Below are 57,671 nucleotides of genomic sequence, written 5' to 3'. Positions count from 1 at the left end.
GCAGCAGGCAAGAGCAAGGAAGTGGCTATCTTCGAAACATTGAAGGCTTATATCAAAGAATCCAAACCCATCCGTTTCGACGGCAACGGTTACTGCGACGAATGGAAGGCGGAAGCTGCCCGCCGCGGCCTGGATTGCGAAAACAGCGTTCCATTGCAATACGACGCTTACCTGAAGCCGGAAGTAATCCGCATGTTCAGGGAAACAGGCGTACTGAGCGAAAAGGAGCTGGAAGCCCGCAACGAAGTGAAATGGGAAATCTATATCAAGAAAGTACAAATCGAAGCCCGCGTCCTGGGAGATTTGTCCATGAACCATATCATCCCGGTCGTATTGCATTACCAGTCTTTGCTGTTGAGCAATATCACCAAGCTGAAAGAGACGTTCAGTCCGGAAGAATATGAGGAACTGTCTGCCGAACCGCGCCGCCTGGTACGCAAAATATCCAAGCACGTAAATGCCGTAACACGCATGACGGACGAGATGATCGAGGCCCGCAAGAAGGCAAACGTCATCACCGACTACCGCAGCAAGGCGATCGCTTATCATGACACGGTCGTTCCGTTCCTGGATGATATACGCGAACATATCGACGAACTGGAATTGATGGTGGACAACCAGATGTGGCCGTTGCCGAAATACCGCGAACTACTGTTCATCCGGTAAAAGTAACAGAATCCAAAATAACAGGAGGTGCATCAAAAGTTTATTTTGATACACCTCCCCTTTTTTACATTGACCTGTTAAAATCAGTAAGTGCTTGATAAAATGCCTCGATATTCTCAGCCGGAATATGGGGCGGGACATCACAACCTGTCGACAAAACGAAATTCTTCCATGCTTTGGTCTGCTGTAACAGATTCATAGTCGCGGTATATACTTCTTCTGACGAGGACTGTTTAAAAAGACCGACCGGGTCCAGATTCCCCATCACCAGACGGTCTTCCGGACAGTTGGCAAGGGCATCCTGCATATCGATCTTATTACCGAAATGAAGTGCAGCCGCTCCCGACTGAACCATAGCCTCCGTACAATGGCCTGCATTTCCGCAGTTATGCAGGATTACGATAAAATGTTCGTCCTGCACGGCCTCCACCACCTGGCGGACATAGGTCGTCGAATAAAGCAGCGAATCCTCATTTGAAATCAGCCCGGCAGCCGGTTCCGCCATTATCACGCCATGAACGCCTGTCTCCTTAATCGCACGGCAGTAATCGATCAGGAAACGGGTACATTTCTCCAACAGGACAGTGATGTTCTCCGGCTCCACATAAAGGGCAATCATCAGTTCGGACAAACCGAACAAACGTCCTGCCAGTGAAAACGGACCGATACAGCCGGCAAAGACAGGCTTGTCTTTCACACGTTCCGCTGTCAGACGGTTCGCTTTCAGATACTCAGGGACACGTGCTGTATCCAGAGACGGTATCTGTAAATTATCAATCGACTCCTTATCGGATACCAGCGGTTCCGTTACGCTGGGCACTTCGTCTTCGGGGAAGACCACCTTTGCTCCGAAAGCCTCCGCCTCTACCGTCAGGTCCATAATCACGGTCGGGGCGGCCGAAGGATACTGCTCGTTCAACCGGCAGATAGCGTCTGCATGCACCATACCACTGGTGACTGCGTCTCTCACTGTTTTTCCACAGAGTTCAATGCCCGGATGGGTCATGATAGGGATAGCCCTACGTTCTTTTTGCCTGATTGTCTCTTGCAACCATTCTTGTATTTCCATTATTTCTTCTTTCTTTTTCGTTTATAACAGGTTTCCAGTTCACAATACTGGCAACCGTATTTTTTCTCATCTACCTCCGGACCGATACCGATTATTCCGCTGATCGACTTGATGGGGGTCATCAGGCAGACATCAGACAGGCTGATGCCGCAGGGGGCTCCTCCCATGAGCCGGAACAACGTTTTCTGTCCGGTGAGGTGCCAACCGCAATAGCCGGGGCTCAGGCGGTTCGTATGCCGTTCGCCTCCCAATTCTTTTTCAAGCAGGCGTTCCATCTGGTCGCCGGCTTTCTCGGCAATGCAGGTCCCGATAATATCGGCAATGAAGCATTTCAGGATATCTCCCTCCGCTTTCAGGCTGTCCTGGTATTCCTGAAAAGCCATCCCGGCCGTAGCGGCAAACAGGGCGAATCGTTCGGAGCCTTTCAGCAGGGAAGCGATAGTTCCCCCTACGGGAAAGGGTTCTCCGCCATCCAGAGTAACATATCCGTCATCCACCGTACCGTCGAACAGGCCGAAAGTACAACGGGGAACAGTCCGGGAAGAAACCTCTTTCAGCATGGAAAGGGCCAGTGCCTCCACAGGTTCTTCCGGGGCCGTGTTGCCGTATCCCATCTCGGCAAACAGGTCGTTTGCCGTCAGGGATAACGTGCTAAAATCCAAATTACAATCAAACATACAATCAAGCGGATAACAATGATTTTGCCAGCGTCACGGCGGCATTCGCATTATCGCTGTAGCCGTCGGCTCCAATCTGACGGGCAAACGATTCGGATACAGGGGCACCGCCAATCATGACCTTCACCTCCTGGCGGATACCGCTCTTTTCCAGAGCGTCGATCACTTCCTGCATATAATTCATCGTAGTGGTCAGCAAGGCGGAAAGACAAAGAATCTGCGCCTGGTTTTCCTTGATCGCCGTGATAAATTTCTCTGAAGAGATATCCGTTCCCAGATTTATCACTTCAAAGCCGCAACCTTCCAGCATGGAAGCGACCAGGTTCTTTCCGATGTCGTGCAAATCGCCTTTCACCGTACCAATTACCACCTTGCCCAACCGATGCGAAGCAGCTCCTTTCATCAGCGGCTTCAACAGGTCGAGCGCCCCTTTCATGGCACGGGCCGCCATCAACAGTTCAGGGACAAAGGCTTTTCCTTCCTCAAAACGTTTTCCGATATCCTCCATGGCCCGCGACATATACTCATTGATAATCAGTTGCGGGTCTACATTCTCTGCTATCGCCTCGGTTGTCACTGCCTTGGCGACATCGAGTTTTCCTTTTAAAATAGCTTCATACAAACTCTCTAAATCTGCCATAACTTTATTTCTTTTAAATTATTGATTCCGTAATTCACGCAGGGTTTCAATCATTGCCACCACATTCCCGACGGGCGCATTGGCCTGGATATTATGAACGGCATTGAAAATGAATCCTCCGTCTTTTCCCAGTATCTCGCATTCCTGCAAAACATGGCTGCGCACTTCTTCGGGTGTTGCATTCGGCAGGATACGCTGGGTATCGATACCGCCACCCCAGAAAGTGACCTGGCTGCCGTATTCCTTTTTCAGGACCACAGGGTCCATATCCTTCGCATTAATCTGCACCGGGTTGATGATATCGAAACCCGCCTCCACCAGACCGGGAAGAATCGGCAGGATAGCCCCGCAGGTATGTTTGAACACTTTCCAGGTGGTATGCTGGTGAATCCAGTCGTTCATCCGTTTGTAATGGGGAAGCCACAGTTCCCTGAAAGTATCCAATGAACAGAACTGGGAATCCTGGGTACCGAAATCGGTCCCGCAGGTGAAGACCACGTCTACCTTCTCGCCGACGGTATCCCACAACCGTTGGTAGTTTGCGATAGCTATATCGGTCTGTTTCTCAAAGACCGTCTGCACATAGTCGCGGCGCATGGCGGTCGACATATACCACTCGGCCACGTTGCGGATACCTTTCGGGTTCTTCAATCCCATGCCGGGCACGAAAGCGATATCGCCCAAAGCCGTCCCGCCGAAGCTCGCAACAACGGCCTTTCCGGTTGCTGCGGCCTGCTCCACAGTCTTTTTATAGTATTGCAAATCTTCGTCGGAAACAGGGCCGAACTCTTCCAGGTTATCCTCCGGAGTAATGGCCTCGTCGTCCACATATTCCTGCCTTTCCGTCGCGTTGATGAAATAACAGCCCGAAGGCATGATGGCACTGGGCGGATAGGAACGGTCACCACCGGCATAAATGTACACGTCGCCTTCCTTATCCGTCGTCAGGTCGATTCCGGAGGCAATCATTACTTTTTGCCCCCAGGGAGTAACCTGCTCGTGTAATTGGGTTTCGTCGATATCGAACATATCCTTGCGTCCGAAGACGGGGACACAGTCAATACCCATTATTTCCTGCAAATCCTCCTCTATCTCACCCAGCATCTGAAAGGGTTCGATGACACGGACGGGGTGAGGGTCCAGTCCGTAATGTTGTCTCAGCGCCTCCACGACCTTGCAATGGATACCGGTAACGGAAGTGGCTCCGAAGTCCACCGGTATCCGGTCGGGGGTGCTATGGTTCAATGCGTTTTGAACACGTTGTTTTGATGTCATATTCATGTGTATTTAAGATTACCATACTTTGATTCTGATCGCTCCGTCCTTGATAGATTCAAGAGGGCCCGGCTTGGGTTGATTACCACGGGCATTACCCAGATAGTCGGTGGCAATATCGATCGGGCTGCCGTCCGGTTGTTCGTAAGCCTGCCGGGGTAGTTTCGATTTCCCGAGTCTTCCGGTCGTTACGCGGGAAGTCTGCAAGTCGTCCAGGCCTTGTACAGAAAGAGAAAGGTAGACGCCATCGGCGGTTTCTTCAACTTTCACATCCGGTTTAAAGTCAGGGAGAACGACTTTATTCTTTTCTCCTTCGAAAGGCAAAGCACCATTGTAGTAGACATTTCCATCCACCATCATCGGATAGACGGTCTTATTATAATCTGCCAGGCCGTATTTCCGTTTGCTGTCTTTCTCGTTTGCGGGAAGGACCGTGGCAAAGAGGTTATTGATATAACGGTCGTCCCCTCCCGGGATGATGGATAAGCCGGCAACCTCTGTCGAATGAGGAAGGAAATAAGGGGTATACCGTCCGTGTTCCACATAGCGGTAAATGTCTCCGGCGATCAGGTTATGCACATAGGCGCCTCCCTGGGATTGTTCCAGGATGCTCCGGCGGGATGCAAAGATATTATTGTCTACCAGGAACGGGCCGTGGTTTACCTCCAGGAACAGGTCCTCCATGTCATTATCATAGAACAAGTTGCCCGATACGCGGGTTCCCTGCGTCATCCAGTCCAGCCAAAGGGCACGGCCGGCGTTATGGATACGGTTATGGATAATCCGTGTATCCACAGCGGCATGGAATTTGATACCTCCGATCTCCGCGCCGGTAAACTGGCGTTTCACCCAGATATCGTGGATATGGTTGTTTTCGATCAGGCTGAAAGCGGCTCCCATACTTCCGCAGATACCGGTCTGCTCGCAATGGGATATTTCATTATTGCGAACGATATGCGAACCGATATTCTCCTTGTTCCATCCGTTCCGGATTGTATTGAAAGTGACTTCGATATAATGCAGGGAACCGTCGAGGCTTGTATCGTTCAGCCAGACGTTATGTCCGGTCTTACGTTCTTTTCCCAGAGTGATACCCGAACATTTGGAGTTGCTGATGATATTGTTTTCGATAATCCATCCTTTATTCCAATGGGTCGCTATCATACCGATCTGTTCGGCTGTCGGCGCTCCCCACTGGGTTGCAGCCTGGCTGATATGAAAGCCTTGGATAGTCAAGTAGTCGACCCCTTGTTTCTCCGGATAAAAGCAGGTGGGGCGGGTACTTATTTCTACCAGTTCTTTATTCGGGTCGTATGTATGGAAATTGGCCCAGATGGTGGTATTGACACCATCGTTTTCACAATACCAGGTGTAGGTGGAACCTTCCTTGTCCTTACTTTTTTCATTAGGAACAGGGGTCAGTACCTTATCCAGTGTTTCCTTTTCATACAGGGATTTGTTATTCAGGAATACCTCTCCGGTATGATGTTCACGCCCCATACCTTCAAACCAGTCACCGTAGATCAGGTCGATATAAGGATTATAATCCCCGAAGAAAGTATTCGGTATCGTTACCTTCCAGACGCCGTTTTTCTCCTTTGTCCAGTTAGTGATCCTTTCCGAGCCTTTTATCTCGACCTTTTCACCGGGGGCCGCCCGGTAGACAATTCGTTTATCATCGCTCTCACCTCCGCGGGGTGGATTTACCCATTCCCGGTACGTTCCCGCATGTACGGTAATTATATCACCCGGAAAAGCATATTCCGCAGCCTTCCCGATAGTCCGGAAAGGGGCTTTTTCGGTTCCTTCGTTTGCATCGTTCCCCTTGATAGAAACATGGTATTCTTTTGCCTGCATCGCCACACAACAGGCTAGGAATAAAGTAATAAACAACTGTTTTCTCTTCATGATATTTTGATTGTTATTGTAGCTTCCTTGTTAGAACGATGCAAATATAGAAACCCCTTACCCGACATAAAATAGCAAAAAAATGCCTATTTTGTGGATTATTATTGTCTATGCCTGTAAAAAAGAAGCCTATCCAAAATAACAGGCTCCTTTTCTTTGATTTCTATCTTTGTGTATGACCAAGCTCTTATTCTCCGATAAGAGAAACTTGTCCTGATGTAGTTTCTGATCCGGTATTTTTTATCTGTAGCTGTAACTCTACTCCATTGTTACCTCGAATATCATCCGGTAAGGTTACCGTATAAACAATTCCCAATTTATCGCCATACAGGATTTTTTCTGAAGCATCGTCAACCAAGACCTTTCCGTCAGCAACCAGTTTCAAACGGGAACAAACGACCGAACTTTTCCCAGCTTTCTTTTCTATCCGAACAGCCGATAGTTTATCCAGCCTGTCTGCCGGAATCTGAAATGATATGATTTCTGCTTTTTCAGAACCGATCGTCCATGACCCCAACTGACCTTTTTTACCATCGGGGATTAAAACCGGAGTTATAAATGCTGCATAATCTACCAGCGAACGGGCAGTATTTACGATATCAGCAGGAGGTGTTTGCGGAGAACACCCTTCCGACTCTACCCAATTCTTCTCCCATTCGGCAAAGTTAAAACGAATACCCGTTTTTCTACTTGCAAAATAATGTTTCCAACGCGGCAAATAATAGTCTCGGATCAAACCGGACCAAACACGGGCAGAATAATCATCCACCGGAGGTCCCCAAATCGTGACTATACGTTTCGCATTCCTTTCATATTGCTTATATTGTTCAGAAGTCGTCGCCTGTTTATGGGCAAAATCAATCCAACGCTCCAAACGTAAGGTTGGATGAGCGGATAGCAATGCATCCATCCCCAACATGATATGTTCAAAGTCTTTTTCAAACTTAGCTGCCCGTACCGTATCTCCAATTTCATATTGCCAATCGATCGCCTTGATTAAAAGTTCAGCCTTCCCCCCTAAATAAAGGGCAGTCAGTTCTGCCAAGTCTGCCAAATAAAGAGAGTTACCTTTCTGCTGGCCACTTACTTCCATAAACGATTCTATTGCTTTGAAAAAAGAAGGGGTTATATTGATAGACCCACTGCGTACTGTCCCCGGACGGAATTGCCAATTGTAACGCGGATGGTCGGTAAATGTTCCATAAACAGACTCTAACAACAAATCCCAACATTCACGAACAGCAGCCGGATAACCTCCATAACGATTGTAAGAATACTCTTTCAACCACTCATGGATATTAATCTCATTATCCGACCAACCGGCATCAGACAATAATTCATAAATAACTTCATTGTTTTCTATCCCTTCCGGAGCCATCCCGTGCGCAACCAAACGCCCCTTGTTAGGCGAAGCCAATGCCTCCAGATGGCCGTTGGCGTAAAAATCAAGAATACCTGTCATACCGGTTTTTCCGCCCATATTCGGAATGACACTGTACACCCACGATTTATTATAATAGCCTTTATAAAACTCCCAATTGACTTCCGATTTCCAAAAATGCTTGTTATAATCTACCGCCAAATCCAATAAAAGCATTTTATCGTCTGGCACTTTAGATACCAATGCACCCAGCGTTTCATAATCCCAAATATGCCGCTGGTAACCAAACATCCAACCTTGCATCACCCAAGTCGCTTTCGGATTTCCCTTCCGGATCGACTGGTACACCTTATCGCCATACGAAGCCAACAGTTCATAACGTTCTTTTGAACCTTTGGCAGGAAAAGGGATATCCATTTCGTTGAAACTGTCAACCAAGTAATACTCACTCTTTCCAAACTCTTTCTCCCACTCCCGGATGAAAGCCGTCCCAATCTTCGTGAAGAGTTCTTCCTGCGGAGAAATCATCCAATTACAGAACGCGCCGCCCCAATGGGTCTGGATAATATGCAAATTAGGATAAATACGTTTGAACGCCTCCGGGATAAATCCGGGGAATCCCGGACAGATGGGCTTCATGCCCAAATTCTTCATCCGCTTCAATATTTTATGTTGCAGTTCAACCTGTTGCTTGTGCCAATCCTGATTCAACGGTCCATCTATCCCACTCACATTCCCCATACGCATCCAAGGCAAATGAGCCGGCCCTACAAAATAGTTGTTAATCTCTTCATCGGTCAGCCCCATCTTTTTCCATACACGGGCCATGATTGCCTCATACCCCACCAGTGCCAACGGCATGTCAATACCATGCAATGCCATCCAATCTATTTCTTTTTCCCAACGTTCCCAGTCCCAGTAAGGCATGGAATAGCCATAGGTGCAGACATTGAACAGATAATGGTGTTCAAACGGAGAAACCACCCGTTTCTCCCCCCCGTCTGCCAGTTGTTCAGGGAAACGGATATTGCTTCCCGACCAACTGTAAAGTCCCGCGCGGTTACTCTTCACAAAATCATAGAAGCCACGACATAAAGCCACAGGATTGCTACCTTCAATCTTCAATACACCGTTATCCACCCGGTACTGGAAATAGTTTGCCCCTTTATCCAGCTTCAACACAAAAGACACGGGCAAATCCGATTGCCCCGTCACACGCTCCACCACTTGGCGAACCTCCGCCAATGCCCCCTTTTGTCCCCAAACAGTTTGCAAGAAAAAGGATAGCAAACAAAAACTGAATAATAAGATTCGTTTCATTGTATTATATTTTATCACTAATAATCGATTGCACTAAGATTTAATTTGTTTAAATCTAAACTGATTTTTTCCCTTAAATAGTTTTATTTTATTTCCTGATTGATTACTATCAACAGAAAAAACAAAATATTTATCTGGCAATATAAATTCAACATCCTTATCTGTATCAGAATACAAAACTAAGAAAATTTCTCCTTTATCTAAATCCCAGCTAAACTTATCTACTTTGACAGCACCTCTCAACAATATATTACTCAAAGAACCTCTTCTCCATGTTTTTGGCAAAGCTGGCAATATATCAATCTTATCATTCCAAGAAAAAATCAACGAATTATTTATAACATCAGGTATTGTTCCTACAGGATCAAAACCAAAGCCCCTTAATCCAGGCCAATATGAAATCATAAAATTGGGATATATATAATTACCTGATACAAGAAGATCAAATACATATTGAATAATATCTCCTCTTCCCAGTCTGGCAGCACACTGGAGCTGATTCATGAGACCATGGGTAATATGATTACTGTTTGGATTATCATTATTATTCAACCAATGCAATACTTTTTCTTCAAAAGCTTTACATGAAGCATTCCACATAATAGTATCACTACGGTCAAATTCACAAAACTGATAAAGTGGAAGGAGATGAGAATGATGCCTATGATTAGGGTTTTCTCTTACCCCTTCAACAGTCCACTCACTGAGCACCCCGGAAGTATTGATTTTATACTCAGGCATTTTTTTTAGCATCATTTCCCATTTGGGGATATTATCAGACTCAATACCCAATATTCGAGATGATTTTATAAGGTTAGTTAAAACATTTTTTGCAACAGCCACGTCAAATGTTGAATTCATATACAATAAATCATCCTGTTCTGGAGAATAGGATATAAAAAAACAATATTTACCATTTTCATCTTCAGTTCCAGCCAACAGATCTTCATAAAACAAAGCACTTTCTTTCAACAAAGGAACAACTCTATCTCTCAAAAAAGACTTATCGCCTGTAAATAAATAATAATCATAGAAAAAATGCAACATCCATCCCATGGTTCCAATTGCCAGTTCACCCGGCCAATTTCCCCAATGTAAATACAAAGGAGTATTAGAAGCACGAGGATTAGATACAATTCCTCTACAATTATACATTTTAAGTGCATTTGTTCTACAATCCTCAACCCACGATTCTATTAGTTTAAAATATCCCTCCATAAGTTCAGGCATATTACAACTCATCAACGATTGAATTTCAAGTTGAATATTAGAATCCAATGTATAATCACCACTCCATTCAGGATTCCATGTTCCAGTCCATAAACCTTGAAGATTCGCTGGTTTATTATTCGTACTACAAACAATAAGATAACGACATGCGTCATAAAGATAAGAAATAAATTCGGGAGAAGCTTGTCTATCATTACGACACATTTGCAATAATTTCAATGTATTTATTTCAGATCGTCCTTTATCGTCATTTCCCAATGATAGTTCAACTCGTCCAAACAATTCAGAATGCAACAAAGAATGGGCTTTAAGTAATTCTTTATAATCCGTTTGAAACCTATCCATACAATTATGTATATCTGTCAACTTATCAGAATTTGTATTGGATGAAAAATCAGGATTTGATGGATTATAAGCCCATGCTTCGCTCAACTCCTTTGAAAGAGGAGACTTCCATGGTCTGATCTGTATAAAAAGAAGAATCTTATCCGAATTGTGAACTTCAATATCATTTCCTTTGACTTCCAATCTTCCACCCAACGGAATAATACGTACTACATTTTCATATCCTCCCTTACCTTTATCATAAACCACATGCGCCCTCAGTTCATTATTAAAGGCACTTTTCTTAACGGATACCAGGTCGTGTCCCAATGACAAAGAGAAAGTCCCCCCAACTTTACCTTTAGGACCATTTATTTCCATAACACCGACACTATCTTTTCTCGAAATAAACAGTCTGCGATTCCATTTTTCCCCATACTTATCAGTCCAAGAAACAGCAAGTTCTCCCGTACTAAAATTTTCTGACATTTCATAGTCTGTATATTCCCTACCCCTCAGAGAATCTTTTATCTGAAGTGAAAAACCGGGATGAAACGGGTCTGTCCATGATATTGTCTTACCTGTTTTCTTCAATATTTCTGCATGAAATACCGATGGAGCCATATTCCCTGAATCCAAAGCTTTCTTTTTTAATTCATCAAAACAAGTTCTAAGATCAGGTACTATCTCTTTTGTACCCAATGGTAGATAAAGTTCATTATGGGTAAATACAATTTCCTCACAAATAGGATTACCAAACATAATCGCTCCCATAATACCATTTCCGGTCAACATGCCTTCTTGCCATATAGATGCAGGTTTATCCGTCTTAGACCCTATAAATAAATCATCATTTCCATAGGCTGAAACAGCCAAGGACAAAGAGATTATTAAAGAAAAAAATCTAACTAAACACATAACACATCATTTATTATACCTTAAAAAATAATTTATGCTTATAGCAATAATACAAAATTAGAAAAACTATCAATACATGACCAAACTCATACAAAACACTATAATATTCCCCTAAATAACTATTGAATCCATGCAACCAATAGTTTCTTAATGAGGATGTGTCTAATGTATTATAAAGCATATATGCCAAGATAGAATTCATGCCATAAATCTTTAGCCATTTCAAATATTTGCCATTTTTACATACATCTACCCAATAATAAAAAACAAACATCAACAAAATAGAAATACCAGATGACAAAAACATCATCGAACTAGTCCACAACCTTTTTATTACAGGTTCTATAAAAGATAATCCCATAGCAACAAGTAGACTAACCATTCCGGCAATTCCCATAATTCTCAATTTCCGTTTGTCGGACAATTCTGATTTCAACAAACATCCTATCAATGTGCCACTCAACACCGTAGCCGTAAAGTTCAGCGTACTATATATCCAACTAATATGATACCAATCAGCAAAGACAATCTGTCCTGTTTCAGACACCGATGCTCCATATAAAAAACGTCCTAAAATAGTTCTATCAATCTGCTCCGCTATATTTTCTCCGGGGAGGTAACCACCCGTTAATAACATACCCATGGTATAAATAATCGGCAATAATAAAAAGACGACAAACAAGGTACGCATTGAGAATAAAAGATATAATATGGCAGAAAAAAGATATCCCATCGCAATCGCCTGTAAAGTATCCGTATACAGATATAAAGTATTCACATTCAAATCGAGCAAATTACCTTGCACAATTACACCAAAAATCCAAAGCAGAATGACTCGTTTTGATACCCTTCTAACCACTTGCCCTATTTCACCTTCGCCACTTTTATACTTCGCCAAAGCATAAGGAATGGAAGTTCCCGCCATAAATAGGAATAAAGGCATAATCTGATCCCATAAATGAAAGCCCTCCCATTCAACATGGGTAAAAAGAGACTGGTAAATTGTACCAACCCAGCTATCTTTTCCCATGACTTGTGCCCAACGCATAAATACCGGCTGAAAACAGACCAATATGAAAAGATCCATTCCTCTTAAAATATCCAACGACTCTAACCGCTTTTGCTTAATTCCCATTATTCACCTTAATTATTATGACAATTCAAATTTAAAAAGAAGAAATGATAAACACATACAAAACCATATTATAGCACTATTTTGAAACATATTTCATTTTGATGTCATAGTTAGTTGTAAAAACAAAAAAGGTAGCCAAGCACCATTAAGGGAACTGACTACCTTTCCTTTTATCTCAGTCAATCACTATTTCAAATTTACAACCGTCAGTATGGCCTTCTACATACTTTCCGACAAAACAATCAACCAGCCTCGTTTCGGATCGACCGGAATCAGGCCACTTGGATTAAACTCACACGCTTCCTGGAAATCGGTGACTGCCGGTGCTTGCATACGGACAGATGATGGATTCAAACCTAACTGTTTCCAGTCGATATTCAGTTTTACCAGCTTCTTAGCTTTGGAATAATTACCGATTGACAAAAGCGTCTTTCCGTCTTTCACATAAGCCGTCACCTTCACCTCCTTATCCGAAGTGGTCACAGCCGGATTCTTTTCCCAAAAACCAACTATCTTCGAATCCATAATTCCAAATTCGTCCCATAATTTCCAAATATATTGTGGATCACAAACAACCCCATCCGTCATCCAAGGCTGGCGGACCGTCATGCCATATTGCATACCCAACCATTTATTGCCACCGCCATGCAACATATCTCCCATCAACCCGAACGGAATACCGGACACTTCCACCAGCCAATTCACCGGAGACATCTCGCTATACATGAAACTTTCGCCAAACCAAAGCTTATCCACGTAAGGAAAATATTCGGCATACTGGATGGCTGGGCCACGCGAGAAACCGGTATTTGAATGCAAGTCAATGAGACACCCCGGCTTTACCTCTTCCATCACACGGCGCATACGTTTCAACATATCACGCCCGAAAGCCACATCATCCAAATACAACCCGTCTATACCGGTATGTTGTACCATCCAAGCCAATCCTTCTACGTAATAATTATACCAACGTGAGTCGCCTGTGGCTGTCAAAACGGAAGCGTCAGCTGCCACACCTAAATGCAGGTCGTCCAAATGTTGATACCATTGGGGCGTATAATCGGTCACATAATGTTCCCTACACCAAGGGGCCCCTCCCCCCTTGCCTCCTTGCAAAATCTCGTCTCCCAAACTGCGCAATGCCCATATCTCAGGAACAACATTCGTCAACTCACGGATTGTATAATAAATTTTCACCTTACATCCCTTGCCATGCCACTCATCTGCAAAGTCTTTTATTTTGTCTGCTGTAATGAACGGATAATTGATAAATGGATTCAAATAGTTGGCATGATGCACATTGATGATTTTAACGCCAGATTTCAGGTTCTCTTCACCCGGAATCGGATACTCGACACTATGGTAGTACCGATCTGTAAACTGGCTGTGACTATTCGCTTTCTTTACAGGAGTGATCAGCAAGGCTAAATCAAACACCAGTTCTTCACCCGCTTTAAGAAAACGCTCACCGCTGTATACCGTAGCCGTTGTCTGGTTTCCACTACGATTGATACGGAAACCACCTTTGCCCTCGTTATACCAACTTACAGGATAAGCCGGGCGGTACAAGTTCAGCAAAGGGCCGGTATAACTTGCCCCACGCAGTTCGCAATGAATGCCGGCCTTTTCAGACCCACACCAGAAACTGTCGAAAGGCCACAACCAAGAAGCACTTTTGGAGGTAGGAATGGATACGGCATAATCATGCTCCGTCTTTCCCGGTGTCTCCCAACCTCCGGAATAATTGGTCGGTGTTTCCTGCCCAGGCAAACCCAATCCCATAAAATAGGGGGCTGCTTCACTTTTCATCGGTATTTCCAGCCTGACGTCTTCAATCAACAAATCTTTTTTAGGAGTAACGGTATATACGTAGTTGATCCAGCCATCAAACTCCATCGTGCCGTTGCAAACCAACGCTATCTCTTCATCTTCCGCTTTCCAGGTCGCCGACATTTTCCCTTCGGATTCTCCAGACAGTTCGAGTGTCCCATCCAAATTCTTTTCTCCTGAAGAAGTACGAATGACAAAACGTATGGGAGAAGCCAGCAATTCGTGCCCCCACGAATTAATCGATGATGGCAAAGCAGTCTGCATATCAAGCGAAACCGTACGTCCCAGACAAGAGACCCGATTATCAGATAAAGACATCGCAGAATACCCTTCGGTCGGTTTGTCACTAATTCCACGGGTCGAATTGAGCCAACGCAAGCGGCTGTGACGCCATGGCTCACCATCGCCACGGTCAGCCAACATTTTACCAGACACTTCCAATTCTATTTCCACAGGGACGGCATATCCGGTTTCATCCTTCAATGTAACCACGCCTTTATAAGTTCCGCTGGGTTGGTTTGTTTTCAAATCCACTCCGAACCACAATGGCTGGACGGCATCCGGAGCTACGCTTACCTGTTTGGTGAACGGTTTGCCCTTCGGATTCACTCCGTTTATATTGAAACAAGTGATCGCTTCTGCCGGAATCACATTGTTACCACTTTTCAAACAAGTTGTCTCATAAGTAACACTTTTCAGCGTTTGGTCTCCAGCCCATACCCCCAGTTGGAAAGCATAATATTCATTAGGCTGAGCAACTCCTTTGAAAGAAAAACGTTCCTGCCCTTGTAACCATTTGTAAGGGACATTCGTTTTCATCCGCACAGGATTGGAACGATCTTCAGGGAAGACCAAGAAACGACCGAGATTGGCTTGCCGGTAATTGGCTTTTTCTTCAGCCGAAGCGGCAATCTCCATAGGGTAGAAACTGTCAAACTGCGTACGCGATTCCACACGGACAACTGTGACTTCCGGAAGCTGCCCACCTGAAACCTCTGACGATGTTACAGCCAGCCATTGCTTGTCCGGATCCTCTTCTTTAGGCTCATATCCTAGAGAATAATAGCCACGCTCTCTCTGTACTTGGTAAGGCAGGTAATAGAAGAAATAAGTTCCCTTCTTCTTGACGGGACCAAACAAAATTTCACATCGTTCATTATTGACCTCAAGTCGTTGGATGTTACGAATCGTATCACCTGTTTCTGCTTCGACAATCAGAAAACGGCGTTTCTCTACCTCCTTATCTGGGCGCCGCCAGTCAAAGGATAGCTTGACAACTTCAGCTGGAGCGTTAACTGCCAGTACAGCACGATGGTTTCCCAAAGATTCGTTCCACGGAGTCTCAGCCACTGCATACGTATAAGGAGCCTGTGGCATATTCCGGCTGCACCCAATTCCTATACAAGCAACGAATGCATACAGTAATAAATGTTTCATGACATACAAAAAATAATTAATGCGAATCTGAAGTTGAAAATCACTTCTGATTCTCGATTTAAATGTTTGTAATTCTGTTAATTATCTCATTGCTTTATTTCACAATCTCCTTAAAAACCAGTATATTAGAAGAATAAAATTACTCATTTTTCTAAATTATGATTCCCTAGGAGAAAAAGTTAAAACTAATAGGTTTGTATATGTATATCTGTGATGTCTATAAGTCCTCTCTGCGTTTCTACTGCCAGAGATACTTCGGCATCAAGGAAATACATACTTTCGCCAAGGAGTATCTGTTATCATGGTTCCCAAAACATCCGTCTTATCAAACGTTCTGTATACGCCTAAATATGCTTTCAGAAGCATTTAAAGAACTGGTGGAAATCATGATACAATCATTCAAGCCCAAGGATTACGACTCTCTCATATCCATTGTAGATTCCATGCCGATTTTGACCTGTAAAGGAAAAAAACATACCTTTCCCGGAGATGATAACTCTGACATCGGCTTCAGACAACGACCTAACCGTATTCAAAAACGAATGCGTGCCATACCTGTCCGGAAAGACCGTACTTGCAGACAAGATTTACAGCGACTTCTCTTTCTTTAATGAAAGCAATCCGGTTAAAGTGCTTACTCCACATAAGGAGATTAAGGGAGAACCGGAAGTACTCAAACAGAGGGAGAAAGCCGCCAGAGACCTTTTCTCACAAGCCGTTTCAAAAGTCAGGACAACCTATCGAATCCTTTTTCAACTGATTGAATGAAAAAACAGAAATTCAAAGAGCGTCTAAAGTAAGAGCTACCAAGGGACTGTTTGTACACACCTTTGGAAAGTTGGCCATTGCTCTACTTACTTATGTTAATTTTTGAATCAGGTCGCCAACTCCTGATTCGCATGAATAATTAGCCAAGCCCAAGCGGCTTCAACAGTAAATAAATACACTCAGTATCCGTTTAAAGAAATCGTAATTATCCCGTATCAAGATATAATCCCGATCTTCAAACAAAACTTCAAAAGGTAAAGCATCAGGTTGCACAAATGGTGTTTGAATGATAGCTTCGGCATCTGTATAACGATTGTTCCAAATGGCTTCACACCAACGATTCGGCAACAGGCCAGAACAGAATGATTGCAATTGTTTCCACATCTCTGTTGCTTCAGTAGATTTCCCCAAGTTTCTCAATGCTATCAATGTATAGACATTCATCACCGAATTGGCTTCCCTAAACACATTATCAAAGGCTATTTTCTCCAACACCTCTTGATCCGGTCTCTTCTGCAGATAAGAAATATACCAAACAAGCAAATCTTCCATCCGTTCATCCACCATTGCCTGATAAGGCTTTCCCACGCCCAAGTTTTCCGGCCATAAACGCGCCATTCTGATTTGCTTCAACGCAGCACGATACTGACCTGATTTTATCATTTGGATTGCACAGTTCAAATTAGCTTCACGCCAGATATTTCTACCGGCCAAAGAACCTTCATTGGGAAGGATAACAATACCTTCAAGTAAACGGACTGCATCTTGCGGATGCCGAGCTATGGAATAGGCATTGGCCAAAAGCAGATTAATATACGAATTACCCTGATCTTTTTTCCGGTATCCTTCCAATAACGCAACGGTTTTATCCGGCCGTTTTTGTTGCAAATAATGTTTTCCCAGCTCCAAATAGCAAACATACTGTTCGGGAGCCAACTGAAGAGCCCGCAAATAATCACTTTCTTCGTGACTTACTTGCAAGGCGCGAGTCAGATAAAAAGCGTAGAAATCCGGTTTCCCAGCCAAAGCTTGCATATAAGAGGTTGCTTCTTTATTCCGATTCATAGACAGATATAGTAATGCTAAATAATAATCCGCTTTCCAAGCAGAAAGATGGGTCGAACAAACCCAACGCAAACAGCATTCTTCTTGCGCTCCATGCGGATAGACCAAGGATGCCGGCAAATCTTCTGACTTTTTAATATAATCCAAAGCTTTATCTTCTTCACCTTCCATATGATATAACCAAGCCAAACGATACAATAAAAGCGGATGAGTATGTGCCACAGATTCTAATATAAATGTGGTCTCATTATTCATTCCCAACTCCTGATAGAAATCAGCTATGCGCAACACCGTATCATAACTGTATTCATTACGTATCTGCTGCAAATTATGCCGGGCTACTTCCCGGTTCATGCGGACACGCTCATAGTTTGCTATATAATTCAAAGGATCCTTGTCCAAAACATAATCCAACAATGCCAGCCTCTTTTTTGCATCCTCTTGCTTGACCACGGCCAATTGCATACAAGCTTTCAAATCCAGAGAGGAACTCTGTATACATTTTTCCAATAAACGGGTTGCCGAAGCCTTATCTCCTTTCTTATAATACAACAAAGCCAAATGCCTCGCAGCCAAACCTTGATAAGTGCCCGACTGCATAGCAACGGAATAGGCATCTATCGCATCGGCCAAACGCATTTCTATTTCGGCTATCCGTGCAAAATTAAAATTGGCTTGTGCATTATATGTATCAACAGACAACGCTTTTCTTAACAAACTATCGGCTTCTTGAAGTCGGTTGCTTTCGATGTATATTTCAGCCAGTTCATTGAGGGATGGTACAAAATAGGGTTCTAAAGCGAGTGATTGTTGATACAACAAGACAGCTCTCTCTCCAAAGTTCTGGCGTCCAAACTCGCGAGCCTGCAAATATAGCCCGTATGCCGACTGATGATTAAATGCCGCAGATAATTCCATTGGACGATTGGTTGGCGTTTCCTGAAGCGAAGTGTCATAAAGCAGGCCACCATTCCAATAAACCCGGTAGTCGGATTCGTTCCATTTTTCAGGCAATTTACATTCTTTGATTTCAGTAGGATTCAAATGTACGGCATAATCTACAGACACTCCTTCACCTGTCCGAATTTCCAATTTGCCGTCAAGTGGACTTACTGCATATACCTTTATGGTTCGTTGTTCCGGCTGGATATGATAAGCCAACTGTGGATTGGCAAACGACAAACCTCCTATTTGCTGGTACGGGAACCAATATTCACTCCATTCGTAAACAGTTCCGGGCTTCATTGACATGTGCTTAAACGGAGTTTTATAAGATGTCCCAATGCTTTGATTGAACAATTTGCCAGATTGAACTTCAGAATATTGACCATCTTTATCAGTCAGCAAATCTTCCCATACCATACCATAACGAGACAACCCCCAAATCCATATTTTCTTACCAAGCTTATCTTCTTTTGGAGAATAATGAGCCAAGCCAAAATCATCTCTATGCCAATAGGTTCCCCAGAAGTCAGCATTATTACCCAAAACATGATATGATTTATAATGTCCGAAATTATTTTCTTCATAACAATCAATCCGGTGGCCCTGTTCCATTGGCCACGGCTTCGCTTTTCCATCATGGGTCAGATAGGTATTCCCTGGAAAGTAATATTGCAAATCTCCCTCAGTCTTAATACCCGCATTCATCCATTGATAAAACGGCTTTTCCGATGATGTACCGTTATACCAAAGAACGCGAGTTTCCACATAAGCTGATTCTGCCGGAAGTATAATCTGCACGCGCCAATCAGTACCCAATGAAACATCAGTTCCACCTATGATACACAACGCATTACCAGAATCATCTTGTTTAATCTTATAATCAACAGCTGACGAACACCAAGGCGCATGTCCGATAATCCCGAAATTCATTTCCAATCCTCCTGATGTCCACGGTCCTCGTGAAGATACATCACGAAACTTGACAACATGATTATAATACAAAAACTCCTTTCCTGTCTTTTTATCAACAGCGCCCCAAATTTTTCCTCCAATATCTGGAGCTACCCAAAGTTTGATATAATCATTTTCCAACTCTATCATCTTCCAAGCTTTCATCTCCCCTTTTGATGAATAACCGTCAAAACGATGATAAGGATATAAACGGCCAAAATCAGCATATTCACGCGGCGAAGAATACGAATAAGTTAACAACATTTTCTCTACTTCACGCACAGTTGCTTTTTTATTCTGCGCCTCTATCGTCTCTACCCCGGAAAGTGCCAACACAGAAATCAAGGCATAATATTTCAAAATTAATTTCATTACTTCATATCTCTTAGATTTAATATTCCAAATAAAAGCATCATCAATCATTATTCGATTTCAACAATTCTTTCCCATTTATGAGTTCAAATAAATATCATAACAATTATGAATAATTTCCATTCAATGTATATTGGTATTGTTTTAACGAACTATTGATACATAAATAACAAGTCAAACAGGATTACTCTACAAATAAACGTTTTAAAGCATTGCCATATAAACTTTTTTTGAAGAATCAATCCTGTTTGACCGAATAATAATTGAAATTACCTTTTATTTTTTCAAACTCACAATTTCTATTGTCCAGTTCTTCTTTGTTCCATTTGCAGCCTCTACCACATAATTGTTAGGTTTGCTCCAATCACCAGGTACACCTAGTTCAACAGATCCGTCTTTTGGAAACAAGCGTGCCGCCGTAGAAAGGCTCACCGCTACCACCAAATTGGACTTGGTAGACAAATTTGCCAATTCATCTTCTGGGAAATTAGCAGGAGTAGTTACTGATATTTTCACAGTCGCTGCTACCGGATCTATCTCAGACGTATAGGTCATATTGACATTCTTAACAATATTCTGGCCGGATGCCGGAGATACCTCATCACTGATATAGCGATAAGTAACAGCACTTACAGATGTGATATCCGCCTCTTCATATTCAGGCAAATCTTCCAAGCCTCCTGTCAGGCAAGACGAAAATGATACCATCATAAACGTCAAAAACAAACTATAAATAATCTTTTTCATACTTCTAAACGATTAATAATTACCAACCTTCATTTTGTTTATCAACAATGCCATCAGCAGCACGCTTATCAATTGCACCCTGTGGTATCGGGAACAGATAACGACGGGTCGTAAAATTACGGTTCCAGCTGTTCAGCAAAGTAAGCTGCCCTACACAAAATGATTTTCTGTCACTTGAAATACCGATTTTATATACCGGCGCATTCAAATCTTTTATTACATCACCCGAAGCACGACCATAGTTACAAGCTCCACCATATTTACCCCATCGTAAATAGCTGAAATAAATGTCTCCATTTTCATACGCCATTTCCACACGACGTTCACGCATGTAATCCGTCCAAGCCTCATCCAGCGTAGAAGCCTTGGAGGCAGGCAGACCACCATGTTGCATACGAGTGACATTCAACATTTCCACCGCTTTCGCCACATCGCCTTTCAACAAATAGGCCTCAGCCAAATTCATATACATTTCACCTAAACGAGCTATTACGTAATGGAAATTGATCTTCGTATCCACAAAAACGTTAGGTTCTCCCTTAACCATATTTTTACGCCAATAATAACCCGTTGTCGTCGTATACCATCCACCATCTTCTTTTGTACGAACGCCTTGTGAAGCATTTCCTCCCAAATTCAACCCCATGGTTATACCCCAAAAATCAGACATATCACGAATAATCGTAGCATCCATACGTTTGTCACGATTGTTATAGATAACATCCGTAATTGTCCGGTTGGAATTGTTTTTCAACTTACCGACCTGTTTGAAAAGCGGATAATCCGTACGTCCGGTTATCAAATCATTGGCTGTCGGCAAATTACGTATTTCTCCGTCAAAACGTTTAAATTTCTCAATTGAACCGACCTCCAAGTTTTCAGAAGGAAGAGCCTCTACATTTTCCTTATATTGGGATGTTTCAAACCAAGTCTTTGCCTCTCCCGTTTTTTCGTCAACAACCAAATATTGATCGACTAAATCTTGAGTAGGCCAATACTCAGCCCAACCTCCCAGTATTTTAATTGCCGGAGTCGAAGTTCCATCAGCACTCCCCAAAGCCACATCGTCTCCTGCCAAATTTGGCAAAGCCAAAATCATCTCCTCAAAAGAACCGACCGATGCATCTTTATCCAAATAAAAACGAGCCAAAATAATCTCTTTATCAGAAGGAGCTTGGTCGCTGCTGAACATTCCGCCATAATTATCCGTAAGCGTATATACTCCGGAATTAACGACTTCATTGGCCGAATTGATTACCACATCCAGATACTTTCCATCTTTAGTATAAGCATAAGCTTGAAGTGCCGCACGACTTCGCAAGGCCAAAGCTGCATATTTATTCGCCCGTCCTTCATCGGATGTTTCAGGAAGCCCTTCTACTGCCTTATCCAAATCACTCATAACCAATTGATAGCTTTCTTCTATACTACTAGTCAATGGCGTTTTGAAAGCCTCCTTGTCATCCGGAGACAATACACGATCTATCGGAACAAAACGCCCCATCTTCCGTGTCATGTCAAAATACAAAGCACCACGTAAAAAGTAACCTTCAGCCATTAACTCTTTTTTTTGCAACTCGGTTAACACTGTCGATTCTGCCACTTTTTCAAGAATCATGTTACAACGGCGTTGCTCTCCAAACCGTCCAAAACCATAATCGGTATAAGCGTCAAGCCCTGTTTCTGTAGCTGTTGAATTAATACTATTCTGTACTTGGTCACACCGTGAACCATTAGGAGTCAAAGATTCCCAAGAAGCCGATCCTCCGGAAAAATATCCAATGGTACTTGGATAAGTTTGTATCACAAACGCATCAACCATTTCCTTCGAACTCCAAACCAACTCTTCACTATAGGTTTCAAAAGGTTTTGTGTCCATGACATCGCACGAAACCATCAATCCTAATCCTAACAGGCTGGAAAAACCTATTTTTCTATATCTATTCATATTCTGCTACTAATTAAAATCCAACACTTAGACTAACTGCATATATTCTCTCATTCGGATAACCATACCGTTCCGTAGAAGACTCTTCCGGGTCAAGTCCATACTTGATCGCCTCCGATATAGTAAACAAGTTCTGTCCTGAAATCGCCAAAGATGCTTTGGAGATCCAATTCACATTCTTCAATAAACGCTTGAAATCATAACCGAAAGAGAAGTCTTTCATACGCAAAAATGCACCATTGACCAACCAAAAATCACTTGACACGTAATTGTTGTTGCCATTCAAACCGGCACTCGACATCAAACGAGGATAACGCGCATCCGTATTATCCGGACGCCAATAATCCTCCTGATAATCATAAATAACCGGGAATTCACCCGTCTGGCCACCACTCATGGCTGCCGTACCTGTGATATACATATCGAAGCGGCTGGCTCCCTGAAACAACATATTCAAGAAAAATCCCTTATAACCCAATTTGATATTGATACCATAATTAGCCCGCGGGAAACTGCTTTTACCCGTACGGATTTGGTCGGAACCATCGATCTTACCATCACCATTGAAATCGTAATACTTCAAGTCACCGGCCGTCAAATCGTAGGAACCAAGCCGTTTCACGCTATTGAACACATCATCTGCATCCTTGTAAAAGCCCTGATTCCGATACAAAGTGCCATAAAAACCTTTTTCCTGCGAATTTCGTTTATAAGGATTCATTACTGCTTCAATAGATTCATCCGGTTTGAACGCCCAAAGCTGGTCAAACTTCGTCACATTGGCAGATACGTCATACGTGAAATCACCAATATTGTCACGCCAACCCAAAGAGAAGTCAAAACCGGCACGACGATGTTCCCCATCTGTCGACACACGAGGCAAAGACATACCTAACGGATCCGTGTAACCTACATCTTTCTGGTTGGGTGCATACAAGAAACCATGTGTCTTATAAAAGAAATAATCAAACGATCCATACAAACGATTGTTTAATGAAGAGAAGTCAAAACCGACATCAAACTGATCAGTCGTAAACCAAGAAATGTTGGATGACGGAATACCTCCTTCAGAGAACCCCGGCACATAAGCACCATTCAGCACATACGCCTTATTATTCAATGAATAAGAAGTCAAATATTCAAATCGGCCAATATGGAACGGGTCATTCTCGTCTCCCCAGTTATCCAAACCTACCTGTCCGTATGAAGCACGTACTTTCAACTGGTTAAAGATATTTTTCTCCACAAGAGACTCCATAAAAGCCTCGTCAGCGACCAACCATCCCAAAGAAGCAGAGAAGAACGTACCCCAACGATGATCTTCCGGGAAATTATCAGAACCATCATAACGGAGACTACCCTCTACAAAATATTTATTGTCGTAATTATACTTCACTTGTCCGACCCATCCGGCACGTCCAACTTCGCCTTCACCACCACCGTTTTTCTGTGTGTCTTCCGGTCCCACATTAATCTGGTCTATCGGGAATTTATAATTTTCACGTTGCAACCAATAGGTATTCGAATAACCATAAGTCGCTTCATAACCTCCTAAAGCACTAACTGTATGCTTGCCAAATGTTTTACTATAATTTGCAAAAAATTGGGTTGTCCAAGTATATCCATATTCCGTTTTGTTATACAATCGGGGAAGCCCTGCATACATCGGTTCTTCCGAATCCCAAGCATAGCCTGCTCCATCTTTGCGCCACTCCTTAAACGCATTGAATCCATAACGGTAATTACCTGTCGCACTCAAATTAAGCCCTTCAACCCAAGGTACAGCCCATTCCAATTTAAGGTTGCCATTTATCATCTTTTCCTCCTTGCGTATATAACCGTTATCTTTTGCCAATTCCATAACCGGATTATTGGGGAAATAATAAGGTAAACCCAATTTATTAACACCTGGAAGCAAAGGGCTGGCGTTTTGTATATGGCCAAATATGTGATAAGGTTCTGAAGCCCCCCATGAATAAGGATGCGTCTGTTTTTGCAGATATCCGTCCAATGTAGCTGTAGTCTTCAAACCAATCGCTTTTATCAACGAACTTTGGCTCAAACGGAAATTGGTCCGCTGCATATTATGATTATTGCTCTTATACAACGACTCCTGATCCAAATGGCTCAAAGACATATAATAGTTATTCACTTCCGTTCCTCCGGTCATACGAATGCTGTGGGTACTTTGAGGTGCAAAGTGATTGAGTGCCAAATCCCTATAATTCGTATTGTTGTTTTGTAACGGATCACTGCCATCACGCATTTTCTGAATACGGTCGGCACTGAAAGCATCCGGCAACCCGTCATTCTGTTTTGCCTTATTGGCATATTCAGCCCGATCCCATGAATCCAAACGCTGTTTCCAATACGCAGGTTCAGCCAAACTCATATTAAAATTATATTCAATATACGCCTTCCCGTCTTTTCCTTTTTTGGTCGTTACCTGGATGATACCATCGGCAGCACGTGAACCATATACGGCTGTTGCCGAAGCATCTTTCAACAAACTTAGCGACTCAATATCTTCCGACGGCATTTGGACAAAGTCGTCGTAATTACGGATGACACCGTCAATGACGACCAAAGGCGTACTACCACCACGGATACTGATCTGTGCTTTGTTGTTGATACCACCTCCGGAAGTTTTAACGATCAAACCGGGAGCACGTCCTGCCAAACCTTTTGACATGTTTGTGATCGGAAGCGTTGCCAATTCTTCCGATTTTACCGATGAAACAGAAGCGATCATGGAGCGTTTCGTCGTCGTTCCATATCCTACAACTACGACTTCATCTAGTGCCTGCGTATCTTCTTTCATCACGACATCAAGGGTACCAGCTCTTACTTTCAATGTCTGTTTAACATAGCCGATACTCGAGAATACCAATTCAGCCCCCTCTGGAATATCAATTGAGTATTTCCCATCGATATCGGTAATAGTACCTTTTCCCGAATCATTTTTTAAGAAGATAGTAACCCCGACCATCGGTTCACCTTGTGAATCGGTGACTTTTCCTTTGATCGTTTTTTTATTCTGGCTGATTTGATTCGTTTCTGCTTTCACAGGCATGCTATCGCTCGCAAAGGATGAGGTAGCAAAAGCTAATGAGAAAGGAATCAAAAAGCCTAACAGTGTTTTTGTTCTCATAACTAATATGATTTTATGTTAAAAAATCAACCAAACCTAAGCGAATTTGGCTGTAAATATTTGATTTAACTGATCCCGATTTTAACGGTCACAAATGATCTTACCTATATCAAATAAACTTTTTTCAGAATAAAATAGCTTAGTACCCTCCCCTTCCGGCAGAACAGATGTGACCAATGATAAAGTACCAGCCAAAGGCATATCCTCTATAACCACCTGATTCACGGAAGGGAATATTTCGACAGTCTTTTCCCCATACGAAATAAAAGACTTGTATACAGGCTCTGCTGATGGCGTTAAATGAATATGAACTCTGTTATCAATATCTCTATATATTGTATCAATATCACGCCTTAAGCCATGAGGCAAATCCGTACTTTCATAAGTTTTAGATGGAGATTTGAGAACTTCAAATGCTGTACTATTAGGTAGCCATAAATCTTCCAATATAAAATTGGAATTAATATTTACATTATCCAATATAACAAAGGAAACATCTCCCACTTCCTTTACCTCAGAAGCACCATTGACTGTTGTGTATATCATATTAGTACCTCTATTTTTTGTAGAACTAACCTTGTTCAAAAATACACATACAGAATTGTCTTCCGATCTAGTTATATCCACTATAACACGATTTGTTTTCAATTGCTTTGCATATTTATCTCCAAAGACATCTACAATGACATTTTTTTTAATTGATTGGTTTCCACTATCATCCAAGCTGTAAACAGAGAAAGTATATGTTTTTTTAAGGGGGGTAAAACGAAATGCGTAAAAACAGCATAGAGTAAAACGGACTTGTTTTAACTGAAAAACAATAGGTTAGCAATATAGTTAAAGAGCTGACCAAGAAAAACGAAACGCGCAAACAGTTTAATTGAGTCGAACTGCATTTTAATTTTGAATGGGGTTTGAACGGTTTTTTTGAACGCAAGTTTAATTGGACGGTAGATTTGGTTTAATATGGGGCCTGCATGGGCGCAAATGAGGCTCACTGGGGCGTTTTGTTGGCTCTGTTGATAGTTTGTTCGCAGAAAGAATGAAGAGGCTTGAAAAGGGTCTCTTTTCTTTTGCCTTGTTGTGGGTTCAATTGATTAAATCTGTTGATAGATTATTCTATATAAGTGCTATTTAGTATATTTGCGAGAAAGAAAATACTAAAAACGTTATGATAAAGGTTATCCATGTACATTTGCTCTACGAGAAGAAGAACTACTATTTCGGCTCGATTTCGGCTATCTTTGACGTGCTAACGGAGAAAGAGGTAGGCATTACCAAAAATAGCCTTCTGCACGCCGGTATGTCTGATGGAAGCTGTAAGATCACCAAACGGGCTATGATCATTCAATCTCATCTGATAAGAGGTGGTAAGTAGTTGTTTTATTAGTGTTTAAGCCGTTTTTGAACGGTGTTTTATAAGGTGCGGCATTTTTTACTGGTTTGAACAGTAGAAAAAGCCGTTTTTTATGTTTGGTAATGCGGTTGCAAATGCGTTTGGTAATGCATTATAGCAAATACAAAAACGAAATGCATCGATTGGTAATGCGTTTGGTAATGCAAAAATGTAATATTAAGTATCGTATTTATGTATATATAATGCCTAAAAATAGATTAAAAACTACTTTTTAAGCGGTATTAGTATATATATAATCACTTGTATTCTATTATTGATACATATATAATAAAGCGTAAATGGCTTATTATCAGAAAAATCTATGTATACTACCCAAAACTGCAAATACTTTTCGAATCATACTGACAGGAATCTCTTGTTCCCCATATTCAGGACTCTTGTTTGTAGGTATCAAACGAACGAAACCTTTTCTTTCTGACATACGTATTCGCTTTACAGTCCTATAATTGTCTGTTATTATCCCGTAAATTTCACCGTATGGCAGATATTCAATCGGGTCTGTCATTTCTTTCATAGCAATGAAGTCTCCGTTGTTCAGCTCCGGCTCCATCGAATGACCGGTGATGTTACACCAAATTACTCCTTCTTTATTGTAAGGTGCAAAATTGATATAATAGTCCGGGTTACGGGTCTGGTCATTCAATACCAAATCGAATCCTCCGATGAAGTCTACATTATAATAGGGTGCGCCCTTATATTCGTAATTTACCTCCAGCGGAACCTCCTCTTCCCTGTCGCCCATCAGCGACGCACCATCGCTTTTCAGCATGGAGCCGCGACCGGTGAGGAGCCAGTCGGTATCCACATCTGTTGCATAAGCGAGAAATCTTGCAATATTATCCTCGCTTATACCATTGTTTTGCCCTAAAATACCCCTTGTTACTCCCGAAGCCTTGTAAAATTCATACGGAGTAACCCCTTTTTCTTGCAGATAAAGCAAGATATTTTGCTTAATTTGCGATTTTTCTTGTTTGTTTTCTTGCATAATCGAGAAATCTTGTCTAATATTGCAGCGTATTCAGAATGTGAACACGCCCCAAAGATATAAAAAGGCGGTCATATAAACGAGTATTAGAAGTGAAACTTAAAAAGAGCAAAGGATATGACACAAAAAGAATTTGAAGAGAGAACAGGAATCGTACCGACACCGGAAAATTTTGAGTACATCCATGAAGTGTATATGAATACATCAATGGATAAAGACGCATTTTGCAAAGAGTTCAAGAAACATGGGGAAAGCCAAATTATCCGAGATATCTATATACGGGTAGTGAACTGTAATGTGAAATTAAATCGGCAAAAGGAAGTTACAAATGATCTTGCCGACTTCCTGATTGGGAAAGCTCATGCGTATGAAGACACCGACTTCCGCAACCAGGCGGTGAAGCTGGTCGGAGAAACGGAGGTAGTCAAGCGAACGATTGAATTAGGTCTTCCGCTTTGGGACGAAGACCGTAAGCATATTCTTTCAATGATTAACGAACAAGGCAAATAGATTGCAGGTTAGGACAGCCCGGAAAGACGGGCGGGCGATTAGTTCAGTCAGGTAGAACAGGCGAAACTTAACCATAGAAGCCATTGTCCCCGGTTCGAATCCGGGATCGCCACAATGATAACAAATAGTATAACGATATGGAAACAAATAAGTACAAAAAACTAAATGACATACTAAATCATGTCATAAAAGCGACCGAATCAGCCCAAAAAGAGTGTATGAAACAGACTCCTGACGATACAAAAATCTGTCAGTTAGCTTATGAGAATTTGGAAGGTCTATTGTCCCAAATCGGATCGGTTATCTTCTCTGAGTGTTTCAACATGGTTTAATTCAACATGGGCAGAAGGGTAATATAGCCCTATCTTATAGAGCTGATGATCAAGCGTTGCTCTAAGTGTCAATACATCTGAGGCGTATCCTTGGATTCGAATGTACATCCATCGTGATAAGACATCTCCTTTGCGAGCAGATTTAGTATCTCTCCATGTGATGTCGCCAAAATTAAGAGCCTCAATGAGACGCTTTATTCGATTGAATACATGCAAACACGTTTCATGGGTATTAGCACTGACTGTGATACTATATGAGACGGAGTATTTACCGTTATAATACGGATTATTCATATTGATATAATATTAGTTGAATCTGCTACAAAGGTAGAAAACTTCCGTGGTTCGGGAGAATAGCGGAAGCCTTTTAATAAGATAACGAATTTTAAAAACAGATATAAAAATGAAGAAACGAATCATAGTAGAACATGGAGAAGTAAAGCGGATCGCCTTGCTGATGAATTGTACTTACGAAATGGTGTCACATTCGCTGGCTTACCGAAAGGATACCAAGCTGGCGAAGGCGATCCGGAAAATGGCTTTGATACGCGGAGGCGTTGAAGTGGGTGACGAACCGATAAACAACAGGAATCATGAAAGCGAATTGGTTGAAAGCGTTTAGCGGTGAGATCGCTTGGTGGCGCAGCCTTACCGGGAAAGAGAAACTATATACCGTTTACTTCCTGCTGAGTTTTACCTTATTAGTTGGAATGGCGGATTGTAATCCGGTATGGGTGATGTTTTTGGCCGTGTTGAACTTCGGCAACTCTGCACGGCTGGTGAAAAAAGTGCCGATTGACAAATTGGGTAATTACTAATCAATAAAATAAAAACAATATGGAAATGAAAGTTTGGCAATTAATATGTGGCTTAGTCATAAGTATACTGATAGGAATATGGATCGCAAAACGGATTACACATAAAACATGATTACTGAATAATGAACCCGGATAGTATTGCCATCCTTTGTTTGTGCAATAAGAATTTTGGGATTAATCCATGACCACTCAATAGCGGTAATATTATTATCTCCTCCCACGATTCCATATAACATTCCAGGTTTGATTAGGGCATGGTACATTTTCAGTTTCGGATCTTTAAACAGCAGTAGCCATCTTACAAAGAATACTGAAGCTATAGAAAGTACAACAATCAAAGGGAACACCCATAATGGAACAACAACCTTACGCAGAAGTATTTCCATTATCGGCTCCTTAAAAACAAAAGAAAGTACGGATATAACAAGAGTTGATAAACCTGCTATAACCTTGTTTTTGATAGAGATGTCTGTAATCATAAGTGAATTTTTGAACAAAGGTAAGCAATCCTACTAAGGTATCCAAGCCTTGCGACCGGTGCAAGTTCCGGAGTAGGAACAAATTAAATAAATCGAGTGATGGAATATTACAAAAACGAACTATGCGTGACATACGAGGAGCTTACCTCCGGTGATGATCCTGTGATAAAGTTCAGTACTTTAAATAGCAATATCTTCAGAGGTAACATCAGAACCGCCAAACGTGGCGGTGGCGAAGGTTCCTACGCATTGATAATCTATTCCTCGCTCCGTGAGAAATACAAGGCCCGTTATGTGGCGAAATATGGTGATCCGGAAGAAATACTAAAGTTACAGCGTATGAGAGACAGGGTGAAAATGGACGAAAAGGCAAGGGACTTTTACGAGACGTTCAAATACGACATGAACGGTGTTCAAACAGGGCTCAGTGAAAAGCTGAAAGCGGAATACACGTTGAACGCTTCGGTGTTGAATGCGCTGGCCTGCGACCTGGAAGAGAAAACCTCCAAGCGCAAGATGTATGGCAACAGCCTCAGCACCGTATGGGAAAGCGTGGCTGCCACCTGCGAGAACCTGCGCGAGATTTACCATCACACCCTGCCGGAAAACCTGCCCCGGCTGCGGGAGAAGATCAACCGCTACAAGAAAGAGGGTTACGTGTCATTGATCTCCGGAAAGCTGGGCAACGCCAGCACGTTGAAGATAACCAAAGAGGCGGGTGACTTCTTGATCGCCTTGAAACGTAGCCGGGTTCCGGTCTATACCGACTCGCGTATATTCGAGGAGTACAACCGGGTTGTTTCGGAAAAGGGCTGGAAACCGCTGAAAAGCAAGCGCAGCCTGACGATGTGGTTCTCCCGTCCGGAGATACAGCCGCTTTGGTGGGACGCCGTGTATGGCGAACTGTCGGCACACCAACGTTTCGGTCGCAAACACCGGACGGAACTGCCTTCACGCCGTGACACGCTTTGGTATGGTGACGGGACGAAACTGAATTTGTATTATCAGGACGAGAACGGGGATATGCGTACCACGATGGTCTATGAGGTGATGGATGCGTACAGCGAAGTGCTGTTAGGGTATTACATCAGCGACCACGAGAACTTTGAGGCGCAATACAACGCTTACCGCATGGCCATCCAAGTAAGCAGGCATAAGCCTTATGAAATTGTGCACGACAACCAGGGAGGCCACAAACGGCTGGAAAAGGAGAAAGGGACGACGGAACCAGGCTTCTTCGATTTGATTTGCCATGTGCACCGTGCGACTGCTCCGTACAGCGGCCAGTCCAAAACGATTGAAAGTGCATTCGGCCGTTTCCAGTCACAGGAGTTGAACAAAGACTGGCGGTTTACCGGAATGAATATCACCGCCAAGAAAGAGAGCAGCCGCCCGAACTTGGAGTTTGTCGAAGAAAACAAGGACCAGCTTTTCACCTTGGAAGAACTGAAAGCCCACTATGCCGAAGCTCGCAAGGCATGGAACGAGGCCAAACACCCGGCGACCGGCATCCCGCGCATCGAGATGTACAAGAAGAGCGTGAACGAGGAGACGGATGTGGTGACGGTTTACGACATGGTGGACATCTTCTGGATCTGGACGAAACGTCCCGCCACCTTCACCGACTCCGGCATAGAGATTACCATCGGCGGGAAGAAGTTGCCTTATGAGGTGTACGAACGTCCCGGCGTGCCCGACCATGAATGGCGCATGAAGAACACCTACCGCCAGTTCCATGTCAAGTATGACCCGAACGACCTGCGCAGCATCCGCCTGTATTGGGAGGACAACGCCGGGGAACGTCGGTTTGAACGGGTGGCCGAGCCTTACATGGTTATCCATCGTGCCCTGCAAGACCAGACGGAAGGCGAAGCCGCCTTTATCCGTCAGGAACAGGAAGCCAATATCAGAGATCGTATCGATCGTCAGGTTATCGCCAAGGAGATAGAATATGCTTATGGCGTGGCTCCGGAACAACACGGGTTGAGCACTCCGAAGATGAAAGGCGTTACTGCCGAAGTACAACGCCAAGTGGATCGACGGACGAAAAAATATGATCGAGATCCGGAAGAATTGCAAATCGGACGTGCCACCAAAAAAGCCAGCCTCCTTACTTGGGACCAACTTGGCAACAATAACAAAGTGGACCTGCGAAATGTGGCCGGCAAATTATAAATCAGAAATCATAAATTACAAATCATAAATATGGAATCATTAAGCAACAAACAGAAAGACACCATCCGCGAGGCTCTTCGCGCCTACGTCGCTAAATATCCGAGCCAGAACAAAGCAGTCGGTAGCCTGAAAAACACCAGTGTCGGAACGATCAGCAGCATTATGAATGGCAAGTATGAAAACATCTCCGACGAAATGTTCCGCAATATCGCCTCGCAGGTAGGCGGCGGAAAAGCCGAAACCGGTTGGCAGATCGTCGAGACTTCTGCCTACCAGGAGATCAGCTTCGCGCTCGACGATGCCCAGCGCTGGCGTAACGTGACATGGGTAGTCGGCGAAGCCGGTTGTGGCAAGACAACGACGGCCCGCCTATATGCCGAAGAACATAAGGAGGTGTTCTATATCCTTTGTTCCGAAGATATGAAGAAAGGCGACTTTGTACGTGAGATCGCCCGGAAAGTGGGTATCAAGACGGACGGGCATAATATCCGTGAAATCTGGGGACTGATACTGGACGACGTGATACAGATGGACGCGCCACTTTTGGTATTCGACGAAGCCGACAAACTGACCGAACCGGTGTTCCACTACTTCATCAGCATGTACAATAAGCTGGAGGACAAAAGCGGGATTGTCTTCATGAGTACCGATTACATCAAGAAACGTATTAGCCTCGGCCTGCGCCACCAGAAACCCGGCTATAAGGAGTTCTTCAGCCGTATGGGGCGTAAATACTTCGAGTTGGAAGAAACGACCGCCAACGATGTCTATTCTATTTGCATGGCCAACGGCGTACAGGATAAAAAGAAGATCGAAGAGGTCATCCGCGATGCCGAGCCGTGCGACTTTGACCTCCGCCGGGTAAAAAAAGCCATCCACCGTGCCAAACGGATGGGCGAGTAAGGACTATTTGAACACTATTCAAACATCATTCAAAAAGGATATGAAACGAGCATTGAGCGTAAAAGACATATTGGATAAAAAATACAACACGTTCCCTTTTGAGGGGAAATGGAAAGAGGCGTTCGGCACACCGGAGCGTGTCGGCGTGTGGTTTATCTGGGGAAACAGTGGCAACGGTAAGACGTCGTTTGTCATGCAACTGTGTAAGGAGCTTTGCAAATACGACCGTGTAGTTTATGACAGCCTGGAAGAGGGTGCATGCTTGACAGTACAGAACAACCTGAAAATGCACGGCATGTCGGAAGTAAGCCGCCGGTTGGCTTTCATACAGGAAGACATGAAAGCCCTGAAAACAAGGCTTCGCCAGCATAAGAGTTACAACATCGTCGTAGTGGACAGTTTCCAGTACACCCAGATGAGTTACCGTGACTATATCACCCTTAAAGAGGCCTTCCCGAACAAGTTGTTCATCTTCATCAGCCATGCACGGGGCAAGAATCCGAAAGGAGATGCCGCCGAAAGTGTGATGTATGACGCGACGTTGAAAATATGGGTAGAAGGCGGAAAGGCTTTTAGCAAGGGACGGTTTATCGGTGAAACAGGCGAATACATCGCTTACCCAAAGTTGGCCGAAGAATACTGGAGTGACAACGGAACAAGATCAGGAAACCATGAATAAGAGGATATGAAAGTCATACAAATGACCCCCAAACAAGGCTATGCGAAGCCCGACAACTACGCCGCTTTCTACGGCCTGCTGAAACAGATGCCGGGAGCGGGCAAAGAAGAAATCGTCCTTCAGTTCACGAACGGGCGTACCGACAGCCTGCGCGAAATGTCGCTCCACGAATACAACGAAGCCATCCGTGCGATGGAGAAGCTGACACGCGCCGAAGAGACCGAAGCCATGCGTATCCTGAAACGCAAGCGGTCGGACGTGCTGCACCAAATGCAACTGTTAGGTGTCGATACCGCCGATTGGAAGAGGGTCGATGCCTACTGCCTCGACAAACGGATCGCCGGCAAACGGTTTGCCCGGCTCGATTACGAGGAACTGGAAAGGCTGCTGGTGAAACTACGCGCCATCCGCCGGAAACAAAAGGAGGAGGATTGACCATGGCACGTTACATCCCCCTACAAGACAAACTCGACGAAATCGAGGAACAGGGCAAACGCCTGCGCCGCCGTCTGGACTACCTGAAAGGCGAACGCGACTTCCTGGTCGACATGCTGCTCACCCGGCCGACCCGCGACATGGAGGCGCAACGCCGGCTGCTCCGCGAGTGGGACGAGGAGATCGACAAACTGGAACTGTCGCTCGACTACCTCCGCCGGGAATATGTGAAATACAAAGAGATTCAGAATAAACAGATGTGTAACAATCAAAAACAAACAACGACATGGAAGCAACAAAACAAACAGTCGAAATGACAGCCGAAGAACGGCAACAATTTGAAGCGTTCAAGGAAGAACAAGCCAAAAAAAAGGCCAAGGAACAGGCCAAGCGCGACCGTAAAGCCTACAAGGAGCTGGTGGACGAAGCGATTGAAAGTGCGATACCGGACTTGCAGTCTGTCAGTGACTGTATCAAGACGGTAAAACAGGGAGTACTGGAAGAATTCCGCCGTGCAATCGAAATGAAAACGGAAGTGTTGAAGTTGAAAAAGGACGGCCAACGCACGGACACCTTTACCAATACGGCGGGGGACAAGCGGATCATTATCGGTTTTTACAACACCGACGGATACCGCGACACTGTAGAGGATGGTATCGCTATTGTAAAGGAATACATCGAAGGCCTTGCCAGTGATTCGAAAACAAAGGCACTCGTAAAAATGGTACTCCGCCTGTTGGCGCGTGACGCGACAGGGACACTGAAAGCAAGCCGTATCGTCCAGCTCCGGAAACTCGCCGAAGAGTCGGGGAACGAACGCTTCATCGAAGGCGTGCAAATCATCGAGGAGGCCTACCAACCCGCCATCAGCAAACAGTTTATTCGTGCCGAGATCAAGAACGACAACGGCGCCTGGGTATCGATACCCTTGGGAATGACAGAGGCATGAAGGTAAAATCCGCCACCCTCACCCCCGGCCGCTGGATCTACGTCTGTCCATGTGGCTTCCGTACCACCGTCGGCCGGGTGGCGAGGACTTCGAGCAAGTGGATGGTCTACTGCTTCAAATGTAAACAACAAACAGGTAAATATTATAAAGTCATGGACGAACGATTGGAATTTGAAGAGAACTTCAACAACAAACTGAACTGCACCTGCTTCACCACGATCCGGCTCCACCACCCGGTCCGGAACGCCATCGGCGCCGTGAAGCAAATCTACCTGAAAGGCGTATGGAAAGGCAACGCGAAGATCATGCACGCCGCCACCCTCACCCTCGACCGGATCAACCTCCCGATAGCAAAGCTCGACACCGGCCTGCTTCCGGAGGAATGCCGCCGGCTGATAAAGTCGCTTTACAAGAACCGCCCCGGCATCAACTGGGAGACACAGCCGTTAGACTACCTGGTGCTGGAGTACCTGAAAGAATCAAAGGAACCGTCGCTGTTTTAGTTGACAGTAGAGATTTGACAGTTAAATCACAAATTAAAAACGAAAATAGAATGACAACAAATGAGATAATAAAAGCAATTTGCGAAATAAAAGATGCACAAACACTTGGTAAAATTGCCCATAAAACAATGGCTCGTGCATGCCAACTTGAAGAAACATTGGAAATTGATTCGGATTCTGAATTTAGAAAAAAAGGAAAATTCTTTCTGAAGACAAGCATGCACTTTGAGATGGAAATAATCAATGAGGAAGAGGAGGTGACGAATGAGTGAAATGAAGCACACGCTGGAGATCCAGCCGGACCCGCACGGCACGCGGACGGAAACGCGCTACGCCAGCGGTTTCCCCTGCCCCCGTTGCAGCGGGCAAGGCGGCTTCCGGGACGACACCGGCCACAACGGTCGCATCTTCATCCCCTGCGACCTCTGCGATGGCACAGGCAAAGTGAGGGCGACGGTCACGGTGGAATGGGAAGCGGATTATGCATCCTGAAAACATCCCTGGAAAAACACCCACAGTTTCGGAAATTTCCGTGGGTATCTTGAAGATTTCTGTGGGTATTTTGGAAATTTTTGTGGGTGTTTTTCGGGGCATCATAAGAAATATCATTTTTAAAACTGAAAAGACATGAACAACCTATTGGAACGAATCAGAAGAAAACAGCAAAAACAGCCGGCCGAAGCGCAAGGCGCAAATAGCATGGAATCACTCCAGCGGAGAAAAACAATCCCCCCGCACATCGTGGCCTGCAAAGTCTGCGGCGGCAAAGGAACGAAAGATGGCGCAACCTGCCCGCAGTGTAAAGGTTCCGGCCGTGTGATCGTATCGTGTGAAGTAACAACGTATGTATCGGCATACGTGCCGGAGAAAGGATTGGGTTATGGGATATGATTTGATACCAAAGAAAGAAGGGGTCGATAGTAAACACGGGATGATATTCACATAGCCCACCATACTGAACGAAACCGGTGCTTGCTACTTGTTCGGCTATGGGGACCATACATTTTCTCCGGGAAAATATATTTATGACGGTTCCCGGAAAGATGGCAGTCCGGTAAGCAATGACGGGTTTGAAGTCACAAAAGAAGAAGTCTGTATCATGGCGAGGCTCTTTAGGGGGTATGTCTCTGTAAAAAGAGCGTTGAAGGAAGAATGGGACCAACTGTCGGAACGGGAACAAATCATGATTAAATCCATGTTAGGGGAAAAAGCTGAACCACCGGCTGAAGAGTTTTTACATAAGATAGAAATACTGGCAGATTTCTGCGAACAGTCGGAAGGGTTTAATATCAATTAAAAGCATAAATATGGAACAGTTAGCAAAACAGATGGGGCTTGTGCCCAGTGTTTCCCAATGCATCAAGGATGCGGAAGGGACGGCGGAAGCGATCAAAGAACGTATTCCCCGATTAAGAAGCCGGGATGCCAAACGGCAAAGCGAAAGGAGCATCGAGTTTTTCGAGGCGGTGGCTTATCATCTGAAACGGTTGCAAAAATTGGAATCAGGACAATAATTACAATCCACCTCCCGACGTTGGGGAACAACTCCCTGTCGGGAAGTGGATTTGTTTTTATCTGATAACATATCAGTTTTAGCCAAAAATCAGTCCTCAGATTTTTGATTCTGTTTTTTGTAGCAATAGTCCAAAAAATCACACGTATTGTCTATTTTCCTTTTTACAGACTCATTATTTACAGGCTTATTATCTGCTGAAAATCTGGATTTAACGCAATGCTTAAGATTAGAAAGATGTACTTCATTATTTATTTCTTTAATCAATTTGAAAGCGTATTCTTGAGAAACAGTATTTTCATTTTTGTATGGAACATTATATTGTAAACAATAAGTCTCGAATGATTTTGAGTATTGGCTGTTTTTTAAATCATTTATTACATCTTGATCGATAACTGTACCTGCCCATTCTTGAGATTCAGCTTTTTCGTGAGCCTTTACAAGCCCTTTTCCGTAGGGACATTGTACAGCATATAAAGAACTGTTAGTAGACCTGAAACTTCCCATAACATGTCCAAGAGAACCCTTAGTTAAGCATCCTCTAACAGGAAAATTGTCTAAATTACAACATTGATTATATAGGAATGAAACTAAAAACAAATTATACAAGGAATCAATGCTTGAATCTTTTGTCCAATATATAATGGTATCTGATATGTTTACACAATTTACTTTGGCTTGGGCAAGATCCGGAATTACAATATTGGGATCAATGGAACTATGTTTCATATTATTAAGAGTAAGAGAAGACTCTATGTCTCGAAAAATATGTCTCATACGTGTGTCTATATGCTTTTCGTCATTTTTTTCAATAAACTTTTTGAATCCCAATAAATCGAAATACGTTATGTAAACTTCTTTGCACATAATAATATAGTTTTTAAATTATTAGTCACAAATATAGTAACAACAAGTAAAAAAGCCAAAAAGAGGGTGAAGGTATGCATTCCTTATATTGTTTGTTTTGATTATCTTTGCATTAAATAGGAAGATTTCATGCAACAGCAGTACGAATTGAATTTGGACGTCGAGACCAAAGGCGAGGGCATCAGGCATAGGCGCACCCGCGTATCCGTGCAGGCGGCGGGAGGCAAGACCAGCCGGCAGGAGCATGTGTACAGGCGTAACCGGGAGCTGATCGCCCGTTATTACTACTGGACGGAAATACGTCGGAGGCGTTTTGATGACGTGATGCGTATCCTCTCGGAGGAGTTCCATGTGGAGGACCGCACAATCAGCAATGCCCTGCTCGACTTCGGTGACTATCTGAACGGATTGTATAAGGGCAGGACGGATATACGGGAACTGAAAAAGGAATACCCGTATCGCAACTGGGAAAACTGAAAAGCGGGGCATTTGTCACCCCGCTTTTTTATTGGTATTCCTCAAAGGTAGTGCCGTAGACGAGCGTGTATGTCTTGATGCCGCCAGCCATGACGGAAGGCCGTCCGCTCCGGCGGCTCAGCGGCGAGAACATCTCATCCGCTGTCCACCCTTGCAGGCACTCATGAACCTCACTGACGACGGCATAACGGTCCAACGCCTTTTCCCTTACCTGTTCCGGAGCCTTGCTGTACGACTCTCCCTGATAAGGGAAAACCAGTTTGAGCGTAATCTTCAAATCCACCAGTTGAAACAAGTCGGTCAGGTCCCGGCAGCCGGAATACTCGATGTCGATCAGGCAACAGGGAAAATCTACAGGCGGACGCATGGAGTTGCCCACGTTCAACTGTCCCAAGTCTTCGTCAATCCAGCGGAGCGAAGGGGCTTCCTGCTCCAGCCGATTGCATAACGCGATAAAAATCTCTTTGTTCATAAGCTGTTATTTTAATTTGTCGATGTATCCTTCCAACCGCCGATGTATCTCATCCGCCAGTTCGTCCGACGGCCCCATGAAGGGACGTGCCGGGATGTTGGCCATTCGGGTATGCTCCCTTACTTCCACATTCCCGTATTTGGAAGTATGGCGTACATGGGCGGGCACGGTTACCTGTCCGGTGAACCCCTCGTTCTGTACCTTGGCATAATCCACCTTCTCGTTTCCGGCGGAGATAACCACCTTGTCAGGCCCGACGTATGCCGGGCGGATGCTGCCCATCAAGTTGCCGCTGTCGATCAGGAGCGATCCGTTCCGACGCGGAACCGCCGCCTCTTTCCACGGATTCCCGTCAAAGGCCTTCTTGCGGAAACTCTCCTTGTAATAGGTGGTGGCGGTCTCAGCCACGATTTCGGCGGCATCGGCCAGTACCTTGTCCGGCAGAGTACTGAAATAATTTTCCAATTCGTTGAAATTCATGTTGAAATAATTTGTATGTTTGTAACCGAAGCGCAAAGGTCCGGGGGTGAATAGAATATGCTACCCTCGCGGGTGATGGGGGCATTAAAAAGACTTGGGCTTGATACAGCGGATTGTTGCGTGAACCCGAAGCGTTGGTGAGACACCGGCTATCCAATCCGTCCGGGCGGAAAACCTCGTGCAGGTATTCCTACGGGGCGGACGGACGCAAGGACTCATCACCGCGTTTACTTTTTCACAAGCAACCCCCTCCGATATCGCCAGCGCGGGTCTATCTTCCGGCTTTTTTTCGACACCTCCTTTATCCGCGGGTTCTGCTCAATCTCAAACCAAGTCGCCACTTGATAGACGGTACCGTTCTTCACTTCGCATACCACATTGATCACCTTCCCCACATAAAACTTGATGAAGTTCATATTGCGGAACTCTTTCGGCTTGACATAATCGTTTATCCATACCTCGTCCGGATGAGCCAGCACGTCCGGTATGCAGTCCAGCAAAGGGATACGGACATCCGTATATTTCTTTGTGGTATGCTTGTTAAAGACGCTTTCCGTCAGTTCGACTTCCCGGCCTTTATAGTCTTTTATCCGCTTGTGCTCCGCATACCAATCCTCTTTGTCCCCCTCGAATAGCGGGGCCTCCTCGGTGGCTTCCGCCAGCTTCTTGCCAAACGAATCCAGACCGTAATCATTATAATACAGGTTACCGACCAGTTTGGATGCCTTTTCGGGAAACTGCTGTATGTACATTTGGTTACGGGTGAACACCTCGGCCGTCTTTCCCCGGTTCACATCCCAGTGCTGCGCCTCGACCTGTTTCCATTCCTTCTTACTGAAATAGTTGTCGCAACGGGCCTGTTCCACCTCCAAATCCACACCATTCGCTTCATGTGCCATAAGCGGGACGACGAAACATCTGCATTTCCATCCATTTGGCGGAAATATCTTATCCCACCTCGGATCGTTTGCCGGGAGGACCAAACCGTCTAATTCTTGGTGTTCGTCCCTTACCTTGTCGTCCCCCACCGTCTTGTATTCCCAATAGGGGAACAGCTTCGTTTGGCCGACCAGCCGTTGGTAGTTGCTTGCCGATTCGGCGGTGAGGACGGCCGTCTCGTATTCGGTCTGTTGCCACCGCTTGTTGAACACGTCCGTCGTCTGCAACGCCTTTTTGTGGAACTCCTCGAAACTGCCGCTTTCGCGTAGCAGGCTGTTCAGTTCCTGAAGCTCGGCAAGCGTCTTGGCGGCGGAGAAATGGAAAACGTTCATCTCCATGGAGGTGATGAAGGCGTTGTCCCGTGCCCCGTAGGTAAAGCCGGTATCGGCAAGGCCTACCTTTTTATGATGTCCCTCGTTGACGGCCCGCACAAACTCACCGGCAAAGAAGTCGAACAGTTCCGCGTCGAACAATGCCTTACCACTGCTGTCTGCCACCCGGTTGATGACCCGGTTCTGCATCGTGTCGTCACCGAGACGGATGCGGGCTTTGCCATTGGTCGCCCCGACTTGCGGGGCCGGTGCGAAAAAACGCAACAGGCGGTTGTACCATTTAGAGTCCCGGTTCTTGATATCCGGATTTGCCGGATCGTCCGGTTCATCATCATTCGGTTCTTCGTCATCCGGCGGCAATACGAATTGGGGCTTCTGCTCTTTCCGGGCAATGGGCTCGTCGCCCTCCGGCTGCGGGATGTTGTATTTCTCGTACAGGTAGCTCTGCGGAATCGGAAGGATATCGGAGAGTATGACCGTTTCCTGCACGGTAATCTCCTGCGCTTTGTCCAGGAACTTGAACCGGCCACCACCGGCCGGATACCCCCGTTTCTCCAAAAGCGGGACAAAATACTTGTTCAGCATCCGTTCGACAAACCGGCGGTCCGCCCGATGCTTCTTTTCCTGCACGGCCAGATGGACCTGCCCCTGCGCAAGCGAGCTGCCGTCTTGCGTGGTCATGGTCTGGCCTAAGACGGTGATCAGAATCTCCTCGTTGCAGGCACCACGGAAATCGTTGTAAAGGGCGCCGTTCCCGGAGTTGCTGAGTGTCGTCTGCGTGGCTTCCGTCTCCTTGGGTATAACTAAGTAGGGAGCCGACCCAGCCTCCTCGAACGCCTGGATAAGCGCCCGGCGGCTCTGTTCGTCCATGCTGCTGTATTTACCGATACGCTGGGGCATACCGAACAGCTCGACGAACTGCGCCCAGTCGCCAAAGCCTCCCCGTTTGTAGATGACGAAGGGAGCGGCACGCAGGAGGATGCCGAAGTCGTCGTCACTTCCGAACTGGATAATCAGGTCGTTGTCCGCGTAGGGTATCCCGTGCTCGTCCTCCTCCCGGATGGCGATCTCCTTGGTCTTTGTCCGGATATGCTTGCGCGGGATGGACTTGAAACCGAACCCGTCCAGGAACAGGCATTCGACCAGCGAAACTCCCCAGAAGCGCGAGAGCATGATTTCGCGCAGGAGCGACTCGAACTCCGGCGTGTCCATCAGCGCGTCCATCTCGTCGACCTGTTTGCCGTCGATGGTAAAAGCGAGGTCCGCGTCCGTCACCGCGTCGATGCGTTTGTCGATGGCGTCCGACAGGTAGCCATCGATCAGCAGGTCGGTAAACAGGTCGTACAGTTTCGTCCGGTTCCCCAAGTCCGCCAGCCGGAGGGCGCTCCGCCAGGAACCGATGTCGTTCACGCCCCGGTGGATGGGGCGGACCAATATTTCAGTATGGACCGGCCGTTGTTTCGTTCCGACCGAATCCGGGCCTTTTATGGCCACTTTCTTTTTTTTCTTTGCCATGATTCATGTTTCTGTTTTCATTCGATTATACGACCGCTCAAACAGCGTTCTAACGGTCTTTTAATAATGTTGCCGACGCTTGGGGTTGCTGCCGTACGCGATAGGGCCGATCGGGGCGTTGCTTCCCGTTTCTTCTTCTGTTTCCCGGTCGGGCAGGTCGGGCGAGACGTCGCCCTGCTGGACGGCCTTCAGCCAGTCGATGGCCCGTCCATAGCGGTCTTGCCGGAACTTCAAGTCCGTCCCGGCGTTGCAGAGGTTGATGAGATGCCAGGTGGCGATATCCTTGACGAATATCAATAGCAATTGGTTCCGCTTGTTTCCCGAAGCGGAGAAAATGCGTGTGCAGTCGAAACGTGTCAGGTAGCCTTTCGCCTCGGCTATCGCCGCGTCGATGGCGGCTTCCGCTATGGTAGCGTCTCCTCGCGTGATGGTCTCGACCTGTTCGTCATGCAGGTGGGTGTTCAATTCCTGTATTGTCAAAAATGCCATGATCTGATGTATTTGGATTAATATCGTTTCCGGTTCCTGGGACGTGTCCCGACGGTACAACTGCCCGCCTTGACGGCCATCGCCTTTTGCTGGCAGATGAAGAAACCGCCCTCTATCGCGTCAGGGCCGTCAGCCGGCGCCGGAAGCCCGTCGTCAAACAGGAGGAACTGTTCTTCCAAGCGTGTCATGTGGGGGTTGTCCTTCTCGGCGATATTCAGGATCATGCGTCCTGCCCGGTTCAGTGGTTCCAAATTTCCCTCGATACGGGCGAACTTGTCCGGTTTGTTGCGGAGGTCGGGCGATATCGGGATGATATAGCCGGTCTCTTCCCATTTCTTCTGGAAAAGGGGGACGAATACCTGCTCGTAGAACGGGTCCTGCAGCTTGTTGTTCTCGATGGAGTTGTACACTTGTGTCCGGTCACCCACGTAATCGCGCATGTAATAATACCAGTTGACGAACTCCTCGTTCTTTACATGGTCCAGGTAGCCGGTAATGACATACAGGTTGCCGTCCAGTACGCCCATCAGGAAGTTGGCCTTGAAAGAGCCGAGCTTCTTTACTCCCTTTTTGTTGGACACCTTGTTGGATGGGGCCGGGTCGCCATAGCTGACCAGGAACGGGAACTTGTGGAGCGGAGGTACCGGTCCCCACTTGATTTCCTTGAAATAACATCCTTCCGTCACCGGGTTGTTGAAACACTCCTTCTGGGCGCTGGCGGCGCTTACCTGTGCCAGCACATCGTCGATCGTCTCCTCGTCGTTCTTCTCCGGCCAGACGGAGGTACCGTAGGCGAAGTCGTTCTTGGGGTCCGGGTGGTTGATGTCCACCATGCGCAGGTTGATGATATCCCAGTTCCCGATCGGGTTCTCCCGTCGTGACAGTTCGAGCGCCTTCTTTCCGGCACGTGCCACGCAACAGTCCTTGGCGATGATGTTCCCGCAAAAGATGGTAAGCAGGGGTTCAGAGAAGGAACGGGTAAAATAGAGTGCCTGTTCGAACCAGTTCCATTTGTCGTTTACGATGTCCGGGTTGCGGCATTCCTCGTCAGTATCGTAATCATCCACGAGAATCGTGTCCGGACGCACCTCCTCGATCTTTACACCACGCGGACTTTGCCGTGCACCGACCGCCATGAAGGAGGCACCGCCCTTGGTGATGAAACTGTCTTCCGTCCATTTGAAGCCTTTCTGGTCGCCGTAGTAGAACCGGATGCGCTGGTTAGCCTCCAGTTGCGCCCGGTAATGGGCAAGCAGCTTGATGGCATTGTCGAGGCTGTTGGAACAGAGAATGATATTCCGTTTCTTCCCGGTCAGGACCAGGAAGAGGACAACGAACATGACGATCGTGCTCTTGGCCAGCTCACGCGCCCAGGATAAAACCTCATACCAGTTTTTGGGGCTATAAACCAGCCGTTTTATGGCCTTTTTATGGAAAGAGGCAAACTCGTATTTGGCATAGTTCGGAAACATCTCCTTGATCCAGAGCAACGGATGTTTCTCCAGATAGGCCAGCCGCTTCTGCCGCTCCTCGTAGGGCATATCCAAATCGACTGCCGTATCTTTTCGGATGGACTTCAGGTAAGCATCCCAATCTTCAAGGGCCTGTTTGTCTATGTTTTTAAGTGGTTTCATTTGAGTCGGTCTTTTATGTAAGCGTCAAAATAAAAGCTGAGTTCCTTCGCCTTTTCCGTGTCCGTCTTGCGTATCCAGTCGAGGATGCCTTTGGAAACGCTGATGATGTCGGCGATCCCGGTCTCCTTCTCCATCTTTTCGATGGCGGCCGCCAACTTGTTGATCGTGTCGGCCTCCTTGGAGGTGGCGAACCGTTCCCCCTCGCCACGCCCGGCGATGGCCTTGTTGATTTCCGCCACCTGTCGGTAGAGGTTGGCTAGCTGTTCCTCGCGCGTCAGGCTGACGGAGGTCTTCAGTTCCTCCCACTTTTCTGTCTTCACCCATTTGCAAAGCGTCTGCTTGCTGACCCCGACACGCTCGGCGACCTCCGCCTGTGTCAGGTGTTCCTTCAGGTAGAGCATCTTTGCCCATTCCTTCTTCTGCTTCATGCTTAAATCCGTACCCATATACCTATACATTTTGCTGTTTTGCACCCTCAAAAGTACGGGCGATTTTCGGGATGGAATAATTGCAAAGTGTTACGATACAAGCAGATGTAAACAAATTGCTTATTTAACGTAACCATTACAACGCGATTTTTCCGGCTCGTTTTTATCCCGCAACTTTGGGGTGGAAAATCAAAAAACGATGCCAAAAAAGACATTCATATTACACGATGAGACGGTCAATACGCAAGGGTTCCGGATGCTGACATCGGGAGCCGACCTGTCCGTATTCGAGAACAACCCGGTCATGCTGCTCAACCATGACGACTGGGACCTGCCGATAGGTCGCTGGGAGAACATCCGCGTCGAGGGGACCCGAATCCTTGCCGATGCCGTGTTTGACGAAGACGACGAAAGGGCGGCCGCCGTCATGGGCAAAGTGGAACGCGGGTTCCTGAAGGCGGCCAGCATAGGCGCTTGGCCGGGGAAAAGCTCGGACGACCCGTCGCTGATGTTGCCCGGACAGACCTATCCGACCATGATCACCTGGAAAGTGCGTGAGGCCTCCATCTGCACCATCGGGAGCAACCACAACGCGCTGGCCCTGTACGATAAGGAGAACAAGCGGATGGACCTGAACGACAAAGGTATATTGATCAAACTGTTCGATACCGCTTCCGGTATCCATGTATCACATAAAAATGAAACGCAAATGACAATTTTAACAGGTTTATTGAAACTGTCGGACAATGCAAGCGAACAGGCCATTGCCGACGAAGTACGGAAGATCATCCGGCTCCGTGACGAACTCCAGGCAGAGAACGCCACGTTGAAAACGGAGAAAGAGGCGCTGTCGTCCAAAGTCCAGGCTTTTGAGAAAAAAGAGAAGGACGTGCGCAAGGCAGACGCGATCGCCCTGGTGGACAAAGCCATCAAGGAAGGCCGCCTGGACGCGAAAGGCAAGGAGGCCTGGATGAAGATGTTTGATGCCAATTTTGACCAAGCCAAGGAACAACTCGACGCGATTCCGCCACGTGTCAGCGTGACGCAACAGATACAGGCTTCGCCTTCAGGCGGTACAGGGGACGTGAAACTTGCCGATATGACCTTCTCCGAGATCGTAAAGGCAGACCGTCTGAAGGAATTGAAGAAAGACGGGGAGCTTTACAGACAGAAGTTTTTCGAGGCATACGGCAAATACCCTGCCTAAGAAACAAGTATAAACCATTATAAAAACAAACAAGAATGAAAGCAAAATTTTTTGTTTCGCTCATGACGGCGATTCTTTTCAATGCCCTGACAAGCGGCGTGTTCGCTTCCACGTTGGGAATCGGCCACGGGACGATGTTCGCCCTGCAAATGGGGTTGTCCTTGATTCCCCTGAACCTGTCCGGATGCCTCGCCGAGGGGCTGAACCGGGAAATCTGGATTCCGGAAATCATCGAGAAGTTCTACCCCTCGGACTCCTTCCTCACGCATTCGAAGAGCCTGGACGCCTGGGTGGATAACGACAAGCTGCACTTGCAGGAGGCGGGTGTCGACCCGGCGGTGTACATCGACAATGAGCAGTACCCGATTCCTATCGTGGCGCGTACCGACATCCCGCACGAGATTATGTTGAAACGTTTCGACACCGAGAACACGGTTCATATCAATGCCATCGAGATCGAGGAGTCCGCCGAAAAACGCCAGAGCGTGATCGAAGGGCACAGCAATTCGCTCCGGCAGAAGTTCGCCCGATTAGCTGCATTCAACTGGGCGCCGCCCGAAAACGGCGATTTTACCCCGGTAAAAGCCGCCGCTGGTAACAAGAATGCCCGCGGATACAAGGCTATGACTTACGAGATGGTGATGGACATGGAGCTGGCTTTCGATGAGCTGGAGGTTCCGGCCGAAGGGCGTATCCTGATCCTGAACCCGATGCACGCAATGGACCTCCGGATGCAGGACTTGAACATGTACAAGGCGTTCTACAACGAAAACAAACTGTTCTCCTTCACCGTGGTCCGTTCGTCCCTCACTCCGAAGTATAACGGAACGACCGGCAAGAAAGCCCCGTGGAATGCGGCAGTGGCGGCAACAGACGCGCCTTCTTCCCTTTTCTATTACAAGGAAGCCGTGGCCCGCGCCCGTGGAACGGTGGATATGTATTACCGCCTGAACGATCCCGAATACCGTGGCGACGTGGTCGGTTTCAACATGCGCGGTGTCGCTACTCCGGTAACCGGCAAATACTTAGGGGCCATCTATTCACCCAAGGCATAATGTTTAACATTCAAACAGTAAAACGACAATGAGTTACATCAACATGAAATCGCGTAGGAGCTTCGACTTCTACGCCCCTTACAACGAGGAAGGCGAACGCCTTGTGACCATCCCGTTCCCGGTGGCCGTGGAACGGAAGGTGGAGGAAACCGGTATCGTTCATGATGCCAATCCGGCACTGGTGACCGTCGCCCCGACTGCGGCAGAAACAATCGAGGTGGAGACGAAAGTACAAGCGGGATCACTCCTGATTATCCGCAATGAAGGTACGGCCGTCGCTACCGTCGGCGGTGCGAACTGCGCGGCTTCCAAAGTGACGACCCTGATGTGGGACGGCAATGCGTATGCGGAACTTTGTACATCTGAAATCGCATAACCGATGGCCAAACTCCAACTCTTAGTCATCCACTGCACCGCCACCCCCCCCGGCCGCGAAGTATCGGCGGACGATATCCGTCGTTGGCATACATCCCCGTTAAGTAAAGGCGGCCGCGGCTGGAAGCAGGTCGGCTATACCGACATGGTCCATTTGGACGGGACAGTGGAGCGGCTGGTCGAGAACAACGAAGACGACACGGTCGATCCCTGGGAGATTACCAATGGGGCAAAAGGGCATAATAGTACAGCCCGGCACATCGTGTACGTCGGCGGCGTGGACCGCGACGGAAAGACTCCCAAGGACACCCGAACTCCGCAGCAGCGGAAAGCCCTCGCGGATTACGTGAAGGACTTTCACCGGAGGTTCCCGGATGTGCGGATCGTCGGGCATAACTCCCTGGCGGCAAAAGCCTGCCCCAGCTTCGATGTACAAGAGTGGCTCAAACAAATAGGTATCAATCAATAAAACAAAAAACAACATGAAACAGAAATTTATCCTTTCCCTTTTTGGGATGATCTTATCGTTTGCCGTATGCCTGCCGGTGCTGGCAGTAGTGACCGAACCTGCGGAAGTGGCGGTAGAGGCCCCGGACTACAACACCGTATTCTTCTCGCTTTCCGCGCTTGTGGCGGCAATCCCTTTTGTGGTTGAAATCGTAAAGGGCTTTTTCCCGAGCCTGAAAGGGATATGGACGCAGGTCGTTTCCTGGCTGGTCGCCGTCGGGCTGTGCATGTTCGGTTGGTGGCAGCATTTGGGAATCTTTGACGGTATCGAATGGTATATCGCCCTGCTGTACGGCTTGGGCAGCGGACTGGCGGCAAACGGTATCGCCGATATCGGGTTGGTACAGTGGCTGATCGGGTTGTTCGGTAAGAAAAAGGCGTAAAAGATGGACTGGGACACATTGTTCAATTATCTCGGCACGGGAGGCGGTCTGATTGTCCTGCTGAACTGGATGGCCAATCTTCCGCTGTTGCGCAGGCAAAAGCGGCTGGAGAAGGACGATGTGTCCCGCCACATGGCCGAGAAAGACAACGAGACAATACTGAAACTGTATGACGAAATCAGGAATTTTCAAGTGCGCATGTCGCGCCTGGAGGGGTGTATCGCGAAGATTGTGGTTTGTCCTGTGTATGACCGTTGTCCTGCCCGCCCCGTCGTGCAGGAGTATGAAAGAAGATACTTCTATCCGGGTGGTCGACAGTCTCCGGTGGGACAGAAAGGTAAGCGCCACCCTCGTGACAACCCCGTTACCGCCGGTCCGTCTGACGGCTCCGCTGGACAGCCTCCGTAAGCTCCCCTCCGGAGCGGTCTATACCAGCAGCTCGGGCGGTTTACGCGTGACGGCAAAAGTGAAAGGCGACAGCCTGTGCGTGACGGCGGAAGCAGAAGGCCCCTCCCGACTGGAATACCGGGAAGAAGAAAGCCGGGAACGTGTTCGGGGGGAACAGTCGGAAACGGTAACGGTCAAAGAACCGGCTACCGAATCCTTTTGGACACGCTTCAAAGGCTATTCGAAGAGCATTCTAACAGGAATCATTTTAACAATCATCATTCAAATCATTTATAAGTTATGGCAAAGAAAACAACGTCGGTCGGTTTAAAGATAGCCCAGTTCGGAGATGTCAATCCGGCAGGTGGTATGCCCACCGTACTGAAGCAGCTGGCACGTACATTCAAAGGTTCGGCAAGTTTCACCACCGAGGCTGACACAGTGACCAACTTCTATTGTGAGGAGGAACCGACTGTTCCTGTCGAAACGGTGGCTTCGGAAACCGGACTGAAACAGATCAAGCTGAATTTCATCGAGTGGGACAACGATACGCTGGTAGAAGTGTTCGGTGGCGAAGTGGAGAACACCGAAGTGACCATTGACGGGAAGACTTACGCTGTCGAGAAGTTCAAAGCACCGAGGGAGGTGGTGGAAATCGAGAAGGCGATCCGTGTCGTTACCCGCTACAATGTGGTGATTGACATCCCCCGTGCGAAAATCCTCGCCCGTTTCATCTGGAACCTGGCTGCTGACCAAATCGCCCAGATTGAAGTCACGGCAACGACCATGTCTTCCTTTGGCGAAGACGACGGGGCTTACGAGATTTACAAACTGGGTGAACCTAAAGCTGGTAACTGATGGACAAGCAAACCGTTAAAGATCGCGCCATCGAGGCCCATGCCGCCGATGCCCTTCTGGACCGGCAGCTGACGGTTAATCTCCCGGCCCCGTGGTTGCTCCGCAAGTTCGGAAAGAAGACTATCCGTTACGGCATTCCCTTCCCAAAAGGACAGACATTGTGCCGGATGGCAGCCCTCTTCTGCCGGATGGATCTTGACCTGAAGGAACTGAAAGCCGGTGATCTCGGTACCACGCTGGAGTGTATCGCCCGCAACGGCAAACGGGTCTCGCGGGTGATTGCCGAGGGGATGGTAGGAAATACCATTCTTTCCCGGCTATTGGTACGCCCCTTGGCCTGGTATATCCGCTGCCACATGACGATGCGTGGGATGGCGGAACTGGCGCAGGTCATCTTGCTTCTAGCCAGCCCGGAGGGTTTTGTGAATACTATCTCATCGATCGCGACCATGAATATGATGGCACCGACGACGGAGAGCCAGCCGAACAAAGAGAAAGGGAGTTAAAGGAGGAGTACGAACCTCCCCATAGCCCGTTCGGACGTATCTACGCGCTGATTGCTTCCGGCGCGTTCACTTACGACGAAGTCATGCGCAAAATTCCCTGGTGCGTCATCCTTACGATGATCAAGGACCAAGGCAGGATGCGTAAAAAGAAAGAAACGGAAGAGGAAGAAGAAATGCTCGAGACGGAAGAAGATGAATTAGCCTTCTTCGGGCTCGCATAAATCAAAAAATCATACATACCAATCATGGCAGACGAACCTTTATATGTGACATTCGAGTTCCGTGGCAACCTCGCCGAAGAGGTTGAGCGGGTGAAGTTAGGGATTGCGGGCTTGCGCAACGAGTCTACACAGACCTACCAGCGCCTGATCGCCGACAGTGGCGAAGCATTCGCCGCCATGAGCCGGGGTAACCAACAGCTGGCAGTTAGCATCCAGGAAGACATCAACAGTCTCCGCCAATTGGATGCCGCGAACAAGGCGCTCGACGAAAGTTTTGCCCGTGGCGCAATCACCGCAGCCCAATATGCCGAAGGCAAAGCGAAGCTCGCCATCCAAGAGACCGATCTACGCAACGGCATTCAGGAGAACATCAAAGTGCTCCAGGAATCCATCGAGCAGGAGCGGATGGCCGAGGGCAGTATCGAATCGTTACACGCCTCGCTCTCGAAAATGGAGGAAGCCTGGCGCAAGATGTCTGCCGCCGAACGTGAAGGGGCTGCCGGGCAGGAACTCAAAGCCAAAATCGAATCTTTAAAGGAAGAATTGAAAGGACTGGAGAGTGGCATGAATGGGACCACCTCCGGCTTGAAGCAGTTCCAAACACAGCTTGAAGCCTGCCCTGGTCCCATCGGGCAGACGGCAACAGCCATCGGGAAAATGACCAAGGCGGCGCTTGCCTTTATCGCCACGCCATTTGGCATGGTATTGGCTGCCATCGCCGCCGGACTGGCTGCTGTCACCAGTTGGTTCCACCGCACCGAAGAGGGCGAAAATGCCTTGGCTACCGCTACGGCTGCCTTCAACCAGGTACTCGCCAGCCTGCTCGATGTGGTGGACAAGGTGGGCGAATGGCTCTACAAGGCTTTTACCAAACCGAAAGAGGCACTGACCGACCTGGTGGACTTCATGGAAGGACAGGTGGTTAACCGTCTCAAATCGGTAGGCAAGGCGGCCGAAGCCCTTTGGAAGATGGTGCAAGGCAATTTCAAGGAGGGAGCAGCAGACTTCGCCAACGCCTGGCTGCAAGGCCTGACCGGAGTGGAAGACGCCGGGCGGAAAGCCTACGCCTGGATGGCGGATACCAATGAAAAGATCAAAGAATCTGTCGCCCTGCAAGAACGGCGCAATGCCCTCGATGTGGCCGAACGCGATCTCCTGGTCGAGCGCAGCCGGTTGGAAGCCCGTATCGGCGAATTGCGCGACAAAGCGTATGACATGAATTCCCCGGAGGCGGAACGTTCCAAAGCCCTGAAGGAGGCGATCCGCCTGACAGATGAACTCTTCGCCAAGGAACAGGCCATCGCCCGTGAGAAATACGAAATCATCAAGAAGCAGAACTCTCTTGCCAACAGCAACAAGGCCGACCTCCGTGCCGAAGCGGAAGCCCTGGCCGAAGTGAACCGCCTGGAGGCACAACGCTATGCCTCACGCCGTATGATGCTCCGCCAGAGTAACACGCTGGAAGTTAATGGCAATCAATTACAGTCGAAGACCGACCAACTGGAACGGGAAATAGAAAAGCAAAAAGAGGCTTTGGCGGAAAAGGAGAAGGACGCAGAACTGGACCTCCGACAGCGCCGGATAGAACTGATGCGTGAGGGAACCGACCGCGAGCTGGAGCAGATCCGTCTGAACTACAACCGACGAATTGAAGAAATTGAGCGAAAAGGAAAAGAATATGTACGTGCCCAGCAAGAGATAGAACGCTCTGTTTGGGAGAAAGACAACCCGGATTGGAAAAAGAAGGGACTGGTGTTCCAGCCGTCAACTACCTCTGTGTCCCAACTCCCCGAGTCGCAACGAAAGGAGTTGGAAGCAGCCACCAATATAGCAATGGAAGCCCGTGAAAAGGCGGAAGCTGACTTACTGGAAAAGACACTGAAACAGTATAAGGATTATGCGGCCAAACGGCTGGAACTGGAAAAGAAATACAACGAGGATGTTGCCTACCTCTCCAGCCAACGGACTGAAACCAATGCCAAGGAGATAGACGCTGCCATCAAGGAGGCGGAACGCTCTTTGAAGAAAAGCCTGTCTGACCTCTCCATGGAGGAACTGAAAGATTCCGGGCTGTGGGACCGCTTGTTCGGTGACCTCGACAAGATGGCGATGCCCTCACTGGAAGCGTTGCTTAAACAGGCACGGGAAATCAATACCTCTGCGTGGGACCCTAAAAACGTCAAGGAATACCAGGATGCCATCAAACGGCTGGAGGATGCCATTCACTCCCGTTCACCTTTCAAGGCAATCCGGGATGACTGGAAGAAACTGCTGGAGTCATTGAAAAGCGGAAACAAGGATGTAATGGCATCCGCCCTGTCGGGGATAGACTCTTCCGTCATCTCTTTGACATCCGACCTCAATACGATAGCCGGTAGTATCGGTGATATTCTTGGCGACGAGGCAGGCTATGCAGCCGGACAGGTGGTAGAACTGGCCTCTGCATTGGGCGGGTTTGCCAGCGGTGCAGCCAAGATTGCTAGCGGGAATATCATCGGGGGCATCTCCTCTGTCATCGGAAGTATCGGCAAGATCTTCTCCATGAGCAAACAGGTCAAGGAGATGAACCGGCAGGCCCGTGAGGAACAACAAAAATATTACGACAATGCCATTTCGGGCGAAATGGAATACCAGCGCCTGTTGCGGGAACGACTGCGTACCCAACAGGAAATTGGCGAGACGACGTTGGAGTACAACAAGCGGATTACCGAGGAACTGGAGCGCCAACGGCGTGCTTCCGGAAACGAGTACGACCAATTGCTGGCACAGATACAGGGAGAACAGTATATCAGTGGCGTAGGCTACCAGCATGGTACCTGGTTCCGGAAAGCGAAGACGTGGAACGAGTATGCCAGCCTTGCAGGAAAGAGCTACGAAGACATAGAGAAACTTTATACCGAGGGCAAGCTGGAGGAGAAGGTGGCCAAGCTGTTCGAGCAGCTACGCTCGTTGAGAGACGAAGGAACCGATATTGACAAGATGCTGGACGATCAGATGGAGTCCATGCGGGAGGCCTTCACCGGAACAACCACCGACTCAATCATCGACAGCATCATCCAAGGATTTGCCGAGGGCAAACGCTCCGCCAAGGATTTTGCCGACGACTTCCAGACGATGCTGAACAACGCGGTTCTGCAGGGTGTCAAGATGAAGGCCTTGGAAGAACCGCTGCGCCAGTGGTACGAATCGTTTGCCGCGGCTAGCCAAAACGGGTTGGATGCCGAAAGCATCGCATCGCTCCAGGAACAATATAACAAGATTATCGAAGACGCGGCAAAGCAGCTGGAGGAGATGGAGAAGGTGACGGGTACAACGATAGGCAATATCGTCGACACCGGCCGGACCGCTACGGCACAAGGCATTGCTTCGATGAGTCAGGACAGCGCGAACGAACTGAACGGTAACTTCAATGCCCTCCTGATCTTTGCCGATAGAACATACCAGGGAGTGACGAATATCAACACGATGATGGTGGAAGCTATCGGCGTGCTCAACCGCATCGCCGCCAGTACCGACCGGCTGGAGGCGATTGAAAAGAACGTCCGTGAGACACGTGTATTCATTCAGGACATGGCGAACCGTGGAATCTTATTACGCAAAGCATCATGAGGAATAATATTTACATAGACGGTGTGAACGTACGCGACCGATTTGGTTGCTGGGTGACGCGTGGCGGATACAACGGTCTCTTAGCGTTCCCGGCCATGAAGGAGCCGGAGGCGAACGACTGGCCCGAAGAGGACGGCATTGAGGTGGACCTGGCGGATCCGAAGCTGGAACCGAAAGAGGTAACGATCTCTTTCCTCTCCGACACGAACGGCGGAGCATTCGACCTCATTGCTTACCTGTCCGCTCCGGGCTACCATACGTTCCGCATTCCCTCGCTGGGACGCGAATGGCAGCTCCGGCTGTCGAGTCATCCGGCCAACAAAGTTTATCCGCTGGCAGCCTCTTTTAGCTTGAAGTTTACAGAGGATAACCCGGTACGACCGCCCCGTGGTCTTCCGGGTTCGGGGCGGATAGTGCGTGATTGCGGGTTTGAATTGGATGGGGTTCCACTGGCCGAATATAGCGTAGTTGTAGATGTTGCACAGGATGAGCTGCTGAAATCGCCCACTGTAAAGCAGGGACTGAACCGGGAAATTTGTACCAGGGATGGACAAATATACGATATGGACCATCTTGTTTTCAACAGTAAGGAAACGACTTTCAAATGCCATTTGAGAGCTGTTTCAATGGAGGACTTCTGGAGGTGCTACGATGCGTTTTTCTCGGCATGGATCCAACCGGGCGAACGTCAGCTTTATTGGGATTATACCGGAGATGAGTATCCCTGCTACTATAAGAAATCATCCGGATTCAAAATAGCAAGTCTTTGCGATCCTGTTGTGATGGAATTTAATCTGACGCTAGTCTTCACGGTGTTCAGGATTGGCGAAACCGAATACCTGCTTTCCACAGAAGCCGGAGAATTGCTAGAAACTGAAGATGGTGAATATTTAATTGACATGAAGTGATATGGGTAGAAAAAGAATAAAAGTAAGCGAATTGACACCGGCCACCTCTTTGGCGGGCTATTATGCTTTCGGTTATAAACTGATCAATGGCCAACGAACAAGTGTAAAACTTGATTTGAGCTACGTTCAGGAGGGTTACGAAAAAACGGTTGATGCGACCCTAAAAGCTCATGAAGCTATCGATGGCATAAATAAGGCTACAGAGGTGGCAAATGCAAAGATGGAACAAATCGAGCAGGAAGCAAATCAGAAAATAGCCGACTTGACAACCTTTGAAGCTACGGCCAAAGAGCAGGAGGCAGATCGTGTAGATGCCGAAAAGAAACGAAAAGCCGAGGAAGGAATACGGAAAACCGACGAAGCAGCCCGGGTCTCTGCCGAGGAACTGCGTGAACAGGGTGAGTCGAATCGTATAGCTGAAGAGGGTAAGCGTGTGTCCGCAGAAGAAATCCGTGACAACGCAGAGCAGGCCCGCATCAGGGAAGAAGGAACTCGGAATACGCAGGAACAGGCTCGTGAGGATGCCGAAGACGCCCGTGTTTTGGCTGAGAAAAACCGCGCGACTGAAGAAGGTAAGCGCGATGCTGCCGAAGCTTTACGTAATCAGTCTGAACAGACCCGTGTTACGGAGGAAGGAAAACGTGATATTGCTGAACAGAATCGTGTAGCGTCGGAAGTTGATCGTGGGGATGCTGAAAAATTACGTATCTCTGCCGAAACAGGACGAGATGAAGCTGAAAAACTGCGTGTATCTTCTGAGGCGGACCGAAAGACGGAAGAAGGTAAACGCGATGCAGCAGAGCGAGCTCGTGAGGATGCCGAAGCTGCTCGCGTTGAAGCCGAAAGGCTCCGTGCTCAGGAAAGCCGGGAGGTTATAGATAAAGCCGAATCCTCTGCCGGATTAGCGGACTTGGCGGCGGCTGCCGCTCAGGAGACAGCCGATCATCCGACCTACGTTGGCGACAACTATTATATCTATAGGTGGAACAAGGAGACAAAGGCTTATGATAAGACGGATATTTTTGTCAAAGGTGACGCTTTTTCGATCAAAAAGGTCTATCCATCCATCTCTAAAATGGAGGCAGATTTGAATAATCCTGAAATCAAAGAAGGCCATTTTGTACTTATCAATACGAATAATGTAGAAGATCCTGACAATGCGCAGTTGTATATCAAAACGTATAATGAAGAGACAGGTGTTTTTTCTTATGAGTTTGTGGTTGATATGTCTGGTGCAATCGGTTTCACCGGCAAGACTCCGCAGTTTTCGATCGGAAATGTATCAAAAGGTGATGAGCCTGCCGTATCGTTGTCTCCTGACGGGACAGATGCGGACGGTAATCCCAAATATAAACTGAATATCGTATTACCGAAGGGAGATACTGGCAATGTCGGTCCCGTTGGCCCGGTAGGCCCAGAAGGCAAACAAGGGCCAATAGGTCCGAAAGGTGATACCGGCGCCGCATTTACCTATGACATGTTTACTCCGGAACAGCTAGCCTTATTGGTAGGTCCTGTAGGTCCGGTTGGACCACAGGGTGTTAAAGGGGACAAAGGTGATAAAGGTGACAAGGGAGATCAGGGTGTACAAGGTATTCAGGGACCAATAGGTCCTAAAGGCGATACAGGGGCAGTAGGTCCGGCTGGAGCTAAAGGGGATAAGGGTGATACTGGTGCACAGGGTCCGCAGGGGTTGCGTGGCGAAAATGGTGTATCCTGTGATTGGCAATGGTCCAGCACCAGTTTGCGTATCTACGGTGCATCCGGATGGAGTAGCTATGTAAATCTACAAGGTCCTCAAGGGCCGAAAGGTGATACCGGGGCTAAAGGAGCTGCCGGAGCAACGGGTGCAGCGGGAACAAATGCAACGATCACCGGTGCATCTGCGACTGTTGATGCCAATGTCGGTACGCCATCTGTTACAGTCAGCCTGGGAGGGACGGCTTCTGCCAGGACATTTGCATTTGCATTCAAAAATTTGAAAGGCGCTACCGGAGCAACGGGCCCTGCCGGAGCAAAAGGAGCCACTGGTGCGACCGGACCGCAGGGTCCGAAAGGGGACAAAGGAGATACTGGGGCTACAGGTGCAAGAGGCGCAACTGGCGCGACGGGTCCTCAAGGTCCCAAAGGAGACAAAGGTGATACGGGCCCGCAAGGCCCGGCTGGTGCCTCTGGTGCAAACTGGAATGGAGGCACGGTTGGTACTAATATAAATATCAGTCGTAGTGCACCTACCTTATCCTTACAAGATGGTAGTAGAAAATGGGATATTCAAAACTCATCTGAAGGGTTAAATTTTTGGTATAATTCTAGCCAAAAATTCAGAGTAGCTTCAACGGGAAGTGTGTATTGTGTTGGCGAATATTTAAAATTATCAGACATACGTATTAAAAATCGTATCAAAGATTTAGATAATGTATTAGATAAAATAAAGGGATTAAGCACCTTTTATTACACTCGTAAAGATTTAGATGATGAAAGAACGTATGTTGGTATTTCTGCCCAGGAGGTAAAAGAAGTATTCCCAGAGGTAGTTAATTCGTTTGATGATCTTTACTCAGTAGATT

The 57,671-nt window shown here is 46.8% G+C and carries 54 protein-coding genes and 1 pseudogene (1 of these 55 running past the window's edge); 31 read left to right on the top strand and 24 right to left on the bottom strand.

Features of this window, described 5'->3' with window-relative positions; translation table 11 throughout:
* Window positions 1–666 carry the end of a glutamine synthetase III family protein gene (locus NBH15_RS13955; RefSeq protein WP_129698802.1) on the top strand. Its footprint begins 1,524 nt before the window's first position, so the window shows 666 of its 2,190 coding nt (coding positions 1,525–2,190); its start codon lies off the left edge, out of view; its stop codon occupies window positions 664–666.
* A gap of 64 nt (window positions 667–730) precedes the next feature.
* Here NBH15_RS13955 and NBH15_RS13950 read toward each other — a convergent pair whose 3' ends face one another.
* From NBH15_RS13950 to NBH15_RS13910, 9 genes are all read right to left on the bottom strand, one after another.
* The gene (locus tag NBH15_RS13950; RefSeq protein WP_250822899.1) at window positions 731–1,735 is read right to left on the bottom strand and encodes a uroporphyrinogen decarboxylase family protein; all 1,005 of its coding nucleotides are present in this window, start codon (window positions 1,733–1,735) and stop codon (window positions 731–733) included.
* Window positions 1,735–2,412: a vitamin B12 dependent-methionine synthase activation domain-containing protein gene (locus NBH15_RS13945; RefSeq protein ID WP_250822898.1), complete on the bottom strand. Its 678-nt coding sequence runs from the start codon at window positions 2,410–2,412 to the stop codon at window positions 1,735–1,737. Before NBH15_RS13945 ends, NBH15_RS13950 begins: the two co-directional genes overlap by 1 nt.
* Window positions 2,413–2,416: 4 nt before the next feature.
* On the bottom strand, window positions 2,417–3,052 hold the full coding sequence (locus NBH15_RS13940) for a cobalamin B12-binding domain-containing protein (protein WP_007654682.1): 636 nt from the start codon (window positions 3,050–3,052) through the stop codon (window positions 2,417–2,419).
* 18 nt (window positions 3,053–3,070) lie between these two features.
* A complete protein-coding gene (locus NBH15_RS13935) occupies window positions 3,071–4,327 on the bottom strand; it encodes a uroporphyrinogen decarboxylase family protein (RefSeq protein ID WP_436277974.1) in 1,257 nt (418 codons plus the stop codon).
* A gap of 18 nt (window positions 4,328–4,345) precedes the next feature.
* Window positions 4,346–6,235 carry a right-handed parallel beta-helix repeat-containing protein gene (locus NBH15_RS13930; protein ID WP_250822897.1) on the bottom strand — a complete coding sequence of 630 codons (1,890 nt, stop codon included), beginning with the start codon at window positions 6,233–6,235 and terminating at the stop codon, window positions 4,346–4,348.
* A gap of 187 nt (window positions 6,236–6,422) precedes the next feature.
* Entirely contained in the window at window positions 6,423–8,936 is a 2,514-nt protein-coding gene (locus NBH15_RS13925) for an alpha-N-acetylglucosaminidase (protein ID WP_186960460.1), read from the bottom strand.
* Window positions 8,937–8,969: 33 nt separating this feature from the next.
* Window positions 8,970–11,408 carry a glycosyl hydrolase family 95 catalytic domain-containing protein gene (locus NBH15_RS13920; protein ID WP_250822896.1) on the bottom strand — a complete coding sequence of 813 codons (2,439 nt, stop codon included), beginning with the start codon at window positions 11,406–11,408 and terminating at the stop codon, window positions 8,970–8,972.
* A gap of 13 nt (window positions 11,409–11,421) precedes the next feature.
* Window positions 11,422–12,543: an acyltransferase family protein gene (locus NBH15_RS13915; RefSeq protein ID WP_250822895.1), complete on the bottom strand. Its 1,122-nt coding sequence runs from the start codon at window positions 12,541–12,543 to the stop codon at window positions 11,422–11,424.
* A gap of 219 nt (window positions 12,544–12,762) precedes the next feature.
* Window positions 12,763–15,810: a glycoside hydrolase domain-containing protein gene (locus tag NBH15_RS13910; RefSeq protein ID WP_250822894.1), complete on the bottom strand. Its 3,048-nt coding sequence runs from the start codon at window positions 15,808–15,810 to the stop codon at window positions 12,763–12,765.
* A gap of 489 nt (window positions 15,811–16,299) precedes the next feature.
* On the opposite strand from NBH15_RS13910, the gene NBH15_RS13905 reads away from it, so the two are divergent.
* Window positions 16,300–16,578: a hypothetical protein gene (locus NBH15_RS13905; RefSeq protein ID WP_250822893.1), complete on the top strand. Its 279-nt coding sequence runs from the start codon at window positions 16,300–16,302 to the stop codon at window positions 16,576–16,578.
* Between the two features lie 159 nt (window positions 16,579–16,737).
* Here the strand turns inward: NBH15_RS13905 and NBH15_RS13900 are convergent, their stop codons facing one another.
* From NBH15_RS13900 to NBH15_RS13880, 5 genes are all read right to left on the bottom strand, one after another.
* Window positions 16,738–19,911 carry a DUF5107 domain-containing protein gene (locus tag NBH15_RS13900; protein ID WP_165364499.1) on the bottom strand — a complete coding sequence of 1,058 codons (3,174 nt, stop codon included), beginning with the start codon at window positions 19,909–19,911 and terminating at the stop codon, window positions 16,738–16,740.
* A gap of 276 nt (window positions 19,912–20,187) precedes the next feature.
* The gene (locus tag NBH15_RS13895; protein WP_250822892.1) at window positions 20,188–20,658 is read right to left on the bottom strand and encodes a DUF5018-related domain-containing protein; all 471 of its coding nucleotides are present in this window, start codon (window positions 20,656–20,658) and stop codon (window positions 20,188–20,190) included.
* Between the two features lie 19 nt (window positions 20,659–20,677).
* Entirely contained in the window at window positions 20,678–22,606 is a 1,929-nt protein-coding gene (locus NBH15_RS13890; RefSeq protein WP_250822891.1) for a RagB/SusD family nutrient uptake outer membrane protein, read from the bottom strand.
* 13 nt (window positions 22,607–22,619) lie between these two features.
* The gene (locus tag NBH15_RS13885) at window positions 22,620–25,757 is read right to left on the bottom strand and encodes a SusC/RagA family TonB-linked outer membrane protein (RefSeq protein ID WP_250822890.1); all 3,138 of its coding nucleotides are present in this window, start codon (window positions 25,755–25,757) and stop codon (window positions 22,620–22,622) included.
* Window positions 25,758–25,838: 81 nt separating this feature from the next.
* Entirely contained in the window at window positions 25,839–26,579 is a 741-nt protein-coding gene (locus tag NBH15_RS13880; RefSeq protein WP_350472271.1) for a DUF4998 domain-containing protein, read from the bottom strand.
* 349 nt (window positions 26,580–26,928) lie between these two features.
* Here NBH15_RS13880 and NBH15_RS13875 point away from each other — a divergent pair, with 349 nt between their 5' ends.
* Complete coding sequence (locus NBH15_RS13875; RefSeq protein WP_250822888.1) at window positions 26,929–27,135, top strand: hypothetical protein; 207 nt, start codon at window positions 26,929–26,931, stop codon at window positions 27,133–27,135.
* A gap of 328 nt (window positions 27,136–27,463) precedes the next feature.
* On the opposite strand, the gene NBH15_RS13870 is transcribed toward NBH15_RS13875, so the two are convergent.
* A complete protein-coding gene (locus NBH15_RS13870; RefSeq protein WP_250822887.1) occupies window positions 27,464–28,159 on the bottom strand; it encodes a S24 family peptidase in 696 nt (231 codons plus the stop codon).
* 117 nt (window positions 28,160–28,276) lie between these two features.
* On the opposite strand from NBH15_RS13870, the gene NBH15_RS13865 reads away from it, so the two are divergent.
* From NBH15_RS13865 to NBH15_RS13850, 4 genes and pseudogenes are all read left to right on the top strand, one after another.
* Window positions 28,277–28,669, top strand: coding sequence for a hypothetical protein (locus NBH15_RS13865; RefSeq protein WP_250822886.1), 393 nt, complete (start codon window positions 28,277–28,279; stop codon window positions 28,667–28,669).
* A 32-nt stretch (window positions 28,670–28,701) separates the two neighbouring features.
* Window positions 28,702–28,783, top strand: a pseudogene (locus tag NBH15_RS13860).
* 621 nt (window positions 28,784–29,404) lie between these two features.
* Window positions 29,405–29,623 carry an ArsR family transcriptional regulator gene (locus NBH15_RS13855; RefSeq protein WP_250822885.1) on the top strand — a complete coding sequence of 73 codons (219 nt, stop codon included), beginning with the start codon at window positions 29,405–29,407 and terminating at the stop codon, window positions 29,621–29,623.
* Complete coding sequence (locus NBH15_RS13850; protein WP_250822884.1) at window positions 29,595–29,819, top strand: hypothetical protein; 225 nt, start codon at window positions 29,595–29,597, stop codon at window positions 29,817–29,819. Before NBH15_RS13855 ends, NBH15_RS13850 begins: the two co-directional genes overlap by 29 nt.
* Before the next feature lie 95 nt (window positions 29,820–29,914).
* Here NBH15_RS13850 and NBH15_RS13845 read toward each other — a convergent pair whose 3' ends face one another.
* Window positions 29,915–30,298: a hypothetical protein gene (locus NBH15_RS13845; protein WP_250822883.1), complete on the bottom strand. Its 384-nt coding sequence runs from the start codon at window positions 30,296–30,298 to the stop codon at window positions 29,915–29,917.
* 99 nt (window positions 30,299–30,397) lie between these two features.
* Here NBH15_RS13845 and NBH15_RS13840 point away from each other — a divergent pair, with 99 nt between their 5' ends.
* The 8 genes from NBH15_RS13840 (at window position 30,398) to NBH15_RS13805 (ending at window position 36,214) form a co-directional block, all read left to right on the top strand.
* Window positions 30,398–32,473, top strand: coding sequence for a kinase (locus NBH15_RS13840; protein ID WP_250822882.1), 2,076 nt, complete (start codon window positions 30,398–30,400; stop codon window positions 32,471–32,473).
* 30 nt (window positions 32,474–32,503) lie between these two features.
* The gene (locus NBH15_RS13835; RefSeq protein ID WP_250822881.1) at window positions 32,504–33,376 is read left to right on the top strand and encodes an AAA family ATPase; all 873 of its coding nucleotides are present in this window, start codon (window positions 32,504–32,506) and stop codon (window positions 33,374–33,376) included.
* Between the two features lie 40 nt (window positions 33,377–33,416).
* Window positions 33,417–34,055, top strand: a complete 639-nt coding sequence (locus NBH15_RS13830; RefSeq protein WP_250822880.1) for a hypothetical protein — start codon at window positions 33,417–33,419, stop codon at window positions 34,053–34,055.
* Window positions 34,056–34,061: 6 nt separating this feature from the next.
* Window positions 34,062–34,490, top strand: coding sequence for a hypothetical protein (locus tag NBH15_RS13825; protein ID WP_238023670.1), 429 nt, complete (start codon window positions 34,062–34,064; stop codon window positions 34,488–34,490).
* Between the two features lie 2 nt (window positions 34,491–34,492).
* Window positions 34,493–34,807 carry a hypothetical protein gene (locus tag NBH15_RS13820; RefSeq protein WP_250822879.1) on the top strand — a complete coding sequence of 105 codons (315 nt, stop codon included), beginning with the start codon at window positions 34,493–34,495 and terminating at the stop codon, window positions 34,805–34,807.
* Entirely contained in the window at window positions 34,777–35,439 is a 663-nt protein-coding gene (locus NBH15_RS13815; RefSeq protein WP_250822878.1) for a DUF3164 family protein, read from the top strand. Before NBH15_RS13820 ends, NBH15_RS13815 begins: the two co-directional genes overlap by 31 nt.
* A gap of 101 nt (window positions 35,440–35,540) precedes the next feature.
* On the top strand, window positions 35,541–35,942 hold the full coding sequence (locus NBH15_RS13810) for a hypothetical protein (RefSeq protein WP_250822877.1): 402 nt from the start codon (window positions 35,541–35,543) through the stop codon (window positions 35,940–35,942).
* 50 nt (window positions 35,943–35,992) lie between these two features.
* Window positions 35,993–36,214, top strand: a complete 222-nt coding sequence (locus NBH15_RS13805; RefSeq protein WP_250822876.1) for a hypothetical protein — start codon at window positions 35,993–35,995, stop codon at window positions 36,212–36,214.
* Here the strand turns inward: NBH15_RS13805 and NBH15_RS13800 are convergent.
* Complete coding sequence (locus NBH15_RS13800; protein WP_250822875.1) at window positions 36,183–36,440, bottom strand: hypothetical protein; 258 nt, start codon at window positions 36,438–36,440, stop codon at window positions 36,183–36,185. The genes NBH15_RS13805 and NBH15_RS13800 overlap by 32 nt on opposite strands.
* Before the next feature lie 129 nt (window positions 36,441–36,569).
* On the opposite strand from NBH15_RS13800, the gene NBH15_RS13795 reads away from it, so the two are divergent.
* From NBH15_RS13795 to NBH15_RS13785, 3 genes are all read left to right on the top strand, one after another.
* Window positions 36,570–36,833 carry a hypothetical protein gene (locus NBH15_RS13795; RefSeq protein WP_250822874.1) on the top strand — a complete coding sequence of 88 codons (264 nt, stop codon included), beginning with the start codon at window positions 36,570–36,572 and terminating at the stop codon, window positions 36,831–36,833.
* 88 nt (window positions 36,834–36,921) lie between these two features.
* A complete protein-coding gene (locus NBH15_RS13790) occupies window positions 36,922–37,239 on the top strand; it encodes a hypothetical protein (RefSeq protein ID WP_250822873.1) in 318 nt (105 codons plus the stop codon).
* A 10-nt stretch (window positions 37,240–37,249) separates the two neighbouring features.
* Window positions 37,250–37,456 carry a hypothetical protein gene (locus tag NBH15_RS13785; protein ID WP_250822872.1) on the top strand — a complete coding sequence of 69 codons (207 nt, stop codon included), beginning with the start codon at window positions 37,250–37,252 and terminating at the stop codon, window positions 37,454–37,456.
* Between the two features lie 89 nt (window positions 37,457–37,545).
* Here NBH15_RS13785 and NBH15_RS13780 read toward each other — a convergent pair whose 3' ends face one another.
* Window positions 37,546–38,322, bottom strand: a complete 777-nt coding sequence (locus tag NBH15_RS13780) for a hypothetical protein (RefSeq protein ID WP_250822871.1) — start codon at window positions 38,320–38,322, stop codon at window positions 37,546–37,548.
* 129 nt (window positions 38,323–38,451) lie between these two features.
* Between NBH15_RS13780 and NBH15_RS13775 the strand changes: the two genes are divergently transcribed.
* Window positions 38,452–38,799, top strand: coding sequence for a hypothetical protein (locus NBH15_RS13775; RefSeq protein ID WP_250822870.1), 348 nt, complete (start codon window positions 38,452–38,454; stop codon window positions 38,797–38,799).
* Window positions 38,800–38,827: 28 nt separating this feature from the next.
* Here NBH15_RS13775 and NBH15_RS13770 read toward each other — a convergent pair whose 3' ends face one another.
* The 6 genes from NBH15_RS13770 to NBH15_RS13745 form a co-directional block, all read right to left on the bottom strand.
* Window positions 38,828–39,271, bottom strand: a complete 444-nt coding sequence (locus tag NBH15_RS13770) for a hypothetical protein (RefSeq protein WP_250822869.1) — start codon at window positions 39,269–39,271, stop codon at window positions 38,828–38,830.
* A 6-nt stretch (window positions 39,272–39,277) separates the two neighbouring features.
* Window positions 39,278–39,751 carry a phage virion morphogenesis family protein gene (locus tag NBH15_RS13765; RefSeq protein ID WP_250822868.1) on the bottom strand — a complete coding sequence of 158 codons (474 nt, stop codon included), beginning with the start codon at window positions 39,749–39,751 and terminating at the stop codon, window positions 39,278–39,280.
* Between the two features lie 227 nt (window positions 39,752–39,978).
* Window positions 39,979–42,537 carry a phage portal protein family protein gene (locus NBH15_RS13760; protein WP_443146941.1) on the bottom strand — a complete coding sequence of 853 codons (2,559 nt, stop codon included), beginning with the start codon at window positions 42,535–42,537 and terminating at the stop codon, window positions 39,979–39,981.
* Between the two features lie 60 nt (window positions 42,538–42,597).
* Window positions 42,598–43,026, bottom strand: coding sequence for a phage protein Gp36 family protein (locus NBH15_RS13755; RefSeq protein WP_250822867.1), 429 nt, complete (start codon window positions 43,024–43,026; stop codon window positions 42,598–42,600).
* A 17-nt stretch (window positions 43,027–43,043) separates the two neighbouring features.
* Window positions 43,044–44,660, bottom strand: a complete 1,617-nt coding sequence (locus NBH15_RS13750) for a DEAD/DEAH box helicase family protein (RefSeq protein ID WP_250822866.1) — start codon at window positions 44,658–44,660, stop codon at window positions 43,044–43,046.
* Window positions 44,657–45,106: an XRE family transcriptional regulator gene (locus NBH15_RS13745; RefSeq protein WP_250822865.1), complete on the bottom strand. Its 450-nt coding sequence runs from the start codon at window positions 45,104–45,106 to the stop codon at window positions 44,657–44,659. Before NBH15_RS13745 ends, NBH15_RS13750 begins: the two co-directional genes overlap by 4 nt.
* A 409-nt stretch (window positions 45,107–45,515) precedes the next feature.
* Here NBH15_RS13745 and NBH15_RS13740 point away from each other — a divergent pair, with 409 nt between their 5' ends.
* The 12 genes from NBH15_RS13740 to NBH15_RS13685 form a co-directional block, all read left to right on the top strand.
* A complete protein-coding gene (locus NBH15_RS13740) occupies window positions 45,516–46,295 on the top strand; it encodes a peptidase (protein ID WP_250822864.1) in 780 nt (259 codons plus the stop codon).
* Window positions 46,296–46,330: 35 nt separating this feature from the next.
* Window positions 46,331–47,350, top strand: coding sequence for a hypothetical protein (locus tag NBH15_RS13735; RefSeq protein ID WP_250822863.1), 1,020 nt, complete (start codon window positions 46,331–46,333; stop codon window positions 47,348–47,350).
* Between the two features lie 43 nt (window positions 47,351–47,393).
* Complete coding sequence (locus NBH15_RS13730) at window positions 47,394–47,726, top strand: hypothetical protein (RefSeq protein ID WP_250822862.1); 333 nt, start codon at window positions 47,394–47,396, stop codon at window positions 47,724–47,726.
* A gap of 3 nt (window positions 47,727–47,729) precedes the next feature.
* Window positions 47,730–48,194 carry an N-acetylmuramoyl-L-alanine amidase gene (locus NBH15_RS13725; protein ID WP_250822861.1) on the top strand — a complete coding sequence of 155 codons (465 nt, stop codon included), beginning with the start codon at window positions 47,730–47,732 and terminating at the stop codon, window positions 48,192–48,194.
* Window positions 48,195–48,207: 13 nt separating this feature from the next.
* Window positions 48,208–48,615, top strand: a complete 408-nt coding sequence (locus tag NBH15_RS13720; RefSeq protein ID WP_250822860.1) for a hypothetical protein — start codon at window positions 48,208–48,210, stop codon at window positions 48,613–48,615.
* 169 nt (window positions 48,616–48,784) lie between these two features.
* Window positions 48,785–49,333, top strand: coding sequence for a hypothetical protein (locus NBH15_RS13715; protein WP_250822859.1), 549 nt, complete (start codon window positions 48,785–48,787; stop codon window positions 49,331–49,333).
* Window positions 49,303–49,860: a hypothetical protein gene (locus NBH15_RS13710; RefSeq protein ID WP_250822858.1), complete on the top strand. Its 558-nt coding sequence runs from the start codon at window positions 49,303–49,305 to the stop codon at window positions 49,858–49,860. The genes NBH15_RS13715 and NBH15_RS13710 overlap by 31 nt, the downstream gene beginning before the upstream one ends.
* Window positions 49,860–50,366, top strand: a complete 507-nt coding sequence (locus NBH15_RS13705) for a hypothetical protein (RefSeq protein WP_250822857.1) — start codon at window positions 49,860–49,862, stop codon at window positions 50,364–50,366. The genes NBH15_RS13710 and NBH15_RS13705 overlap by 1 nt, the downstream gene beginning before the upstream one ends.
* 83 nt (window positions 50,367–50,449) lie before the next feature.
* On the top strand, window positions 50,450–50,587 hold the full coding sequence (locus NBH15_RS13700; protein ID WP_250822856.1) for a hypothetical protein: 138 nt from the start codon (window positions 50,450–50,452) through the stop codon (window positions 50,585–50,587).
* A 111-nt stretch (window positions 50,588–50,698) separates the two neighbouring features.
* A complete protein-coding gene (locus NBH15_RS13695; protein WP_250822855.1) occupies window positions 50,699–54,196 on the top strand; it encodes a hypothetical protein in 3,498 nt (1,165 codons plus the stop codon).
* Window positions 54,193–55,104 carry a hypothetical protein gene (locus tag NBH15_RS13690; protein ID WP_250822854.1) on the top strand — a complete coding sequence of 304 codons (912 nt, stop codon included), beginning with the start codon at window positions 54,193–54,195 and terminating at the stop codon, window positions 55,102–55,104. Before NBH15_RS13695 ends, NBH15_RS13690 begins: the two co-directional genes overlap by 4 nt.
* Window position 55,105: 1 nt before the next feature.
* On the top strand, window positions 55,106–57,671 hold a 2,566-nt coding region (locus NBH15_RS13685; protein ID WP_250822853.1), incomplete at its 3' end, for a tail fiber domain-containing protein.

Source organism: Parabacteroides caeci (assembly GCF_023656795.1).
In the GTDB taxonomy this organism is placed as follows: domain Bacteria; phylum Bacteroidota; class Bacteroidia; order Bacteroidales; family Tannerellaceae; genus Parabacteroides; species Parabacteroides segnis.
The sequence above is the reverse complement of the archived record's forward strand: the minus strand, read 5'-3'. Positions and strand labels throughout refer to the sequence as shown.

Excerpts from the sequence above, each read along its gene's own strand:
- NBH15_RS13760 (WP_443146941.1), bottom strand. The coding sequence starts at position 42,537 with ATGGCAAAGAAAAAAAAGAAAGTGGCCATAAAAGGCCCGGATTCGGTC.
- NBH15_RS13755 (WP_250822867.1), bottom strand. The coding sequence starts at position 43,026 with ATGGCATTTTTGACAATACAGGAATTGAACACCCACCTGCATGACGAA.
- NBH15_RS13740 (WP_250822864.1), top strand. The coding sequence starts at position 45,516 with ATGGGCAAAGTGGAACGCGGGTTCCTGAAGGCGGCCAGCATAGGCGCT.
- NBH15_RS13810 (WP_250822877.1), top strand. The coding sequence starts at position 35,541 with ATGGTCTACTGCTTCAAATGTAAACAACAAACAGGTAAATATTATAAA.
- NBH15_RS13895 (WP_250822892.1), bottom strand. The coding sequence starts at position 20,658 with ATGAAAAAGATTATTTATAGTTTGTTTTTGACGTTTATGATGGTATCA.
- NBH15_RS13690 (WP_250822854.1), top strand. The coding sequence starts at position 54,193 with ATGAGGAATAATATTTACATAGACGGTGTGAACGTACGCGACCGATTT.
- NBH15_RS13865 (WP_250822886.1), top strand. The coding sequence starts at position 28,277 with ATGACACAAAAAGAATTTGAAGAGAGAACAGGAATCGTACCGACACCG.
- NBH15_RS13935 (WP_436277974.1), bottom strand. The coding sequence starts at position 4,327 with ATGACATCAAAACAACGTGTTCAAAACGCATTGAACCATAGCACCCCC.
- NBH15_RS13940 (WP_007654682.1), bottom strand. The coding sequence starts at position 3,052 with ATGGCAGATTTAGAGAGTTTGTATGAAGCTATTTTAAAAGGAAAACTC.
- NBH15_RS13750 (WP_250822866.1), bottom strand. The coding sequence starts at position 44,660 with ATGAAACCACTTAAAAACATAGACAAACAGGCCCTTGAAGATTGGGAT.
- NBH15_RS13805 (WP_250822876.1), top strand. The coding sequence starts at position 35,993 with ATGACAACAAATGAGATAATAAAAGCAATTTGCGAAATAAAAGATGCA.
- NBH15_RS13925 (WP_186960460.1), bottom strand. The coding sequence starts at position 8,936 with ATGAAACGAATCTTATTATTCAGTTTTTGTTTGCTATCCTTTTTCTTG.
- NBH15_RS13915 (WP_250822895.1), bottom strand. The coding sequence starts at position 12,543 with ATGGGAATTAAGCAAAAGCGGTTAGAGTCGTTGGATATTTTAAGAGGA.
- NBH15_RS13910 (WP_250822894.1), bottom strand. The coding sequence starts at position 15,810 with ATGAAACATTTATTACTGTATGCATTCGTTGCTTGTATAGGAATTGGG.
- NBH15_RS13840 (WP_250822882.1), top strand. The coding sequence starts at position 30,398 with ATGGAATATTACAAAAACGAACTATGCGTGACATACGAGGAGCTTACC.
- NBH15_RS13745 (WP_250822865.1), bottom strand. The coding sequence starts at position 45,106 with ATGGGTACGGATTTAAGCATGAAGCAGAAGAAGGAATGGGCAAAGATG.
- NBH15_RS13715 (WP_250822859.1), top strand. The coding sequence starts at position 48,785 with ATGACGAAATCAGGAATTTTCAAGTGCGCATGTCGCGCCTGGAGGGGT.
- NBH15_RS13930 (WP_250822897.1), bottom strand. The coding sequence starts at position 6,235 with ATGAAGAGAAAACAGTTGTTTATTACTTTATTCCTAGCCTGTTGTGTG.
- NBH15_RS13855 (WP_250822885.1), top strand. The coding sequence starts at position 29,405 with ATGAAGAAACGAATCATAGTAGAACATGGAGAAGTAAAGCGGATCGCC.
- NBH15_RS13735 (WP_250822863.1), top strand. The coding sequence starts at position 46,331 with ATGAAAGCAAAATTTTTTGTTTCGCTCATGACGGCGATTCTTTTCAAT.
- NBH15_RS13785 (WP_250822872.1), top strand. The coding sequence starts at position 37,250 with ATGGAACAGTTAGCAAAACAGATGGGGCTTGTGCCCAGTGTTTCCCAA.
- NBH15_RS13885 (WP_250822890.1), bottom strand. The coding sequence starts at position 25,757 with ATGAGAACAAAAACACTGTTAGGCTTTTTGATTCCTTTCTCATTAGCT.
- NBH15_RS13815 (WP_250822878.1), top strand. The coding sequence starts at position 34,777 with ATGGAAGCAACAAAACAAACAGTCGAAATGACAGCCGAAGAACGGCAA.
- NBH15_RS13920 (WP_250822896.1), bottom strand. The coding sequence starts at position 11,408 with ATGTGTTTAGTTAGATTTTTTTCTTTAATAATCTCTTTGTCCTTGGCT.
- NBH15_RS13710 (WP_250822858.1), top strand. The coding sequence starts at position 49,303 with ATGGCAAAGAAAACAACGTCGGTCGGTTTAAAGATAGCCCAGTTCGGA.
- NBH15_RS13725 (WP_250822861.1), top strand. The coding sequence starts at position 47,730 with ATGGCCAAACTCCAACTCTTAGTCATCCACTGCACCGCCACCCCCCCC.
- NBH15_RS13775 (WP_250822870.1), top strand. The coding sequence starts at position 38,452 with ATGCAACAGCAGTACGAATTGAATTTGGACGTCGAGACCAAAGGCGAG.
- NBH15_RS13900 (WP_165364499.1), bottom strand. The coding sequence starts at position 19,911 with ATGAAATTAATTTTGAAATATTATGCCTTGATTTCTGTGTTGGCACTT.
- NBH15_RS13850 (WP_250822884.1), top strand. The coding sequence starts at position 29,595 with ATGAAAGCGAATTGGTTGAAAGCGTTTAGCGGTGAGATCGCTTGGTGG.
- NBH15_RS13730 (WP_250822862.1), top strand. The coding sequence starts at position 47,394 with ATGAAATCGCGTAGGAGCTTCGACTTCTACGCCCCTTACAACGAGGAA.
- NBH15_RS13705 (WP_250822857.1), top strand. The coding sequence starts at position 49,860 with ATGGACAAGCAAACCGTTAAAGATCGCGCCATCGAGGCCCATGCCGCC.
- NBH15_RS13945 (WP_250822898.1), bottom strand. The coding sequence starts at position 2,412 with ATGTTTGATTGTAATTTGGATTTTAGCACGTTATCCCTGACGGCAAAC.
- NBH15_RS13770 (WP_250822869.1), bottom strand. The coding sequence starts at position 39,271 with ATGAACAAAGAGATTTTTATCGCGTTATGCAATCGGCTGGAGCAGGAA.
- NBH15_RS13835 (WP_250822881.1), top strand. The coding sequence starts at position 32,504 with ATGGAATCATTAAGCAACAAACAGAAAGACACCATCCGCGAGGCTCTT.
- NBH15_RS13825 (WP_238023670.1), top strand. The coding sequence starts at position 34,062 with ATGAAAGTCATACAAATGACCCCCAAACAAGGCTATGCGAAGCCCGAC.
- NBH15_RS13800 (WP_250822875.1), bottom strand. The coding sequence starts at position 36,440 with ATGTTTTCAGGATGCATAATCCGCTTCCCATTCCACCGTGACCGTCGC.
- NBH15_RS13820 (WP_250822879.1), top strand. The coding sequence starts at position 34,493 with ATGGCACGTTACATCCCCCTACAAGACAAACTCGACGAAATCGAGGAA.
- NBH15_RS13905 (WP_250822893.1), top strand. The coding sequence starts at position 16,300 with ATGATAACTCTGACATCGGCTTCAGACAACGACCTAACCGTATTCAAA.
- NBH15_RS13870 (WP_250822887.1), bottom strand. The coding sequence starts at position 28,159 with ATGCAAGAAAACAAACAAGAAAAATCGCAAATTAAGCAAAATATCTTG.
- NBH15_RS13720 (WP_250822860.1), top strand. The coding sequence starts at position 48,208 with ATGAAACAGAAATTTATCCTTTCCCTTTTTGGGATGATCTTATCGTTT.
- NBH15_RS13780 (WP_250822871.1), bottom strand. The coding sequence starts at position 38,322 with ATGTGCAAAGAAGTTTACATAACGTATTTCGATTTATTGGGATTCAAA.
- NBH15_RS13950 (WP_250822899.1), bottom strand. The coding sequence starts at position 1,735 with ATGGAAATACAAGAATGGTTGCAAGAGACAATCAGGCAAAAAGAACGT.
- NBH15_RS13795 (WP_250822874.1), top strand. The coding sequence starts at position 36,570 with ATGAACAACCTATTGGAACGAATCAGAAGAAAACAGCAAAAACAGCCG.
- NBH15_RS13830 (WP_250822880.1), top strand. The coding sequence starts at position 33,417 with ATGAAACGAGCATTGAGCGTAAAAGACATATTGGATAAAAAATACAAC.
- NBH15_RS13875 (WP_250822888.1), top strand. The coding sequence starts at position 26,929 with ATGATAAAGGTTATCCATGTACATTTGCTCTACGAGAAGAAGAACTAC.
- NBH15_RS13890 (WP_250822891.1), bottom strand. The coding sequence starts at position 22,606 with ATGAATAGATATAGAAAAATAGGTTTTTCCAGCCTGTTAGGATTAGGA.
- NBH15_RS13765 (WP_250822868.1), bottom strand. The coding sequence starts at position 39,751 with ATGAATTTCAACGAATTGGAAAATTATTTCAGTACTCTGCCGGACAAG.
- NBH15_RS13700 (WP_250822856.1), top strand. The coding sequence starts at position 50,450 with ATGCGCAAAATTCCCTGGTGCGTCATCCTTACGATGATCAAGGACCAA.
- NBH15_RS13845 (WP_250822883.1), bottom strand. The coding sequence starts at position 30,298 with ATGATTACAGACATCTCTATCAAAAACAAGGTTATAGCAGGTTTATCA.